The organism is Brevibacillus sp. MER 51 (genome assembly GCF_023714195.1).
Lineage (GTDB): Bacteria > Bacillota > Bacilli > Brevibacillales > Brevibacillaceae > Brevibacillus.
The window spans coordinates 1-57,671 of the sequence record NZ_JAMAUS010000016.1 but is presented as its reverse complement, the minus strand read 5'-3'; the positions used below and the strand labels follow the sequence as shown (position 1 = coordinate 57,671).

At 47.3% G+C, this 57,671-nt stretch carries 49 protein-coding genes and 1 other annotated feature (1 of these 50 running past the window's edge); of the genes, 13 read left to right on the top strand and 36 right to left on the bottom strand.

What is annotated here, in order from left to right; genetic code table 11:
* The 7 genes from M3630_RS25795 to M3630_RS25765 all read right to left on the bottom strand — a co-directional run.
* Positions 1–1,393 carry the 5' portion of a PAS domain-containing sensor histidine kinase gene (locus M3630_RS25795; RefSeq protein WP_251253985.1) on the bottom strand. The gene continues 20 nt to the left of window position 1, outside the view, so only the first 1,393 of its 1,413 coding nucleotides appear in the window; its start codon is at positions 1,391–1,393; the stop codon falls past the left edge of the window.
* Positions 1,394–1,520: 127 nt separating this feature from the next.
* Complete coding sequence (locus M3630_RS25790) at positions 1,521–2,501, bottom strand: N-acetylglucosamine kinase (protein WP_251253984.1); 981 nt, start codon at positions 2,499–2,501, stop codon at positions 1,521–1,523.
* Positions 2,488–3,312: a carbohydrate ABC transporter permease gene (locus M3630_RS25785; protein ID WP_251253983.1), complete on the bottom strand. Its 825-nt coding sequence runs from the start codon at positions 3,310–3,312 to the stop codon at positions 2,488–2,490. The genes M3630_RS25790 and M3630_RS25785 overlap by 14 nt, the downstream gene beginning before the upstream one ends.
* 33 nt (positions 3,313–3,345) lie before the next feature.
* A complete protein-coding gene (locus tag M3630_RS25780; RefSeq protein WP_251253982.1) occupies positions 3,346–4,290 on the bottom strand; it encodes a carbohydrate ABC transporter permease in 945 nt (314 codons plus the stop codon).
* Between the two features lie 87 nt (positions 4,291–4,377).
* A complete protein-coding gene (locus tag M3630_RS25775; RefSeq protein WP_251253981.1) occupies positions 4,378–5,661 on the bottom strand; it encodes an ABC transporter substrate-binding protein in 1,284 nt (427 codons plus the stop codon).
* A 26-nt stretch (positions 5,662–5,687) separates the two neighbouring features.
* The gene (locus M3630_RS25770) at positions 5,688–6,725 is read right to left on the bottom strand and encodes a serine hydrolase domain-containing protein (RefSeq protein WP_251253980.1); all 1,038 of its coding nucleotides are present in this window, start codon (positions 6,723–6,725) and stop codon (positions 5,688–5,690) included.
* A gap of 17 nt (positions 6,726–6,742) precedes the next feature.
* Positions 6,743–7,600: a MurR/RpiR family transcriptional regulator gene (locus M3630_RS25765; RefSeq protein WP_483298476.1), complete on the bottom strand. Its 858-nt coding sequence runs from the start codon at positions 7,598–7,600 to the stop codon at positions 6,743–6,745.
* 219 nt (positions 7,601–7,819) lie between these two features.
* Between M3630_RS25765 and M3630_RS25760 the strand changes: the two genes are divergently transcribed.
* Positions 7,820–9,112, top strand: coding sequence for an amidohydrolase (locus M3630_RS25760; protein WP_251253978.1), 1,293 nt, complete (start codon positions 7,820–7,822; stop codon positions 9,110–9,112).
* A 12-nt stretch (positions 9,113–9,124) separates the two neighbouring features.
* On the opposite strand, the gene M3630_RS25755 is transcribed toward M3630_RS25760, so the two are convergent.
* From M3630_RS25755 to M3630_RS25745, 3 genes are all read right to left on the bottom strand, one after another.
* Entirely contained in the window at positions 9,125–9,583 is a 459-nt protein-coding gene (locus tag M3630_RS25755; RefSeq protein ID WP_251253977.1) for a TspO/MBR family protein, read from the bottom strand.
* A gap of 673 nt (positions 9,584–10,256) precedes the next feature.
* Entirely contained in the window at positions 10,257–10,952 is a 696-nt protein-coding gene (locus M3630_RS25750; RefSeq protein ID WP_232773646.1) for a metal-dependent hydrolase, read from the bottom strand.
* Between the two features lie 133 nt (positions 10,953–11,085).
* A complete protein-coding gene (locus M3630_RS25745) occupies positions 11,086–11,283 on the bottom strand; it encodes a hypothetical protein (protein ID WP_173608913.1) in 198 nt (65 codons plus the stop codon).
* A gap of 284 nt (positions 11,284–11,567) precedes the next feature.
* On the opposite strand from M3630_RS25745, the gene M3630_RS25740 reads away from it, so the two are divergent.
* The gene (locus M3630_RS25740; protein WP_221867539.1) at positions 11,568–12,167 is read left to right on the top strand and encodes a helix-turn-helix domain containing protein; all 600 of its coding nucleotides are present in this window, start codon (positions 11,568–11,570) and stop codon (positions 12,165–12,167) included.
* Positions 12,168–12,283: 116 nt separating this feature from the next.
* Here M3630_RS25740 and M3630_RS25735 read toward each other — a convergent pair whose 3' ends face one another.
* From M3630_RS25735 to M3630_RS25695, 9 genes are all read right to left on the bottom strand, one after another.
* Positions 12,284–14,350, bottom strand: coding sequence for an alkaline phosphatase family protein (locus M3630_RS25735; protein WP_251253976.1), 2,067 nt, complete (start codon positions 14,348–14,350; stop codon positions 12,284–12,286).
* 372 nt (positions 14,351–14,722) lie between these two features.
* Entirely contained in the window at positions 14,723–15,910 is a 1,188-nt protein-coding gene (locus M3630_RS25730; RefSeq protein WP_251253975.1) for a M20 family metallopeptidase, read from the bottom strand.
* Positions 15,911–15,960: 50 nt separating this feature from the next.
* Positions 15,961–17,184, bottom strand: a complete 1,224-nt coding sequence (locus tag M3630_RS25725) for a Zn-dependent hydrolase (RefSeq protein WP_251253974.1) — start codon at positions 17,182–17,184, stop codon at positions 15,961–15,963.
* Between the two features lie 150 nt (positions 17,185–17,334).
* A complete protein-coding gene (locus M3630_RS25720; RefSeq protein ID WP_221867535.1) occupies positions 17,335–17,772 on the bottom strand; it encodes a HEAT repeat domain-containing protein in 438 nt (145 codons plus the stop codon).
* Position 17,773: 1 nt separating this feature from the next.
* On the bottom strand, positions 17,774–18,727 hold the full coding sequence (locus tag M3630_RS25715) for an aminoglycoside phosphotransferase family protein (protein WP_251253973.1): 954 nt from the start codon (positions 18,725–18,727) through the stop codon (positions 17,774–17,776).
* 133 nt (positions 18,728–18,860) lie between these two features.
* Complete coding sequence (locus tag M3630_RS25710) at positions 18,861–20,447, bottom strand: M4 family metallopeptidase (RefSeq protein ID WP_251253972.1); 1,587 nt, start codon at positions 20,445–20,447, stop codon at positions 18,861–18,863.
* A 151-nt stretch (positions 20,448–20,598) separates the two neighbouring features.
* Positions 20,599–21,927, bottom strand: coding sequence for a helix-turn-helix domain-containing protein (locus tag M3630_RS25705; RefSeq protein WP_251253971.1), 1,329 nt, complete (start codon positions 21,925–21,927; stop codon positions 20,599–20,601).
* Between the two features lie 43 nt (positions 21,928–21,970).
* Entirely contained in the window at positions 21,971–22,507 is a 537-nt protein-coding gene (locus tag M3630_RS25700) for an HXXEE domain-containing protein (protein WP_251253970.1), read from the bottom strand.
* 15 nt (positions 22,508–22,522) lie between these two features.
* Complete coding sequence (locus tag M3630_RS25695) at positions 22,523–23,113, bottom strand: TetR/AcrR family transcriptional regulator (RefSeq protein ID WP_251253969.1); 591 nt, start codon at positions 23,111–23,113, stop codon at positions 22,523–22,525.
* 133 nt (positions 23,114–23,246) lie between these two features.
* Positions 23,247–23,524, top strand: a binding site (T-box leader).
* Positions 23,525–23,757: 233 nt separating this feature from the next.
* On the opposite strand from M3630_RS25695, the gene trpS reads away from it, so the two are divergent.
* A complete protein-coding gene (trpS, locus tag M3630_RS25690) occupies positions 23,758–24,744 on the top strand; it encodes a tryptophan--tRNA ligase (RefSeq protein WP_047070564.1) in 987 nt (328 codons plus the stop codon).
* Between the two features lie 59 nt (positions 24,745–24,803).
* Here trpS and M3630_RS25685 read toward each other — a convergent pair whose 3' ends face one another.
* The 4 genes from M3630_RS25685 to M3630_RS25670 form a co-directional block, all read right to left on the bottom strand.
* Positions 24,804–30,293, bottom strand: coding sequence for a chitobiase/beta-hexosaminidase C-terminal domain-containing protein (locus tag M3630_RS25685; RefSeq protein ID WP_251253968.1), 5,490 nt, complete (start codon positions 30,291–30,293; stop codon positions 24,804–24,806).
* A gap of 171 nt (positions 30,294–30,464) precedes the next feature.
* Complete coding sequence (locus tag M3630_RS25680) at positions 30,465–31,145, bottom strand: queuosine precursor transporter (RefSeq protein WP_221867532.1); 681 nt, start codon at positions 31,143–31,145, stop codon at positions 30,465–30,467.
* Positions 31,146–31,214: 69 nt separating this feature from the next.
* Complete coding sequence (locus M3630_RS25675) at positions 31,215–31,823, bottom strand: Crp/Fnr family transcriptional regulator (RefSeq protein WP_251253967.1); 609 nt, start codon at positions 31,821–31,823, stop codon at positions 31,215–31,217.
* Between the two features lie 139 nt (positions 31,824–31,962).
* On the bottom strand, positions 31,963–32,490 hold the full coding sequence (locus M3630_RS25670) for an HPP family protein (protein WP_251253966.1): 528 nt from the start codon (positions 32,488–32,490) through the stop codon (positions 31,963–31,965).
* 139 nt (positions 32,491–32,629) lie between these two features.
* Here M3630_RS25670 and M3630_RS25665 point away from each other — a divergent pair, with 139 nt between their 5' ends.
* Positions 32,630–33,586 (top strand): GntR family transcriptional regulator, encoded by a 957-nt coding sequence (locus tag M3630_RS25665; protein WP_251253965.1) that lies wholly within the window; start codon positions 32,630–32,632, stop codon positions 33,584–33,586.
* 161 nt (positions 33,587–33,747) lie between these two features.
* Positions 33,748–34,818: a hypothetical protein gene (locus tag M3630_RS25660; RefSeq protein ID WP_251253964.1), complete on the top strand. Its 1,071-nt coding sequence runs from the start codon at positions 33,748–33,750 to the stop codon at positions 34,816–34,818.
* A 148-nt stretch (positions 34,819–34,966) separates the two neighbouring features.
* Here the strand turns inward: M3630_RS25660 and M3630_RS25655 are convergent, their stop codons facing one another.
* On the bottom strand, positions 34,967–36,247 hold the full coding sequence (locus tag M3630_RS25655; RefSeq protein ID WP_285862383.1) for an NCS2 family permease: 1,281 nt from the start codon (positions 36,245–36,247) through the stop codon (positions 34,967–34,969).
* A 167-nt stretch (positions 36,248–36,414) separates the two neighbouring features.
* Between M3630_RS25655 and M3630_RS25650 the strand changes: the two genes are divergently transcribed.
* From M3630_RS25650 to M3630_RS25640, 3 genes are all read left to right on the top strand, one after another.
* On the top strand, positions 36,415–37,287 hold the full coding sequence (locus M3630_RS25650; protein WP_232773639.1) for a LysR family transcriptional regulator: 873 nt from the start codon (positions 36,415–36,417) through the stop codon (positions 37,285–37,287).
* Between the two features lie 77 nt (positions 37,288–37,364).
* Positions 37,365–38,888: a glycine betaine uptake BCCT transporter gene (locus M3630_RS25645; protein WP_173608931.1), complete on the top strand. Its 1,524-nt coding sequence runs from the start codon at positions 37,365–37,367 to the stop codon at positions 38,886–38,888.
* A 91-nt stretch (positions 38,889–38,979) separates the two neighbouring features.
* Positions 38,980–39,510, top strand: coding sequence for a hypothetical protein (locus M3630_RS25640; RefSeq protein WP_251253962.1), 531 nt, complete (start codon positions 38,980–38,982; stop codon positions 39,508–39,510).
* A 32-nt stretch (positions 39,511–39,542) separates the two neighbouring features.
* Here M3630_RS25640 and M3630_RS25635 read toward each other — a convergent pair whose 3' ends face one another.
* From M3630_RS25635 to M3630_RS25625, 3 genes are all read right to left on the bottom strand, one after another.
* Positions 39,543–39,995, bottom strand: coding sequence for a 2-thiouracil desulfurase family protein (locus tag M3630_RS25635; protein WP_251253961.1), 453 nt, complete (start codon positions 39,993–39,995; stop codon positions 39,543–39,545).
* A 24-nt stretch (positions 39,996–40,019) separates the two neighbouring features.
* A complete protein-coding gene (gene coaA, locus M3630_RS25630; protein WP_229087973.1) occupies positions 40,020–40,958 on the bottom strand; it encodes a type I pantothenate kinase in 939 nt (312 codons plus the stop codon).
* A 191-nt stretch (positions 40,959–41,149) separates the two neighbouring features.
* A complete protein-coding gene (locus tag M3630_RS25625; protein ID WP_047070550.1) occupies positions 41,150–41,602 on the bottom strand; it encodes a Dps family protein in 453 nt (150 codons plus the stop codon).
* A gap of 246 nt (positions 41,603–41,848) precedes the next feature.
* Here M3630_RS25625 and M3630_RS25620 point away from each other — a divergent pair, with 246 nt between their 5' ends.
* Together M3630_RS25620 and M3630_RS25615 are read left to right on the top strand one after the other, a co-directional pair.
* Positions 41,849–42,274 carry a DUF1259 domain-containing protein gene (locus tag M3630_RS25620; protein ID WP_173608935.1) on the top strand — a complete coding sequence of 142 codons (426 nt, stop codon included), beginning with the start codon at positions 41,849–41,851 and terminating at the stop codon, positions 42,272–42,274.
* Positions 42,275–42,326: 52 nt separating this feature from the next.
* Positions 42,327–42,758, top strand: a complete 432-nt coding sequence (locus M3630_RS25615; RefSeq protein ID WP_173608936.1) for a DUF1259 domain-containing protein — start codon at positions 42,327–42,329, stop codon at positions 42,756–42,758.
* Here M3630_RS25615 and M3630_RS25610 read toward each other — a convergent pair.
* The 6 genes from M3630_RS25610 to M3630_RS25585 all read right to left on the bottom strand — a co-directional run bounded on the left by M3630_RS25610 (position 42,686) and on the right by M3630_RS25585 (position 48,235).
* Complete coding sequence (locus M3630_RS25610; RefSeq protein ID WP_251254006.1) at positions 42,686–42,868, bottom strand: hypothetical protein; 183 nt, start codon at positions 42,866–42,868, stop codon at positions 42,686–42,688. The genes M3630_RS25615 and M3630_RS25610 overlap by 73 nt on opposite strands.
* A 261-nt stretch (positions 42,869–43,129) precedes the next feature.
* Positions 43,130–44,026: a nucleotidyl transferase AbiEii/AbiGii toxin family protein gene (locus tag M3630_RS25605; RefSeq protein WP_251253960.1), complete on the bottom strand. Its 897-nt coding sequence runs from the start codon at positions 44,024–44,026 to the stop codon at positions 43,130–43,132.
* A gap of 18 nt (positions 44,027–44,044) precedes the next feature.
* Positions 44,045–44,629, bottom strand: coding sequence for a hypothetical protein (locus M3630_RS25600; protein ID WP_251253959.1), 585 nt, complete (start codon positions 44,627–44,629; stop codon positions 44,045–44,047).
* Positions 44,630–45,062: 433 nt separating this feature from the next.
* Positions 45,063–45,686, bottom strand: a complete 624-nt coding sequence (locus M3630_RS25595) for a hypothetical protein (protein WP_251253958.1) — start codon at positions 45,684–45,686, stop codon at positions 45,063–45,065.
* Positions 45,687–45,834: 148 nt separating this feature from the next.
* The gene (locus tag M3630_RS25590; RefSeq protein WP_251253957.1) at positions 45,835–47,643 is read right to left on the bottom strand and encodes a helix-turn-helix transcriptional regulator; all 1,809 of its coding nucleotides are present in this window, start codon (positions 47,641–47,643) and stop codon (positions 45,835–45,837) included.
* A gap of 4 nt (positions 47,644–47,647) precedes the next feature.
* Positions 47,648–48,235, bottom strand: coding sequence for a sensor domain-containing protein (locus tag M3630_RS25585; protein WP_221867520.1), 588 nt, complete (start codon positions 48,233–48,235; stop codon positions 47,648–47,650).
* A 270-nt stretch (positions 48,236–48,505) separates the two neighbouring features.
* On the opposite strand from M3630_RS25585, the gene M3630_RS25580 reads away from it, so the two are divergent.
* The 3 genes from M3630_RS25580 (at position 48,506) to M3630_RS25570 (ending at position 52,939) form a co-directional block, all read left to right on the top strand.
* On the top strand, positions 48,506–50,488 hold the full coding sequence (locus tag M3630_RS25580) for a serine hydrolase domain-containing protein (RefSeq protein ID WP_251253956.1): 1,983 nt from the start codon (positions 48,506–48,508) through the stop codon (positions 50,486–50,488).
* 74 nt (positions 50,489–50,562) lie between these two features.
* The gene (locus tag M3630_RS25575) at positions 50,563–50,715 is read left to right on the top strand and encodes a hypothetical protein (RefSeq protein WP_251253955.1); all 153 of its coding nucleotides are present in this window, start codon (positions 50,563–50,565) and stop codon (positions 50,713–50,715) included.
* Between the two features lie 220 nt (positions 50,716–50,935).
* Positions 50,936–52,939: a serine hydrolase domain-containing protein gene (locus M3630_RS25570; protein ID WP_251253954.1), complete on the top strand. Its 2,004-nt coding sequence runs from the start codon at positions 50,936–50,938 to the stop codon at positions 52,937–52,939.
* 490 nt (positions 52,940–53,429) lie between these two features.
* Here M3630_RS25570 and M3630_RS25565 read toward each other — a convergent pair whose 3' ends face one another.
* The 3 genes from M3630_RS25565 to M3630_RS25555 form a co-directional block, all read right to left on the bottom strand.
* Positions 53,430–53,846: a hypothetical protein gene (locus M3630_RS25565; protein WP_251253953.1), complete on the bottom strand. Its 417-nt coding sequence runs from the start codon at positions 53,844–53,846 to the stop codon at positions 53,430–53,432.
* A 255-nt stretch (positions 53,847–54,101) separates the two neighbouring features.
* Entirely contained in the window at positions 54,102–54,752 is a 651-nt protein-coding gene (locus M3630_RS25560) for a response regulator transcription factor (protein ID WP_251253952.1), read from the bottom strand.
* Positions 54,749–57,130: an ATP-binding protein gene (locus tag M3630_RS25555; protein WP_251253951.1), complete on the bottom strand. Its 2,382-nt coding sequence runs from the start codon at positions 57,128–57,130 to the stop codon at positions 54,749–54,751. The genes M3630_RS25560 and M3630_RS25555 overlap by 4 nt, the downstream gene beginning before the upstream one ends.
* Positions 57,131–57,671: the final 541 nt, after the last annotated feature.

Below are 57,671 nucleotides of genomic sequence, written 5' to 3'. Positions count from 1 at the left end.
ATACCTCGACTGCTGTTCCGTTACCTGGGGTGCTTATCAACCGCAAAGTTCCCCGATGGTTCTCGATGATTTTGCGGCTCACCATCAATCCCAGGCCCGTCCCCGTTTCCTTCGTCGTGAAAAAGGCCTCTCCCAATCTCGCTATCTGATGGGCGGGGATTCCCACTCCATTGTCTTCAAACCGAATGACGACTCGGTCATCTTCACACCGCAGTCGAATCACAATTTCTCCATTGCCTGAGGTCGCTTCGATCCCATTTTTCAAAAAGTTAATGAAGGCTTGCTTCAACTGATTCTCGTCGCAATGGATCATGGGGACTTCCGATTCGAAAACGACCTGAATCATGACCTTTTTCAAAATCGCCTCCGTCTCCAAGAGCGTAACCACATGCGTGATCAGGTTGGAGAGATCGCGAGCTTCAAACACAGCCGTATGCGGCTTCGCCAAGACCAACAGCTCTGAGACAATCATCTCGATTCGCGCCAATTCCGAGCTCATGATCGAAAAATACTCTGGCTTTCTCATGCCATCCTTTTGCATTAATTGCACAAAGCCCTTTAACGAGGTAAGCGGATTGCGTATCTCATGCGCGATCCCTGCCGCCAATTGCCCGACCAGAGCGAGTTTTTCCGAGTTTTGCAAAAATTCTTGCGCCCGTTTGCGTTCCGTAATATCTCGGATCAATATATACATGGAGAGCTTGTCCTGGATCGTCATAGATGTTCCACATACTTCTACGTCCGTCCGACTGCCATCCAAGCGGATCAGCTCGACCTCTATTGGCGAGGCCGTTTCCTCTTCTTCCAAAGTGCGGATCAGACCCTTGATCTTCGGTACATCATGGGGATGGAAAAAAGACTGAAATGGATACCATAACAGCTCGTCCAAGCCGGAAGCCCCAACCAGCTTCATCCCTGCTTGGTTGACATATTGAAGCTCCCCAGCACGGAAAATGAACGCACCTTCACCGGAAATATCCAATACTCTGCACTGTTTGGAACCATAGCTGTCCCCAAACGGGGCCGGAAGCTTCTGCACCATCGCATAATACCCAATTGATGTGCCTTCCTCCCAAAAGGTTCCATATGTAATATGCACGGGAATGCTTGTCCCATCCTTATGACGAAAAGCAGTGAAAAAAGGTCTCGGATCACCATTCATCGCAAATTGTGTTTGAAGGCGTACCATTTCTTGTTCTTCCGAAATAGCCAGCTTCCAAAATGAGGACCCTTCCCATTCTTCTACGGAGTAGCCATTCAACACCTGGCAGGCAGGATTGCCTTTAAAAACTCTACCAAATTGATCGAGCAGAAAAGTGGCCTGAATCATTTGATCAAAGAAGGAACGATAGAGATGACCACTTCTCCATCCACTGTCCAATAAATTTTTCATCGTGCCCCTCCCTCCTGGGACGAGAAAACGGCTACTCCAAATTACGGAAATAGCCTACATCGTTCTCAAATCCTATTCTCACCCAATTTTACCCTATTCGCTCTGTTGTTTCCATCCCCCGGAAAATTTAATTATGCGATTTTTCCAGTACCTCTGCACTGACACGCAGTTGCTCTGCCATTTTTTCATCTACAACTAAGCCCAGCTTTGTGATAGCCGCTACCAGCGCTCCGACGACAGGGGATACCGTGGGAATGACCGTTTGAAACGAAGCTCCCCCAATCAGTTGTTTACAAAGGATTGTACTGGCCTTTAACAATCCTCCCGCCAAAACAACTGGTACAGGCTCCTGAACCTTTTTTAAGCAAGCATCGGCCAATTCCAGCAAATCCTCTACTGCTTGCATGATCAAAGCATTCGCCACCGGATCGCCCATAGTTGCGGCTTTTTCCACGAGCTGACTCGTTTTTGCCAACTCCATTCGGGGATTGCTTCCCCCGTAGATCAGGCTGATCAGCTCATCAGGACGCCCAACGCCATAGTGGTCCATAAACAGTCGCGTCAGTACTGTCGATTCACCGCGCCCATCGTATTCGCGCAATACGGCGCTTGCCGCTTTTTTGCCCAAATCAAATCCGCTGCCCTCATCCCCTACCAGATAGCCCCATCCACCTACACGATGCCTCGCCCCCTCTTTTGAAAAGGCACAGGCAATCGAGCCTGTACCGGCAAGGAGTACGACGCCTGGCTGCCCCCACGTCCCCGCGTAAAGAGCTGCGATGACATCACTATCAATCAATAGCCGTTCTCCCCACTCATCGGCAAAGGCATGCTGAATTCTTTCCTTGATCTGCGGACGATCTGCACCGCCAAGCCCAATAAACAGACCGGCTACGTCTTCTTCTTTCGCACCTGCCTTTATCCTTACAGTATCAATGAGTTGGCGTAGCGTAGCTTCCACATCCGCCCAGCTCCTGGAGAGCGGGTTTGATGATTCCCCCACCGCAATTGCCTGTACCTGTCCCGCCTCATTGCAGATGGCTGCTCTGGTTTTGCTTCCGCCCCCATCGATCCCGACAAACCACTTTTCTCCATTACTTGACTGCACCTGCCGTCAACCCCTCCATAAACTGCCTCGATGCCATCAAAAACACGACGATCATCGGTAACGCAGACAACGTGAGCCCAGCAAACAGCAGGCTCCAATCCGTTTCATATTCTCCAAACAGCACCATCATGCCTACCGGAATCGTCTTGAGCGCTTCTTCTTGAATGAAAATCAACGGGAAGAAAAAGTCGTTCCACGCATGGATGAAATTAATAATGACCACCGTAGCCAAAGCCGGACGAATCAGAGGCAGGAGTACGCGCCAAAACACCTGAAAATGGCTGCATCCATCGATCCGCGCTGCTTCCTCCAGCTCAATCGGCAACGTCCGAAAGAAGCCCGTCAAAATAAAAACAGAGATCGGAATGCCACTCGCCGTATAGATCAGGATCAGCGACCAAAGAGAATTCAAGAGGCCGAGATTCTTCATCAGCAAAAACAAGGGAACGATCCCCAGCTTGATCGGAATCATCAGGCCAATAATGAAAAAGAAATACAGTCCCGCTGTCCATGTAAAGGAAAAACGCGACAAGTAAAAGGCCGCCATCGCTGAAAACACCGTAATGAGCAAGACAGACAGAGCACTGACAAATACACTGTTCCATAAAAAGTCGGCAAACGGCACGGCTTCCCACAGCTTTTTGTACGTATCCAGACTAAACGTCTTCGGAAGGGAGAGCGGACTCGCGAATATCTCCCTATTTGTTTTCAAGGAAGAAGAAATCATCAGTACGATCGGATATAGCGCGATTAATGCAAATAAATACGCCAGCACATACGAAACAGCTCTCCCACCCACAGTCATCTTCACATCGCATCCTCCTTTCCACTCAGGAACACGCAATTAGTGTTGGACTTCTCGTTTCCTCATCAAATAGAGTGATAGCGCCGACACAGATCCGACGATGAAAAACAACACGACAGCCAATGCCGAACCGAGCCCGAGTGTGACATCTCCAGCTCCGCTGCTAAACGCCATGCGATAAAAGTATACCGCCAGCGTATCCGTGGAATAAAACGGCTCACCCATCGAGCCTTGCATGGCGTAGACGAGCTCGAACGCTTCAAACGCTTGAATGAACGTAAATATCGTCATAATCGTGATCGCTGGCATGCACAGCGGCAAAATCATTTTCCACAGCATCCGCAAGCCTGTTGCCCCATCCAATCTCGCCGCTTCGATCAAATCCTCCGGGATCGATTGCAGTCCCGCCAGAAAGATCAGCATGGCAAAGCCTATGCCAAACCAGCAGTTAATCAAAATGATCGCGAGAAGCGCTGTATCCGGGTCCCCGAGCCATGGTCTGGCCCACTCTCCAAGACCGATTTTCTCCAATATGGTATTAAGCGCACCGTAATTCGGATTTAAAACCAATTTCCATAAAAACCCAATCACGATAACAGACAACAGCCTTGGCATGAAATAAGCGATCTTGAGAAACCCGGACCCTCGTATTTTGCGATAGATGAGAAAAGCCAGACCGAAGGCAATCCCATTTTGCACAATCATTTCGACCACAAAGTAGAAGACGTTATGCCGAAAAGCGTTCCAAAACATTTCGTTGAAAGGCTCTACTGTAAATAGCGTAATGAAATTTTGCAGTCCGACAAAAACCCCCCGCTTGATGCCATTCCAATCGTACAGGCTGTATAAGAAGGCCGAAAAGATCGGGTACACGACAAACAACGTATAAATAACAAGCGCGGGCAGCGGAAACAAGTGAATCAGCCAGCGAACTTGCCCCTTTGTTCGAATGCTTTTCCGGTTTACCGTCTCGATGATACCCACCCCTTTTTTCTGAAAATCATCGCGGTCTGTTCAGAAGCCGGGAGTGAACCCAACTCAGGTCCACTCCCCTTTTTCGTCTGCTATGTTCTACTTTTTAAAGGGAGGGAACCAGGTAGCCGCCGACTTTTGTACTTCTTCTGCGACCTGCTCAGGGGTGAGCTTGCCTAAATACATGCCTTGGAGAGCGTTTTCCAATGTTTGCTTCGTGGTCGGTTTTCCTTCCGCGAAGTTGACGACCATCAAATAGGGTGTGGCGCTTGATTGGGACAGTTCTGCCATCTTGTTTACCAACGGATCGTCTGTCGATACGCCTGGCACCGCACTGATTCGTTCGAACTGATTGGCGAATAGCTCCCCGAACTTTTTCGTCGCCATGAATTCCATGAACTTCAATGCCTCGGCTTTGTGTTTGGACTTGGCATTGACGGCATAGGAACCATCGACCCAGGTTGTCAGGACTTGTTTTCCGTCATTCGTTGGCATCGGAAAGAAATCAAGTGGCAAATCGGGGTTGAGCTTTTTGATACCTTCCAATTCAAAGCTGCCATTGATGAACATCGCTGCTTTTTCCGTGGCGAACAACGTCCGCATATCATTCAATTCGAGACCCACATAATTTTCCGGGAAATAAGGGATAAGTTCTTGCATACGCTGCACGGATTGGAGGAACTCGGCGCTTTTTAAGTCACTTTCTCCTTTTAGCAGCTTGTCGAGATAGTCCGTTCCGCTGTAGCTAGCTGGAGCAATCACACCATGACTGAGAGAGAGGAGCCAGCCTTCCTTTGCTCCGAATGAGATCGGGACGATTCCTTTTTCTTTCAATGTTTTGGCTGTCGCAATCAGTTCATCCCAGCTTTTCGGTGGCTGGAGTCCATTTTGTTCGAAGATTTTCTTGTTGTAGTAAAATTGCGTCGAGTTCAGGGATAGTGGGACACCGTAGACTTTACCGTCTTTACCTGTGGCCGCTGCGAGGACTTTTTTTGGGATGGTAGATATGCCTGGCACATTGTCAAGAGGCTCCAGATGTCCGGCTTCAGCCAGGGCAATCCCCGGAGCGTAGGGACGCAGCTGCAAAATATCTGGACCACTGTCGCTTTGGAGCGCCGTGTTGAGGATGGTATTGTACTCCGTTGCTTTGAATGGTTTGAAGTCGATTTTGATATTCGGATTGTCTGCCTCAAAAGCTTTGATAATTGCTTTGTAGCCCTCCGTGTCTTCTACTCGCCAACTATGCATGGAGAGTGTTACCTGTTGTCCTCCACCCTGACCGCCGCCAGACTCTGTTTGGGTTCCCCCACTGCTACATCCTGTCACCACCATAACCGCAGCCAACACGATAGAAGCTACATAGCGAAAACGAATTTGCTTCATGCGAAAACCCTCCCCTTTTTCTTCCCTTAGGTCTGCAAAAGCTGAGCCGTAACAGCATCGTGCAAAATCGGTCGTAATTGCCGAAGCTGATGATTGCGGCCCAGATGAACGGCGTTAGTGAGAAAGATGACTGCAAACTGTTGCTCTGGGTCGATCCACATACTGGTACCCGTAAAGCCCGTATGTCCGAAGCTCTTACGATGAAAGCCGCTTCCACAGCTCAACGTGGTGGATGCTTGATTAAGCTCCCAGCCATACCCTCTACTCCCCCCTGCTTGCTCTGCATGATTGCGTATCGCCAGTTCGTACCATTCGCTCGCAAGTATTCGAGGATCTTGGTACAACCAGCTCATCGCGTATCGGCAAAGATCGTCAGCCGTTGAGAAAAGTCCAGCATGTCCGGCAACCCCTCCCATCGCAAATGCTTTCTCATCATGAACCTCGCCTGTAATGTAGGCATTGGTGAGGATACAACATTCAGTAGACGCAATATTCCGATAAATTTTTCGATCGGGACAGAAAACGGTATGCGCCATGCCCAATGGGGTGAAGATACGCCGAGTGACAAACTGGTCCAAGTGCTCTCCTGTTACTTGCTCGATAACGAGGCCTAACCAAATCATGCCCAAATCACTGTAAATTACCTGGGTCCCTGGCTCGCAAATCAATTCTTGCGCGTACAGCAACTCGGGCAAATCGATCTCGCTGTCTCGCCTTCTCTCTGTCAAATCTGCCGGCATTCCTGAGGTATGCGTAAGCAACTGTTCGAGTGTGATCCGCTGTTTATCAGCGGGACAATCGGGAAAAAACCGACCAATCTGATCATCTAGCGCTACCATTCCCTCCTGCACAAGCAGGAGGATAGCAGGCAGCGTCGCTGTCACTTTGGTGAGTGACGCCAGGTCAAACATGGTATCCGGCGTCACTGGCTGGTCTTTGGCGATACTCGTCGTTCCGACATCACACGCATACCAGATACGACGATCACGTACGATTCGCAAGGCAGCTCCCGGGAGCAGACCGTTGTCCACCCATCCTTGCAAAAGCAGCTCCAGATCGTCCATGTCTTCCCTCCCTTCTCCTACGTCGATGAACGTTTCGTCCGACTCACAGCAAGCCTTGATTTTTCCAACAGGGGAATGACTTGCTCTTGCATCCTGCTAATCATGGTAATAAACAAAATATCGATGACGTTCAATTGGGCAATGCGAGAGGCCATGGCTCCGCTGCGAATGCTTTTTTCTACTGAACTGGTGAACAGCCGGATGTTGGCTAATTCGGCTACTGGCGAGGGGCCTAATTTGGTCAGGGTAATGATGGTCGCTCCCTGCTGCTTGGCCTCCGTCAACGATTGAATAATGTCTTCGGTCTGTCCTGAATAAGATATGCCGATAACTGCGTCTTTTTCCGTTAAAGTGACTGCCGACGTCAATTGAGCGTGAAAATCCGAATAAGCCTCGCACCACAAGTTAATCCGCGAAAATTTTTGCCGGATATCGTCAGCAATGACTGCCGATGCACCGACGCCGTAGACATCGATCTTCCTGGCTACCGACAGCACGTCGACTGCTTTCTTTACTTCTTCGTTAGACAAGACGGAGAGCGTATCCTGGATGGATTGAATATTGTTCCAGCTGACCGCTTGCATAATCGATTCAACTGAACCTTCCATCATAATCTCCTGATAGCTGCCTATCGCCGTCTGTTTCGTCAAATCTCCCGCGACGCGCAGCTTTAGCTCCTGATATCCCTTCATATTAAGAGAGCGAGCCAAACGGATAATCGTCGCCTCGGATACCCCACTATATTCCGCCAATTTTTGGACAGATAGCTTCACGACATCTTCCGGGTGAGCCAGGATATAATCAGCGACTTTTCGCTCCGAAGGCTTCAATTGATCCAAGATTGCTTGCAGGCTGACAAGCCCTCCATTTAACATATGTGACATCTCTTTCTTCCCCCAAATCTTATCTACATTTTATGTAGCGTTATTTCTCTCGTCAATTGTTATCTAATAAACAATATTTCAAATTTGCAAAGCTCAGCACAACTCGTCTGAATTTGTTCTCCCTTTTTCAAAAAATTCCCTCCTTGACTTTCTCGCGGCGTCAAGCTTTACGCTTGCATCGCAACTAGGAATAAAAAGGAGGATTTTCCCATGAAAACGTTACTGATTAAAGACTGCATGATATGGACGATGGTTGAAGGAGAGAAGCCATTTCTCGGGGATATTTGGATCGTGGATGGTCGAATCGCCAAAATCGGACCATCCCTTGAAGAGGAGGCAGACCGTGTCATACTGGCTAAAAATAGGCTAGCGATGCCTGGTCTCATCAATGCTCACAACCATGCCAGCATGTCCTTGCTGCGTGCTTTTTCCGATGATCTCAAGCTGATGGATTGGTTGGACAAAAAGATGCTCCCGGCTGAAGCCCGGATGACAAGAGAAGATGTCTACTGGGGAACAACACTGGGAATCGCGGAAATGATCGCTTCTGGCACGACCGCCTTTGCCGATATGTACGTGCATATGGATGCTGTTGCCCAAGCGGTACTTGATTCCGGGATACGTGCTTCCCTGACTCGCGGCATGGTCTTTATCGAGGATGACGGAGGACGACGAATGGCCGAAGCCTTGGACCTCATCGACAACTGGACGGGAGCTGGCGATGGCAGAATCACGACGATGCTCGGTCCGCACGCTCCTTATACGTGCCCGCCAAAGCCCTTGCAAGGAGTCATAGAGCTTGCCCGCAAGCGCCAAATCCCACTCCACATCCATCTGGCCGAAACAATTGAGGAAGGAGAGAAAATCCGGGCCAAGTACAATCAGACTCCCACGGAGTACTTGCACGAACTGGGCATGTTCGCCGATACGCACGTCTTGCTCGCGCATGCTGTTCATCTGAATGAATCCGATGTCGCGCTTCTTCGCGGGATGAGGGGCGGTGTCGCACACAATCCTGTCAGCAATTTGAAGCTCGGCTGCGGCATCGCCCCTGTCAGGGAGCTAATCGAGGCAGGGGTCACTGTCGGGATGGGAACAGACGGTGCCGGCAGCGCTACGACTCTCGATATGTTTGCCGAGATCAAAGCCGCGACTTGGATGCAAAAGCTCAAGCACGGTGATCCAACGGTACTGCCTGCTGAAACGGCCTTGCGCATGGCTACCATCGAAAGTGCAAAGCTGCTTGCAATCGATCACGAGGTCGGAACACTGGAAGCCGGAAAGCGAGCCGATCTCATCCTGATCGATCTGGATAAACCGCACCTCCAGCCTGTACATGACATCCCTGCCCTGCTTGCCTACAGCGCGACGGGAGCCGATGTGGATACAACCATTGTGAACGGAAAAATTTTAATGCATCAGCGCCAATTCCAAACCCTCCATTGGGAGGAAATAAAAAGAGAAGCGACAGCACGAGCCAGCCGACTCGTCGAGGGCCTGTAATTGCTATTGTACTCACAGGTTGCGTAGGCAGAAGCCAATCGCGAGACACATCGCAAACACGCTCCACATGAAATAAGGGATGAGCAGCGAGGATGCGATTTTGTGGTGGGGACGAATGGCGCGAATGAGTACCCATGTGGAATACATCACCAGAATGGTATCCAGCGCAGCCAACACGAGCAGTTGATAACCGATAAACAACACGAAAAAAAGTTGATGAAAAAACCAATTGATTCCATAGAGGAGCAAAAGCTCACGGTCTATCTGCTTCGTTCGAATCAAGATCAACAACGACCATGCTATGAGTGCATATAAAATGAGCCAGATGATGCGAAACAAGTAGATTGGCGGTGTTCCATCAGGCTTTGCAAGGGAATCATACCAGGCTCCACCGTCTGGAAAAGCAAGACCACCCAGTGAATAGAGGACCACTCCCGCAAGAAATAGAAGACTATTGTGCACCAATCTCATCCAGGAAGTCACCCTTTCTTCTTTCTCTTCTTTCCTCTTCTATATCTATGAGCGGTCCTTCTCTTTTCATGCTAGTTTCAGAGATTTCTTTTTGGGTAAAAAATCTTGGTTCGTGCTGTAGTGGTGGGGAGGAAACAGGAGAAAACGCTCCAGCTTCTAGGGCCACCCGCTGGGGGATTGACTGCCCGGCTCCATGAAAAAAAGCGAAACCCGCGTCCAAAGTCTCCATTCAGGAGGTGTCTCAGAGGTGGACGCTAAAAGCTTGTTTCTCTTTTTTTCATTGCGCCTCGGTCGGTGTCCCTAAGATCTTCGCTTATTTCTCCTGTTTCCTCTACGAGCTTTCCGTGTTAACCGAGTCTTACATGCCTTAAAAGATTGAAGAACGTAATCAGTTACGACAGAGAAGAATATTTCCAGACGTAGCGACTTGTGGAGTCCTACCGAGCGGAGAAGGGATTCGCGGGCAAAAGAAACGCAACGTGCCCGGGCTACGAAGCGGCTACCACTTTTGCGTTTCCCCGCGAATCCCTTCGGAGCGGACAGTCTCAGCCCTCAGTAGGACGGAGCCTGGAGCCTAGTCTGGAAATATTCTTCTCCCCACGCAGCCACATACATAGAAAAAAACCGCTAATCCATCCTCCGTAGATTAGCGGTAATATGTATCGAGATCGTGTTATGGCAGACGCAACGTCTCTCCTGGCTTCAATGCCTTGCCTCTGATGTCTTTCTCAGCCAGCTCAGCCACGAATGCTTCCCCATCCTGTTTAATCGGCGGGAATGTATCGTAATGAATGGGCACAACGAAATCTGCTTGTACCCACTCAGCAGCCACGATTGCATCCTCAGGTCCCATTGTGAACACATCGCCAATCGGCAGGAACGCCAAATCGATGTTATGACGCTCTCCGATCAGCTTCATGTCACCGAACAGCCCTGTATCCCCTGCGTGATAGATCGTTTTTCCACCCAGCTCGATCACAAAGCCCCCTGGCATTCCCATGTACACGATTTGTTTTTCATCATCCAACACAACACCGGAGCTATGGAACGCCTGTGTCATTTTCACTTTTCCAAATGGCAGTTTGACAGAGCCTCCCAGATTCATCGAGATGGTCTTGACTCCCTGCCAGCTCAAATAGGTAGCAAGCTCATGGGTTGCAACGATTGTCGCATCGTTTTTCTTGGCCAATTCTACCGCATCCAGAATATGATCTTGGTGTCCATGTGTCAGAAGGATGTACTGAACCGAGATGTCTTCCAGCTTGGTTGCTGCCACTGGGCTTCCTGAAATAAATGGATCAATCATAATTGAATGCCCTTCACTTGTTACTTGCACGGAAGAATGTCCGTGAAACCGAATATCCAACATAGTGGTACCCCCTCTATTCGCAGCGTTTTTTCAGTCCCTTTTATGTTACCATGCCGCAGGGTGTAAAGAATAGGAAAGGCCGTCGATCACTCGACAGCCTGAGAAACAAACTCTAATTTTCTACAATCAGAACTTAGCAATCGTCGCCGTCATGCTCTGTAACAGCAACAATTTTTGAATCACGAATAATGGTGCGGCGATTACCATTGCGTTCTTCCAAAATAATAGTGGTCGATTTTACTTGTACCAGACGGCCGAAAAAAGTACCGTCTACAGTAGCAACCTTAACATTTCTGCCTTCGAATTTTTTTACTTGGTCTTTAAATGACATGGTCAATCCCTCCTTCTCATGCATCCTATGTACATTTGGCATAGCCCTATTGAGCAAATGCGGAGTGAAAGAGAAAATGTACTTGTACCCGTCCGTCATTTGTCCTTATTTTACCCTACACTCTCTTACCAACTTTGTCGTCTGGTGGCATAATGACGCCAAAACCGTCCTCCGTTCACGAACACTGTGAGATTTTGTCGCACGATTCCAAAAGGAAAACCATTTTCACGTACAGAAACGGTATAGCAAGAGATGAGCGGACTTACGCCAGAGGAGGGATTTCCATGGGAGAGGTTATCGAGTTATTGGCACGGGAGAGAACATACAGTGGCAGAGAAGTTGCGGGACTGTTAGGTATTGGGGCCAGCACCCTGCGCAAGTGGAGCATGCTCTTAGAACAGCATGGCTACTGGTTTTTGCGAGATAGTCAGAATCGTCGGGAGTACAGGCAGGTAGATATTACGTGTCTTCAGCGGTTTTATACCTTAACAAAGGATCAACTCATTCCGCAAGATGAAGCTGCCCGAATGGTTGCTACGCAAAGCTCACCTGAACCTGCCCGAAAGGAAACAGCCGTTGCGGTTGCATTCCCCCCTGCCCCTGTTTCCTCACATCCAGCTTTGAACCATACTGCCGTCATTGAAGAACTGGATGAAAAGCTGCATGCCTTGGCTTCCCATGTCCAGCAACAAGACGCTGCCTACTTGGCACTGTTAGCCCGTGTAGAAAAGCAGGAAACCTATATTACCAACAACCTGAAGGAACGAGATCGCCGCTTGACCAAGGCAATGAATGACATTATGGATGCCAAAATCGAGTTGGCAAAGATCAAGGACGCAAGTAGAAAAACTTCCTTTTGGCAAAAGCTGATTCGTCTGTACTAGTTGCGTTGTCACTTTCTGGAAAGAAAAAAGTTATCCCCTATTACACCACGGTGGAATAAGGAATAACTTTTTTCTTTTTAAAATTTTCGAATCAGTTAAAAACAGCCAGGGTCTTTTTACTTGTTGTCTTGAAACAACCCTTCTGGAATTTTAGCATCCCAATTTTCAGGCAATTCCACCCGAAGCGCATGGGCTACTACGGCGGCAGTGTCTGTGTTTACTACCTCTGAGAGCTCTGTACCAGGCGTGATGGAGCCACCTTTTGCCGCCCAGAAAATCGTCTGTTCTCCCGGTGAAGAACCCCCATGCCCTGTCCCTTTCCCACCGTGGTCAGTCGTAATGATAATCAGGCTATCCTCCATCAGTCCTTCCTCTTCCAGTGCCTCGAGGATATTACCTACATACTCATCTGCTTTTTGGAGCTTTTTATAAAATGCCGGTGTGAAATAGCCTTGATTGTGACCAGCCCCGTCTACTTCATCTAAATGAACGAAAATGTTGCGAGTATTTGCACCCTCTTTTTTGATATAATCGACTACTTTTTTCGCAGTCGCTTCATCCGACCCGCTATTTTGCTTGTAAGAACCTGCTGAATCTTCAATGATACCGATATTGATCGGGCTCCATGTAGCGAAGGAAGCTTGCTGGAGCTTAGGACGCTCTTGTTTCAACAGCTTCATATAGGAAGGATACTCGTTTTTCTCCGGATAAGGAGTAGCCGCTACGCTATCGTTTGTCAATTGATGCTTGTCAGGAGTGACGCCATGCAGGATAGATCCCCAGTTTTGCGCACTGATCGTGGGCAGCTCTGCTTTGGCTTCAAATGTTCCAGCACCTTCTTCGATCAATTTCAAGATATTCGTCGCTTTTGCTTCCGGATCCTTGACTGCATTCCCTGCACCATCGATGCCGATAACCACGACACGTCTGTAAAGGAAATCGTTCTTATAAGGAGCCAGCTTTTCTTTCATCATCTCCACATCGGCTTTGTCCACTTTCTTGTCATTGTTAATATCCGCGTGTTGCGCTTTTTCCCAGCGCCAGTCACCAGCGCGGCTTTTCTGGTTGTTCAAAATGACGTTCAAATCTTCCTCGGTTAGGAGGCCATCTCCCGATACGTCAATCGAATTTGTAACGATTACTTCCGCTTTCGCCGTTTTGCCTCCATCGACAGTTTTCACTGTGATTTTTGCTTTGCCCGGTTTACCTGCTACAACAGTTGGGCGTCCATTGACCATTTCGACCTTCGCGACTTCTTTGTTGTTGGAACTCCATCTGACATCCTGAACGGACGCTTCTTTCGGGGAAATTACAACTGTAACAGGCATCGTTGCTCCAGCTTTCAATTCGAGCTCCTTCTGATCCAATGAAATGCTCTTCACTGGAATTTTCGGAGCGCTTGCGTAACTATCAGCTACTTCTTCATCTGTAACGGTACGACTCAGAATCTGCAACTGGTCCAACTGTACGTCATAGCGGTTTCCAAAATGGTTTCCAGCGCCATCTACTCCAATCTTGGTAGTGAAGCTAGTGTCGATTGTTCCCTTGGATTGGCTGATATCGATTGTTTTTGCTACTTTACCGTCGACGTAGATCGTTGCCTGTTCATCCCGATCATGAGAAACGACGACATAGTGCCATGCATTATCCGCAATGTTTGGAATCGTTGCATCGAGACGGGAGCTGTCGGATGTGCGCCAATTCCACTTTAACGTAGAACCTTGCAGTCCGATGAACCACCCCACGTTACCACCGCTTGACCAGTTTTTATTGGAGATAATGCCAGGATCAGCGTCAACGCCAGGAGATTTCACCCAGAAGGCAATGGTGAAATCTTGAGTTTCCCCAAACTTCAACTCGTCATTTTCACCCAGATCTATCCAGGTTGCATTGTCCTTTGAGGTTGACTGGAAGTGAATGGATTTCCCCAATCCTACACGTCCTTCCACGAACGTTGGTGTTCCGAACACTTCCACAGGATAGTGAGATTCTGAGCTATCCTCTATGCTATTCTCAAACAGGAAACGATAGAGTTGCTTTTCAGATGGGAGTTCTTTCGCCGCCTCTGCCGCCGCATAAACAGACGAATTCAGAAATGGAGCTGGTGCGATGACTCCACCGGTAACGAGAGTTGTAACTGTTAAAAGGGCAGCAAGTCCTTTTTGGTTCAGGATTTTTTTCATGATGTCTCTCCTCCTCGGATCTCAATTCATTTTCTTTTCATCGGCTTGATTTGCTTCATCACTTGCTTACGTAATTATCAAGCCTCCCTTTTTCTGCCCCGATCCCTATCACTTAGAAAGAATCCAGGTCTGTTTGCATTCATTTTATAGCTGGAGTGTTGAGGGTTTATTAAAATCAAAAGAAAAAACAATTAATTACAAATTAAATACACAACTTATCAATCGCAAACACAACAAAACACACATTTTGTACCACTACCTGAGTCCCGGATTGTGGGCTCTATTGGGAGATAAACGTAAAAAAGCAGCTTGCCACATTGACAAGCTGCCTTACTTTTGGATTATGACTGGAGAATGATCGCTACCCTGTTTCTATTCCATCACGATTTTTCTGGCCGCGTTGACGAACATTTTTACGCCGACTTCGAGCGCATCCTCGTCGATTGTAAAACGTGGATGGTGGTGCGGATATGTGATGCCTTTTTCTTTGTTTCCGGCGGCGACGTAGAAGAAGCAGCCTGGCGCTTTTTGCTGGAAGGCCGAGAAATCCTCGCCCCCCATGGTTGGGCGCATATGCTCTACCCATTCTGCTCCCAATGATTCTTCCACGACCTCTTCCATCAATTTCGTCACTTCGGCATCGTTGATAACCGGGCGATAGCCAAATTCATACTTGAATTTATACCCTGCTCCATGTGCTTCTGTAATGCCTTTGATCACGCGTTCCATGAGTCCCGGAACGGACTCGCGCAGATTTTTGTCAAAGCTGCGGACTGTCCCGCAAATCTCTACCGCACCCGGAATGACGTTGTGTGTCGTTCCCCCCACAAATTGCGTGACAGAGAGAACCAGATTATCGAGCGGATCCGCATTGCGGGATACGATGTGTTGGAGGTTGGTCACCACTTGTGCCGCAATCGCGATGCTGTCGATCGTTTCATGCGGGAGCGCCGCATGTCCGCCTTTTCCAAGTACCGTGATCCAGAACGTATCGGGAGCTGCCATCATTGGACCTGGGCAGATACCCACTGTCCCAAACTCCATCGTCGACCACAGATGCGTACCAATCACCATGTCTACGCCGTCCATGACGCCTGCCTGTACCATTTCCTCCGCTCCGCCCGGGTATACTTCCTCCGCGTGCTGAAAGAAGAAACGAACCTCTCCCTTGATCTGATCCTTCATCCCGGACAGCAGCTTTGCCGTTCCGAGCAGCATGGAAGTATGTCCGTCGTGTCCGCACGCATGCATGACACCAGGATTTTTCGAGACGAATTCAAACGTATTCTCTTCCGTAATCGGCAATGCATCCATGTCAGCGCGCATGGCAAGCACTTTTCCAGGCTGGGAACCGATCAATCTGGCCATCACACTGTTTTTCGTCGGTCTGGACACTTCCAGATTGCCAAAAGAAAGCAATGTCTCGTATACAAACTGTGCTGTTTTTTCTTCATGGAAGGATAATTCGGGGTTCTCGTGCAAATAGCGTCTCCACGCAATTACCTGATCCTTGATTTCTTCGACCGCCTTATTAAGTGTTACCACTGCTGTTGCTGTCATGCCGCTCTCCTCCTGATTTTCGTGGCTCCCCCACTTACTATCTCATATGCCTATTTTGCTAAGGATAAAACGGTACGGTACAGTACTTGTGCTCCGTTCGCACAATCCTCTTTTGTCGTAAACTCTGCCGGGTTGTGGCTAATGCCATCCTTGGACCTGGCGAAAATCATGCCAACCGGGCACAGCTCAACCAGCTGCATGCAATCATGCCCTGCCCCACTCGGGAGTCTAAATGCTTCCAAGCCTTCTGCCTCACACGCTTCTGCTACAGCATGCTGGATATCGTCCGAGCATATAGCAGGAGCTATGCGTTGCAGCAGCTCTACTTTCAACGTCACATTGCGCTCAGCACAAATCGCTTTGGCCCGTTCGTAAATGCGCTGTTCCACTTCATCGCGGATCGCTTCGTCTACATCGCGCAAATCAAGCGAAAACTCGACTCGTCCAGGAATGACATTCACCCCGCCCGGGAATGCTTGCAGGCGTCCAACCGTTCCTACACTGGTTCCTGTCCGTCTGGCTTCCTCCTCGATGACCAGCATCACTTGAGCGGCTGCTGCCATCGGATCACGGCGCAAATTCATCGGCGTTGCCCCGGCATGACCGGCTTCTCCCTCCAGCACGAAATTCAACCAGAGCGGGCCCGCCACTCCTGTCACGATCCCGACAGATAGGCCGCGGCTTTCCAGTACTTTACCTTGCTCGATATGTAGTTCCACATAAGCTTTTACACTTCCAGGCGTTCTCGCGGCGAGACTGGTGCGGTCTGGATCAAGCCCTGTTTGTCGCATTGCTTCGGCAATCGTGACCCCATTCTTGTCTGCTTGTTCCAGCTCGTCACGCTTGATCAGACCCGCGATACCGCGACTGCCGATCATCCCGTAACCAAAACGTGTTCCTTCTTCATCTGTGAACGCGATGACTTCGATCGGATGCTCTGTTTCGATTCCCTGTTCTTGCATCGTCTGTAAAACTTCTACGCCAGCCAGCACGCCAAGTGGGCCGTCATAATCGCCGCCATTTGGTACGGAGTCGATATGCGAGCCAACCAAAACGACAGGAGCGGCCGGATTTTTCCCTTCTTTTCGCCCAATCAAGTTCCCAACCTCATCTTCGCGAACGGTGAGACCTGCTTCTTTCATAAAGCCTGTGACGAGATCTTTTGCCGCCCTTTCCTCAGGCGTAAAAGACAACCGCGTGATGCCGCCCGCCTTTTGCTTCCCGACGTTGCCAAGCTGTCCCAATCGATCCCACAATCGATCCGAATTGATCATGACGCGCCACTCCCCCTTCTATGTAAAGCCAATAACGGTTGATTAACGGTTATGTCCTTAATTGTATAATAGTCTGTCTATTTTGAAAAGGAGGCAGCCATGGGCCCCTGAAATAAAGTCCTAGACTGTCTCAATAGCTGTTCGATTTCCTTACGGAGATCCTTCTACGTAATAATTGATTTCCTTCAATGCTTCCGCCGCAGTTTCCCTAATAGAATCGTTCGGAGAATGTAAGTACGGCTCAATTACTTTTATAAATTTTCGGTTTTTTGAAAAACCAAGGATGGTTAATGCATAAATAAGGATAGCGTCTTCCAGTGTTGGCAGAACATCTGCTAATGGCTCCCATTCTACATTTCTTGCGACTCCTTGAAAGGTTACTGCATTCATGAGTAGATAAAACAAACTTTCCTTTACTTCAAAGTTTTCCTCTGCAATCGCAAGTTCCAGGACATACTTTGTAAATGTGATAACGTCATTTCGATTAGGGTTTCCATACTCGAGCAAATCACCAATATCACCCAATCTGAGATGTAGATCTTCCCTTCTATTTAGGAATAACCTTTCCAAGTAAGTAACGTCTATCATGTTAAGCCTCCCTGCTATCAATCTTCCTCAATTCCCCTTTCAAATGTCCGATCGTCTCCACTCGATCTTGTTCTTCCTGCTCATCAAACAGAAGCTGCTCTAGCAGTTCACCTATATCTTCCAGCCTACGCCGGATTTGATAGAATTCCAGCGCTTGTCGATTGATCACATAATTTGGATGTGTCTTCCGATAGGTAGTCATAAACTCCTCAAAAAAAGGCTCATCTACCAAAAACATCAGATCGGCTTCTACTGGAGCCAGCTTCAATCCTTCCCAGTCTATGAGAATGAGCTGGTGATCAGATTGCATCAGGTTCCAGTTGTGAATATCCGTATGGCAAAGCTTCATTTTCACCTCACTGCCTCGCAATTCCTCTGCAATCATCTCCAACTTATTCATGCGGTCAGCCAGTACGTTTACAAAAGGTCTGACGATTTCATCCACATCATCAGGCAGACGATGGATATCTTCATTCAGCATTTCTCTAAACTGCTCGGCAAATGGGATGCGGAAGTCTTCCTTGATGGCAGCCGTACTGACCGGGATTTCTTCTGTGTACAAATGCAACTCTGCTATGATTTCTGCCAACTGGCGAACTTGCATCGAGTTTAACACTTGGCTCCCAATGGTTTTCCCCTCAATATATAAAAACAGTTGATAGATGCCCATGTCGTCTTCATGTTTAAATGCTGCGTTTCTAGTCAGCAGCGGCACTGGAATTTTGCCTTGCAGTCTGGTCTGACGTGATAGCCATTGGATAATGGGAACATACTTATCGATCAGCGCTGTCCACTTGGGCGTAGATGCTCTGCTTTTTTCATAGACCTTCAAGAAATAGGAGTGCTGGTGGCTAATGACTTTATAAGCAAGCGCCGACCATCCACCTTGTTGAGGGGTCACATCAACAGCGTCTATATCATAATGGTGTCTCACTATGTTTTTTAAATGCTCCATGAGATACTCCTTTCTAACTTCTTATACACAAGGTAAATTACCACAAACATACAAAAAATTGCCTTGCCCCACAAGGAGCAAGACAATTTTCAACAGTATGACAAATGTTTCTTGTCACGAAATATTTTAGTGATTATTGCACGCCAACTGCATCATACGCATCTCTTACAGATTCTACTTGTTGGGAATTAGCACCGAAAAGAACTGTTGCGGATTGAATAGCTGCTTGTCGCATAGCGGAGAAATTAGAGTTTGGATTGAGGTAGTTTGTTAGAGCGTAGTAGTAGATTTTTGCTGTGTCATTGCGACCAATGCCTGTAACCGTTACACCGTGGTGTGAGCCACCCTCTGCGAGGAGGTATGCCGCTTTGTTGTTGATACCGCTGTTCGTGTGTACGCCTCCGTTGTCATTTGGACCTGTATATCGATCGCTGTAGTGGTCAGGATCACCAGCAATGGTTGGATCTTCGAGAGAGCGCAGAGCATCTCCTGGAGTTCCTGGCGTGTATACATCTTCACCCATGAGCCAATCGTCGTTGTCAATCATTGCACCGAAGATATCAGAGATGGATTCATTTAACGCACCGGACTCATTTTGATAGATCAGATCGGCTGTTTTTTCTGTAACAGCATGTGTTAATTCATGTGCGACGACATCCAAGCCAGCAGACAGTGGACGGAATACGCTTCCATCTCCATCACCGTATACCATTTGTACGCCGTTCCAGAATGCGTTGTTATAGTTGCTACCGTAATGGACAGTGGAGATCAATTTCGCACCGTTGTTGTCATAGCTGTTGCGGTTATGTGCGTTTTTATAGTAATCGTAGGTTGCCTGTGCATAGGCATGCGCGTCAACAAGTGCTCCATCTGTCCACTTGTTATCGGTATCAGAGCCAAGAGTGCCTGGGAGAGTGTATCTGTTCCGTGCAGTGTACGTCTCAATTCCCTTGCCGCGAGTCGTATCTTTCGTTGTATAGTTGGTATTGCTTACTTTCGTTACTTCGAACGATTTGGAATCACCTAGTACCCCTGTACCCGTCCCTGTAATCTCATGGAGCATATTGTATTTGTTAATCACGTCACCAGTGTTTGCATCGATGAAATACTTCCAACGGCCTGGCTGTGGATCGAGGAAATTCAGCTCCACTTCGTAAGCCAAATACGATTCATCTTCGTGGATGTAGATGTAGAGGTTCCCTTCTGGCTTCACTTCGAACTTCTTCACTTCTTTGTCAATCTCATCCTCCAAATCCTTGATAGCCTCTTTCACCGCTTTATCTGCCTTGAGTTTTGGTTTTTTCGTCAGCTTATCATTGTTTGACAGGTCAGGCGCGTAGTTCCCGAGGAATGCCGTTACATTTCCATCTTCGTTTACGTGAATCGTCTGCTGATAACCATAGACCGGGATGCCCTCGTACATTTCTTGTACGCGATAGTGAGTCATGTCTGTCTCTTTGTCTGTCACTTCATCTAGCACTTTAAAGTGATCTTTCACATCTCCATCAATGCGGAAGGAATCTTGGTACTGTTCCAGGAATCCCCAAACTTTTTCTTCGCCATCCAGCTCTTCTGCTTCGAACTCTTCTCCGATAAATTCGGGGGTATCCCACTCAGCGCTATAGACAATGCTTTCGGATGCGGCCTGCGTAGCCAACGGCAGGAATGTAGTGGTACCTAATGCGAAGCTGAGTGTTACTGCAAAAACCGATTTCTTCATACTTGTTAACTCCTCCTTGGTAATTATTGTTTTTTATGTAATTTCATAGTTGTTTACATCTCTTATTATTTGTCATAAATGTGAATTTGAGAACAATTTTTTAACGACAAAAAAATCATTTCCCGAAAGAAATGATTAATTGGTAAATTTATTACAATTGCGATTGCCATTCGATTCGATACACCTTGCGCGGTCTGCCCCGCGGGTGCGGGTTTTCTTCTCTGATTACCTGCGCTAGTCCCTTTGACTCCAGTTCAATCAGGATTCGTCTGGCGCTTCGTGGCAGAATTTGCAGATATGAGGCTAATTCTGTCGCATGAATTTCCTGAGAGCCTCGCTTTTTGAGTATGGAGTACAGCTTGGCGAGCGTCATGACACTTAGGGAGGTAAGCTGACTGAGCTCTTGCAGCTTTTCTGAGTCGTACCGATAGGTGATCTGTTCATCACGACCAAGCGGCCCTGCGATGCTTTTGTCATCAAAGAAGACCATCCAGTTGCCTGCCCCGCGCTCTTTGGCGTGCAGCAAAGCCGCGCCACCGTGGATCTCTGCTTCATAAGCGGTCTTGCCGATCCCGATTCCGCACGTCACCAGATCAGCGCGAATGCCAAACAGCTCTTCCAAATCCGGCATGGTCGCATAGTCACGAGTCACTTCTTGCAGGTTGCCCCGCGTTGTAAAAATGACGTAGCGTCCGGGACCTGCTGTCTTTAGTGAGCCTTGCAAATGCTTTGCGTAGCGCAACAGCTTTTCCATCGTCTTGATCTCGGCATTTTGCCATTCATCTGTGGAAAAGTTGCCACCGGCAAGCTCGCGAAATGGATCGATCTCCATCATCTGCACAGCGATTTGGGTATCTTTGAAGTGAAGCATTTCGTGTGTCCGCAAAAGCATGTGAATGACCGAAATCACGCCTGCACGTGTCGGCACGACCCGATGTACAGGGACACCTCTGCGTGCCAGCTCTACATCTGCTGTCCGCAAGCAGGTGACAGCCACCTTTGTCTTGCCTGCCCTCCAAAGCTGTTCGTGGTAATCCGCCAGTTCATCGGCTGAGATCGCTCCCTCGTAATGCTTGAGCCATTTGTAGCCGCCAGCGATGCCCGCTTCATCCATAAAATGCTCCAGTTCTTCTGGTGAAAATGTATCAAAGCTCACTTCCTCCACCCGGATTCCCAATTGATGGGACAGATGAAGCAAGGTTCTGTACAAGCTCGCACCGAGATGAGGCACATACGCCATCGGGACTTGAACCTTGCCTGACTCGCTCACCATGGCATAAGGGACTTGTCCGGAGAAAAGCCACATATCCACCTCATCCACATGCGGCATGATCAGATCGAGGATTTCTTCTTCTTTCCAATAGACAATCGGCAAGTATTCAATTTCGGGAAACTCTCGCATGACTGATTCGATGATGGCAAGTGAATCATCCGCGCCTATTACGCCTAGTCGCAGCTTCAACAAAATTCCCTCTTTCACACCAATCTTCTCCTACTAGGATAACATACTCCCTTTCTTTTTCTCATCGGGGGATCATTTTACCTGCTGCCTCCCCAAGCCGGTGTGCCACGTACAAAACAGGTATGATCAGCAAGCTGAACGGCAATGTGCCCCATAGCAACGGCCACGTCACAAGCCCCGCCTCAAGCAATCGATCATACGTATATAAACTATACGGCAAAACGAATGCCACAGCCGTCACCACACCAGGTGTGTACGTGCGAAGGACAACGGTATGACCAATATGCATGAACACATGGAGAAACATCACGTGCAGACAAACGAGGAAAAACGGAAGGTACGTTCCAGACGAAAGCGTCGTGACAGTCAGGATGACCGCTACCGATAAAACTGCGAAAATACAGGAGACTGCGACAGCAAATTGCGCCGTATTCATGGAAAGAGACGGCTCCAGCATCTTCATAAGCCGTTCTGGCACAGTCCGTCTAATCATGTCTTTCTTGGCTCGCACCCAACCTTCTACCATCACGATCTCCTCGAAATCATGAAACATGAAAACAACTAAAAATAGCCAAATCAGATGGGACAGCTCCAGCATACAAGCACCCACTCCCTATTCGTTTGCCTGCAAAATTCCATATGCCAAAAAAGATACCGCGTCATCTGCAAGCTGCTCCGCTGTTTTCTCTCCTGTCAGCAAATACCGCGCCGTCATCCGGTCTATAACTGCGATCATTGCCTCAGCCGCTACCTCCACAGACAACTCGATACGAACATGCCCAGCAGTCTGATTTTGTCGCAAGTTGACAGCAACAATCGAAGCCAGCTTACGATGCAGCTCTTCGCCCTCTTCTGCCTGATACAGCACAATCCGGGTCAAGTCAGGCTGATCCTGAAAAAATCGGAACAAGGCGAGCAAGTTTTCCCGTACCTGATGGAAGACATCTGCCTTCGTCAAAGCCGTTACCTTTTGACCGCTGTTCGCCAATTCCCACAGCTTGGTGACGAATGTGTCCGTCAACTGCTGATACAAGCCTTCCTTGCTGTCGAAATACTGGTAAAAAGACGCCTGAGTCAGACCTGCTGCTTTCACAATGTCGCTCACCCGTGTACGATGAAAGCCTTTTGCCGCGAACTCAGAAGCTGCGGCCGCAAACAACCGACTGCGACTCAGCTCTCCTTTAGACAATTTGTCATTGGTCATTTTCTCACCTACCAAAAGTAACTCATCAGTTATATAACTCTTGAGTTATTTTTACAACTTTTGGATTTCCTTGTCAAGACCCACTTGCTTTTTCCTTCCGCTCTATGTAAAATGTTTGCTCAAAGGGTATCATTTGATGGCAATGAGGAAGAAGAGTAGTCATTTTGCGAGACTTCAGAGAGCTGATGGTTGGTGCGAATCAGTGTTAAGGAAATGATGAATGGGCTTCCGAGCTCCAAACCGAACCCGCCCTTATGGCGGCAGTAGGCCTTGGCGTTACGTCCGTACGTTACAATGGACACCGTATCAAGCTGTCTTACACAGAAGCGGTACGGATTAAAGAGATTTTGCGTATGGATGATTCCTTGCGCGAAATAACAAGGGTGGCACCACGGTTCATTCGTCCCTGTCCAGGGCGGATGGACCTTTTTGTATTTAAGCGGACATTCAAAAAATCGACTTTTGATCACGAAGTAGTTCTGAAAGCTTATGCGGCATCGAAAATGGCGTTCACCTTCGAAGTCCGGTGCTCATGTAGGTCCCCTACATTCCGCTCCTCCTTCTTCAGCTTCTCGCCATTTTCTCGGTGCTGAAAAGTCGACTTTTTGAATTCATATTTCACGATTGAAAGGAGCAACTTTCCCATGAAAACCATCTTTTCCGGCATTCAGCCGAGCGGCATTATGACACTCGGCAACTACTTGGGCGCAATGAAGCACTTCGTTCCGCTTCAAGATCAGTTCAACTGCTTTTACTGCATCGTCGACCAGCATGCGATCACCGTTCCACAGGAGCCTGCTGTTCTGCGCGAAAACATTCGTCGTCTCGCGGCTCTCTATTTGTCCGTTGGCCTCGATCCGAACAAAATGACGCTATTCGTCCAATCGGAAGTACCGGCCCATGCCAAGCTCGGCTGGATCATGCTGTGTACCTCTTACTTGGGTGAATTGGAGCGCATGACCCAATTCAAGGACAAATCCGATGGACGCGGCGAATCTATTCCAGGCGGTCTGCTAGCTTATCCTCCATTGATGGCTGCTGATATTTTGCTGTACGGCACTGATTTTGTCCCAGTGGGCGAGGATCAGAAGCAGCATCTGGAGCTGACACGTGATTTAGCTGCTCGTTTTAACAACCGTTATGGCGACATTTTCACCATTCCGGAAGTTCGCCTGCCAGAGACTGGCGCACGCATCATGTCCCTTGCTGAAGGCACCAAGAAAATGAGCAAATCCGATCCAAACCAAGGCGCCTTCATTTCCATGCTGGATGATGCAGACACCATCACGAAAAAAATCAAGCGCGCACAGACGGATTCCGACAGCGTTGTGCGTTATGACAAAGCAGAAAAGCCTGCTGTCTCTAACCTCATGACCATCTACTCCCTCTGCTCTGGAAAAACGCTGGACGAGATTGAAGCGATGTACGAGGGCAAAGGCTATGGCGCATTCAAAACCGAGCTGGCAGAAGTTGTCGTAGAAACACTCCGTCCGATTCAAGAACGCTTTGAGCAGCTGTTCCACTCCTCCGAGCTGGATGATATCCTGACTGCCGGGGCAGAAAAAGCGAATAAGGTCGCGAATGAGATGCTGTACAAAGTTGAAAAAGCGATGGGGATGGCACGTATCTAATCCATTTGCACAACAAAAAAACGGGCTGGGAAGCTTTCTCCCGACCCGTTTTCTTTTCGTCAATTGCTCTTAACCGTGACAGTTACCTTCGCTGTCTTGCCAGCGTAGCTGATCGTGATGGTCACTCTTGTCCCTGGTTTGGCATCATCCAAGACAAGAATACGTCCAGACTCATCCACCTCTACCTGTTCGGGCTTGCTTGATGTGAACTCGATACCCGCTGCTTCGGTAACGTCCTCTTCTGCATCATTACCGAGGATCGCCTTCACCTTGAGTTGTGCTTCCTCTCCTTGGGCTAGCTTGATTGATTTCGGCTCGATCTCGATCCTTTTCAGGGCACTCTCTCCGACGACATAAGTTGCCGCCGTTGTTACTGTAAAGCTACCCAAATCGTCTTCCTTCGTCACCTGGATCGCTTTACCCTTGAGTCCAGTAGCTGCTCTCCACATATTGCTACGGTACGAATACGCCTGGAGCTTTTCGCTTGCGTCCTCGGCGACTGGCAGACCAAGTGTAAAGCCTGTTTTGCCGAGATTTGTCACTTTTTTACCGTTGCTCCACACTTGCAATTGATACGCTTCGCCAGGATTCGGCACACCTTTCCACCCGTTCCCGTTTGCTTGTGTCAGAGCGAGGGCAAATTCTCTTGCACGCTGAGCGGCAAAATATGTGCCAGGCACCTCAAGCCATGCTTCGCTGTCCAAGGTTACGCGAATGCCTACCTCTTTTTCCTTTAATTGTTCAACGAGTTGCTGTTCCAGGGTCACCGTCGGATCAGCGGATTCTCCCTTGCGAGAACGCGTGTCGCTCGCATCGTCATCGCCTTCTTTCACCTGAACGAACAGCACAGGAGCAAAGCCGATCTTTTCTTTCACAGACTCGATTGCCTTCATGAATTCCCCGAGTACGTCCAGAAGCTCATCTACTTGTTCGTCATCTGCCTTGATTTCATCCCCATCATCTATGACGACAGTGCCAAGCTTTTTCAAGAGCTCTCCTGCCAATGTACGGACATGCTTGGCTACCTCTTTGGAAATATCCTTTTCATCGAGCGGCTCCAGCGCTGTTTTCGCCAAGCTCGTCAAAGAGGCAAGTGCCAGGCGGGCAATCTCTTCATCCTCGATGCCATCTTCAGTGAGTGGGTCAAATGCTTTGTCCAAAAAGCTCTTCGTCACATCTTGGAGTGTCTCTTCACTGATAATGCCTCGCTCAGCCTGCTCGGTTACTGCCTCGAGTACAGTCGTGATCGTATCCGTGACTGTCTCCCATTTCTCCGTCGGCGTCCATTGCTTGGCATCCAGAAGTTTTTCCAAATGGCTGAGCACTTGATCCACCTGACCCAAAATGGCGTTCTCCCCGTTACTTGAGGAGATCACTTGAGCTGCTTGCTTGTTCAACTCACGCTGCGCGTCCGGTGTCGGTGTTCTGTCCGGCGGCGTAACTGGCGGTGGTGAATCCGGCTTGGCCGGAACCTGTACGGTCAATACTTTCGTTTCTGCTGTCGATTGATCAGATGCTCGCGTGACCTCCAAAACCAGGTCTACATTCGTCTGGCGATATGGCAGCGTGATTTTGCCATCCAGCGCAATGACTGCTGGATCACTAGACGACTTGATCGTGATAGTAAAGCCTGTAGGTACTTCAGGCAGCGTCAAGCGCGTCTCACCCGCTGCGGGCTGTGTGAGCTGCGTAATGCTTTCCGCGACTTCTTGTGCTGTTTTTTCCGGCGTACCACGATCCTTCAAGTCCAGTTGGACAAGGACGGGATTATGATCACTCACACGTCCCTCGCTCTCGGTCAAGCCAGCGTTGATGTGAACGATGTCAACCTTTGTGTCATCCTCCAAGTGGTTGCTGACCAAAATTTGATCCAGGACTTGAGAGTTCCCTTGGTACACGTACGTATACTGCTCACCCTTCGGCAGTTTCTCGACCATATTGGTCAAAACGCCATCTGCCAATTCCTGCACCGGATTCGAAAACGGGAAATCGTTGAGATCGCCCAGCACCACAACATTTGCTTTCGCTTCCGCTGCATGGATTTCTTTTACGAAGTTATTTAACACACGGGCAATTTTCATCCGCTGTACTTCACTCACCAGCTGTGGCGGCTGATCTTTTCCAAACAGCGCTTGATCTCCGCCCTTGGAGTTGAAATGGTTGGCGATGACAATGACTGGCTCGCCCTGGAAAATGAATTCCGCTGCCAGTGGCTTACGGCTCGAAGCAAACGCCGCGTTGGTCGGATCTACCCGTCCTGGATTGTGTGACAAATGCGCTATACCATCTCGTGCCTCGATTTGCACCGCATCAGTCGCACCACCTGGCGTTCCTGCTGCCAGCTGTACCCGTTCTGGGTTGTAGAAGAAGCCGACACGGATGTTTCCTCCTGGCTGTCCACCATCCTGATTGTTCTGTGGCGCAATATCGATGTATCGGTAAGTCGGTCCGTTTTTGTTTGCTATTGCTTTGATCAATGCGTCGGCAGACTGCGTAGCATCTGTTTGCCCATTGTCCGTCGGGCCATTATCGTCCTGCATTTCCACCACTCCGATAATATCCGGCGCTTTCATGTTGTCTACAATCGTCTCGGCGATGCGATTGATTTTGGCAGAATCGGTTTTTGCCGAGAAATTCTCGATGTTGTACGAAGCGATTGTCAGCTTGTCTTCTTTTGGGGAAATACTTGTCACTGGCTGCTCATAATGGCTTGGCTGTACCGTAAACGCTCGTGTATGGAACAGCTTGTAGTTCGCAAAGCTGTAATCAATAATACCTACCAGCGGGCCGTCAAATTTGTCGCCGACTTTTACTTCTCCGGTAATCGATTCGAGTTTGTCCGATACCGTGATGCGCTCAGGGTGAAAATCATTGGCTTCCAGCACCACTCCGCCGGCTGGCGTACGTGGCTGATTCGGATGGGCTCGATCATCGATGACGACAAATTCCGTTGCGCGTGGATTGGTAAACGTCTTGGTTTCGCCAACCACGATGGGATTTTCGATTTGTACCAGCATGCCTTCGAGGCTTTCCCAGAAGTCGATGCCGTCCTGGTCTGGATCGAATTTGCCGAGACTGTCGTTGTCGATAATTCCTTTCGGATATTCGTAGTTGTCTTTGCCCAAGATGAGTGGGTCTGGGAGTCCCTTTGCTGGATTTACAACGGCGTACGAGGTTGCATCAATTTGCGTTTGAGTGAGGTCTGTACCCGCCCTGTTCGATGGTACATATTCCTTGACGGTACCACTAACGGTTACTTCATCGCCAGGGGCGACCGCTGCTTTTGGCTCGTAAACGTAAATGCCTTCAGAGGTAAATGGATCTGCGTCCGGTTGCGGGTCTTGCATATAAAAGCCTTGTACATTGCTGCCGCTTTTGACGATGGCCGTGACGATTCCTGGAATATTGGTCACCGTTCCATCCGTCATCGGTGAGCGGTGCGAGGTTCCTTGAATGTCATGGATACGAATGTTTTCTTTTTGAATCACATAGCGGAAGATCGCTATATTGCTGTCTGTGTAACCATCCTTGACGGCTATGGCTGAAAGCGTCGTATCCGTATCAATCTGGATCGGTCCCATATACTTGATGCTTCCTCTGCCGGGCGTTGAACCATCTACCGTATAGAAGATCGTAGCGTCAGCCATCGTCGTTGTGAGCGTGACATTTGTTCCTTTTGTCACCATAGGACCAGCTGGGCTCGCTGTAACCATCGGGACTTTATTCTCGTCCTCGACGAGATCGGCAACAGTGCGCGGCACCAGCTTGTATACATTGCGGTCATAGTTCACCACGCCTGTAATAGCTGCATAGCTCTTGTTCACTGGTAGCAGAAGAGAGGCATCCGGTCGAGACACAAACGTGCCGTGCTGATCCTCCAGCGTATAGTTGCCGCTTGATACTGATTTGACAGTAACCACCTTCACGGTTACCAGTTTGCCTTCCAATGCCTCTCCTGTAGCAGTTGCAAAATCAGTGGAAGTCACAACTTGCGGGTTAGGCACACCTGCTTGCTTTTGCACGATTTCCACGTTATTGGTGAGCGCTTCGAGTTGAGCAAGTCCATAATAATCATTCATTTTTCCGGTAGCTCGGATCTTGTCTCCTACCTCAATTTTGCCAGTCAGCCCTGGCGCACGAAGTACGAGTCCTGCCGTCTCATCTTGGAAGTAGACGTTGTTTTGTCCGCCCGCTTCAAACATCGCGGTCACCGTTCCGACGACAATCACGTTCGTCCCAACCGGGGTTTTTCTTGCTTCAGCAATCGTCGTCGAACCTACGGCTGACTTGGTGACGCTAACTTCCGGGCTCTCAAACGACTTGCCATATTCCCCAACTGTTTGCTGCGTTACGAGGATATGATCCAACTGGTCGATGTTTGGAATCGTAAGGGAAAATGACCCATTTGCCTGTGCCGTTCCAGTTTCTTTGTTACTAAGCATTAGCGGTTGTTTTTGTGGATCGTATGCACGCAGTATCGCATTCCCTGCTGCCGCACCTGCTTCTCCACGCAGCTCGCCCACACCGTTCAATGCTTGCAGGCTGACTTTATCCTGGATCATAGCTGGGCTTGCTACCGCTGGCCTCAGCTCAATGCTCGCGCTTTCCTTCTTGCTCCCTTCCGTTGCCGTGAGATAGACTCCCTGTGCATTTGGATCGGGATTGGTAAAAGTCAGGTCGATCAGTCCAGAAGCATCCGAATCTTGCTGCGCCAAAGGAGTGTCGTTACCTGTTCCGGTAGGCTGACTCGCATAAACCTTAATAGTTCGCCCTTGACCGACATAACCGCGAATTGTTGCTTGGATAGGATCCGTATGATCAAAAATGAGTTCTGTGGCATTCGGCTTTTCGGTCACATCTGTTGGTAGCGGCGGTTCTACCGGGCTTTGCGTGTTTTTCGGGGTAGGTGCCCCTGTAATAAAATCGTTGCCGTTGTTATTGGTATCCCAGCCATTTCCTCCGTTCGGCACAATGCCGCTGGCGTCGCTAATCCGTTGGGCACTGGTCGTATTCGAGGGAGCTGGTGCTGGTGAGTTGCCCTCAGATGAATTGGCAGTACCAAAGCCAACCATATCCACGACACTTGCTTGGGAAGTGACATCCGCCCCTGTTAACGGGGTACTATCGTTGACCAGCGCTACCTTCCCATTCGACCCTGACAAGTTCAGAGTCCCGCTATCGTCAGGAGTTGGCAGTTCCCCCCCTGCTGCACCCGATGAGGCTAGCTGAACTAAATAGAAGCCGTACGGGGCTATGCTTCCTGTCAACCCTGCCTTTTGCCAAGATGTTCCCGTAGCAGAAGCATACTGTACAGACCAGCCTCCAACCGAAACAGCCGTGTCTGTCGGGTTATACAGTTCAATGAAGTCATTCTTGTAATGGGCACCTGAATTCCCCCCACCCCCATACACCTCACTGATCACCACATGATCAGCCCGCTCGGCTTTTGCCTGTGGTATCCACCCGGTCGGTAAAACAGTTCCCATCATGACCGCGGCTATTAACACCAGCTTAGGCCATCTGGAAGTAATCCCTCTTTTTTTCAACATTCTCGCATCATTCCTCCTCACATCATTCGGAAGTAATTACTATAAGATGGTAAACGTATAACCTGAATCTTATGTAAATTTGATGTAAAGTTTGTATAATCCTTCTAAACATGGAAAAACAAAAACCGCCAAGTTTCATCGTCCTTGGCGGTTTTTCCGTGTTTTTGTCAATTAGCTTTCGTCCACTTTCATACTACGTGCGATATAAAGAGCCGGCGTCGAAGCTGCCGATACGACAAACTTGATCAGGTAGGTGGTCAACAGGATTTGCCACCAAACATCCATCGGGAATTCTCCCAAAAAGGCAATCGTACAAAAGGTAACCGAGTCAAGCAACTGACTAAAGAGCGTGCTTCCATTATTGCGAATCCAGAGCTGATTTGGGCCCGGACATTTTTTCTTCAACCACGAATAAATTTTCACGTCGACAAACTGGCTGACAAAATACGCACACAAGCTACCCAATGCAACTCTTGGCATCAAGCCAAAAATCGTCTCTAAGGAACCTTGGGCAATATCTGTTTCCTGTGGTTCAAACACCAGCACGAGCTGCATGATGATCGTTGCCGCAATTAAGGTAAAGAAGCCGAACCATACGGCTTTTTTCGCTTCTCTTTCCCCATACTTCTCGTTCAATAAATCGCTTACCAAATAAATAGAAGCATAAATCGTATTGCCGAGCGTCATGACCAAGCCGAACATTTCGATCGTTTTGACCACTTGGATGTTGGCCAGCACGGTTGCCATCCCGATCCACGCGTACAGTCCCATTCTGCCGAACAATCGGTAGCAGAGCAGGAACAGCCCGAAGTTCACCAGAGCAAACAGCACTCCGATCCAAAAATTAAACATATGATTTCCTCCTAGTTTTGATAACGCGGGAGTTTACGAACCGCGGCCCGTTTTGAGCATTCAATCATTTTACTTGCATTCTCTTTTTTTATCAACCATTCTCGAGGCATGTACCGCAATCGACATGCGGGACACCAACACCATTCCCTCATCGACCAAACTGGCTAATGCTAATGAAACAGTTTCTCTGGTCGCCCCTACCATGTTGGCAATCTCCTGGTGGGAGAGAGATACGGTCAATTTCCAAAACGGCCCTTCTGCTCTTCCAAACCGCTGACATAACTGAACCAACAGATGCAACACGCGATCCCTGACCGATTCCAAGGCCAGCTTTTCCATCCGCTCCTCTTGTTCGCCCAATCGTTTTGACAACTGATACATCATTTCTTTCAAGCGTGGTGGACATGCTTGCAGCATTTCTTCCATCCGAGTCGCACTCCAATGAGTAAGGGTCGTTTTTTGCATCGCTTCAATGTACACAGCACGTGACCCTAGCACCATTTCCCCAATCTCGCCAAAAACAGCCCCGGGTCCCAGCAATCCCACGGTAAAGGATTTTCCATCCTCGTTTAACCGAGAGAGACGCAGAAGTCCCTTTTGAATGAAAAAAATGCCCATTCGAGTGTCCGTCGGTGTCTGAAACACCGTTTTCTTGGCTAGAACGATTTGCTCACTCATGATACATCCTCTCCACACCATATACCTAGTTACCTATACTTTTATGCACTTCATCTCATTTGTCAATCACCTCCCCTCTTCTTTCTCCATGAAAAAATGACCCCCTAATAAAAGGCGGCCATTGTTTACTGTGATATTGCTATACCCAAAACACAGGATAAGCACGCTTCTTATGCATGTTATTGACGAATAGCGCAATCAGCACAACCACTACTGCACCTATAAGTACCGGAGACAATAAAAACTCCCACCCCTTGCCGTCCATGACAATGACGATCGGATTGGCACCCGCAGGAGGATGGGTCGTTTTCGTCACATGCATGGCGACAATCGCAAGACCGACACTAACTGCTACGACCCACAGCTGCGATCCGCCTATTTGATAAAGCAGCACGCCAACCAAGCTGGTAAAAAAATGCCCCCCGACGATATTGCGCGGCTGAGATAACGGCGAATCCCAAGCCACGAAAGCAAGCACACAGCTTGCTCCAAATGAAGCCATCAACCAGACAGCGGTGGTGAATTCCGTCAGCATGCCCAGCACCCCTATCGTCACTAATCCGCCAAGGCCCCCAATCAAAGCAACTGAACCAGATATTTTCAAAGGCGTTCTGCTTCTCCCCTTCATTTTGGCTACAAATCCCTTTATGCTCCATTCATCACTCATCACAGCCACCTCCTGCTCCCATCGTAGCAAGTGACCCTTCCTTGTTCTGTAAGCTATCTTACAAAAACACAAATAATAGCTAGTTACCTAGATATTTAGTAAAATAAAATACAAACACCAAACTGTGAGGCGAATATCCATGACTCAATCACTTGTGCGGCTAAATCCAGACTTTCCAATCCCGATTCATGTGCAAATCAAAGAACAATTGAAGCTTCTCGTTGGCCTCGGCCACCTTCAACCGGGCGAAATGCTCCCACCTGCTGCCCAATTAGCGGATCAGCTGCAAGTCAACCGCAACACCATCAATGCTGTATACACACAGCTACGGGATGAAGGTCTCGTCCATATGCAAAAGGGTCGCGGCACCTCTGTCGCCGACAATTCTGCGATTACTGCCTTTCGCATGCGGCAGCAATCGCTTTATGATCACGCCAAAACCATCATGACCGAAGCACAGCAGCTTCCGTTTTCGCTGAATGAGCTTATGCTTGCTTCCATTGCTTACGGGCACTTGTTTCTTTCCCGGTCCAAAAAAGAAGCCCGATGGCTCTTGGTAGAATGTCACGAGCATGACCATCCTTTTTATCGTAGGAAAATAGAAGAGATCATTGGTCAGCCCATTCAGGCTGCCTATCTTGAAAACCATTCAGATGTTCTCTCTGCTATACAAGATGCCGACCAAATCGTCACCACCGTCAATCATGCAGAGGAAGTAAAAGAATTAGCTGCTCATTATCACAAATCAGTCCTCATCATTGGAGCAAGTGCCCAGACGAGCACGCTTCTGGAGATCGCTCGCCTGGAGGCAGGCCGTTCAGTTGGGTTTGTTTGTCTCGGAAAAAAAGGCGGGGAATGGATGGCGAGACGGGTACAAGAGGCAGGTATCGAACAGATTCAACACATGACCGCAGGATTCGCTGATGAACGCTCCTTGCAGCAGATTATCCACGATTCTGACTTGCTCTATGCCTCCGCTGCGGTATATGATCAGCTCCTCGCGTTAGCTCCAGACAAAACACGTCTCTATCCCATGCTGTTGGAGCAAAGCAGCGAGGCACTGCTAAAAGAAGCGAGCAACCTCCTAGCCCCCTAACTTTTACCTGTTACCGATTTGTAGGATTTATGTCGATAGTCTGTAACCAATGCATCCATCCTATCGTACATAATGAACGTGTAGCAAGGACAAGCCAAGATGCAGCACACTACACATTTACATCATGATCAGTCAGCAAGACTGGGGAGGAGATTCACCACATGAAACACATGAAACACTTGAACAAACTCGTAACAGGAACAGTACTTACTTCCGTACTTTTCACTGGAGGGTATGCAATCACAGCAGATGCAAGCAACACAACTGCTACAACAAAAGGCTTGCAAGAGATTACGAAAAAAACAGCAGACGTAACGGGTGACAAAACCGCAGACACAGTCGTTCTGTACGGGAAAAAAGAGAAAAACAGCCCATACGTGAAGGACCTCACCATCAAAGTAACAGATGGCAAAACGAAGAAATCTTTTAACATCGACGTGAAGGACAACGGCTACGAGCCGAAGCTGTCCGTTCAAGATTTCACTTACGATAAAAAAGGCGAGATCATGGTTACTGCAAGCACTGGCGGAAGCGGCGGCTACACAACCAATCACATCTACACCGTGAAAGATGGAAAAGCGAAAGAACTCAGCCTGCCAGGTCTCGATAAAAACAAAGCAGGCGTAGTCGGAGCGGACTTCGTTGAACTGAAACCGATCGACCTAAACAAAAATGGCCTCTACGTACTGGAAGGCACAGAGCGTCTGACTGGTGATTACAATGCAGATGTTCGCGGCTACCTCAAATCCAAATGGAAGTGGAACCAAACCAAATGGGAATTGATGAGTGCCAACTTCGAACCAGCTGTAAAACCACTCGAAGTCTATCATGATACTTTCAAAAGCCAAGACGCAGCCTTTGCTTTTAAAGGTCCAAAATCTTGGAATGGCAACATCCTTGTTGAGGAAAAAACAGGCCCAAATGCAGACGAATACTTGCCAGAAGCAAAGAGTGTAACCCGCTTCATCTTCAATGCTGACAAAGCGGAAGATCGTACACCAGTTGTAGTTATCACCGCGTTTGACCTGAATGACTGGAAAAAACTGAACAACCCGGACGAGCCACCAGTCGGCGTCGAAATTGCACGTAACCAGGCAACCAACACGGTTTATGTAGCAAGCTTGCCACAAGACACAGTATTTGATCCAGCAAGCAAAGAAGGGAAGAAATTCATCCCTCTGATGATGTCTCTGGACCAAGTAAAACAAGCATTTACGCTGGTAAAACGATAATCAATATACATCTCTCCATGAATAATCCCTTTGCCTCTCTCATTGGCAAAGGGACTTTTTCGTTGTTTTTGAGATGGTTTTACGAGGCAAATCGCACGGGAGAACAGAATAAAAAACCCCCGACACAAGTCGAGGGAAACCTTCTCTTTTATGCGAAGATCGGCAGCATGAGATTCAGCAAGAACAATCCCGCGATGACATACATGAGCGCAGGCACTTCACGGCGTTTGCCCAATGCGAGCTTCAAGAGCGGATACGCCACGAATCCAAACGCAATTCCATCTACAATGCTGTAGGACAACGGGATAATCGCGATGATCAAAAAGGCAGGGAAGCCTTCCGAGAAGTCCTTCAGATTGATATTCTGTACATTTTGCAGCATCAGTGCACCAATGATGATGAGCACCGGAGCAATGGCTCCATCTGGAATCATTTTGATGACAGGAAGCAAACCGAGCGAGAGCAGGAACAAGGTACCTGTTACAAGTGCGGTTAGTCCCGTCCGTCCTCCCGCTGCGATTCCTGCTGCTGTCTCTACCGTAGAAACCGTCGGACTGGTTCCCAGAATGCCAGAGATGGCAGCCGACAATGCATTCGCTTGCAGCGACCGGCCGAACTTCTCGGGCTGCCCAAGCATCGAGGTATGCCCATGAATCAAGCCGATATTTTCAAAGACGATGACCATCGCCAATGAGAAGGTCGCGATCCAAAATGGCAACGCCCAAATGGCTGAAAAGGAAAGACCCGCAAATACGCTTCCGTAATCCGCGAACGAAAACGAGCCTCCTCCTCCTGGCTCGATAATCCCGAACAAAAAGCCAAGTCCTGTACCAACCGCAATACCGATCAAGAAGTTGCCCGGTACATTGCGAACAAACAAAATCAACGTAACAATCAAAGTTATCAGCGTGACGATCACATGCGGGCTGGACACGTCACCCAGCGCGACAAATGTAGACGGATTCATAACGATCAGCCCGCCTTTTTGCAGACCGATGAAGGTCAAGAACAGCCCGATCCCTACGGTAATCGCTTCTTTTAGCGAAGCGGGTATCGCATTGGACAATATTTTCGCGGCCTTGGTAAAGGCAATGACACTAAAGATCAGACCCGAAACAAAAACAGCTGCCAATGCTTCTTGCCAAGTGAGGCCCATCGATTTGCATAACGTGAACGTAAACAGGGCGTTGATCCCCATGCCGGGAACCAGAATAATAGGTGCATTTGCCCAAAAGGCCATAAGAAGTGACCCGATAAATGCCGTCAATACAGTCGCCAGAATGCCTGCTTCCATCGGTATTCCAGCATCATTTAAAATCGAAGCGTTTACGGCAACAATGTAGACAATGGTGACAAAGCCAATAAATCCGGCGATGAGTTCCCTTTGAAACGTCGTGTCGTAAGCGCGCAAGTGAAATAGCTTTTCCATCCACGTACGCACGGATTTCCCTTCTTTCCTTTATGTCTTTTCCATGAAGTGAAGATTCACAGGAAACATGCTATCATAGCTTCATCAATATGAAAAATATCCATAAAATCTAATTTTCATATCGTTTTCATATGGAACCATTCTCGTTAGGAAAGAAGGCATTGTGTGTGGACATTCGGCAACTGCGTTATTTTATCGCCATAGCAGAAGAAGGTCAGATAACAGGAGCGGCTAAAAGGCTGAACATGGCCCAGCCGCCTTTGAGCCAGCAACTGAAACAAATGGAGGAGGAACTCGGGACCTTGCTTGTTGAGCGCTCAGGCAAACAAATGGTTCTGACAGAAGCAGGCGTCACTCTCTACAAACAGGCCCTCAATATCGTTCATCAAATGGAGGAAGCCCTTTCCGAGGTCAAAGAGACAGGCGAAGGCATTCGTGGGACGCTTTCCATTGGTGTCAGCGCACTGTCAGCCTATCGTCTGCCAGAACAAATTCGCGTGTTTCAGCAAAAATATCCGCTCATTACGTATAAAATTTGGAAAGGCGATACGCAGCTCCTCAATCAGTGGCTGGAGCGCAGAACCATAGAAGTCGCAATCGTACGTCTCCCCCACTCATTGAACAACTGCACCATGATTCCGTTGGAGGAAGAGGATTTTGTGCTCATTGTTCCTGCCACCTCCCCTTATGCCGATCGCAAAGAAATCGAAATGCGCGAGATCGCTCAGCTCCCGCTCATCATGCCGAGCACGCCAGGATTGGGCATCTACGACTTGATTATCAAGGAATTTTCCCGTCTAGGCGTGGAACCGCATGTCATCTGCGAGTGCCCGGACATCTCGCTCATCGTCAGCATGGTCGCCTCCTCTGTCGGTTCCTCCATCGTCCCCATCTCGGCATGGGAAACTCATCAGAGCGAACAAATTCGCGGGATTCGACTCTCCGGTACTTCTATTTATTCTTCCGCTGCTGTCGTTTGGCAGTCTGGACGCCATCTATCCAAAGCAGCGAATCGGTTTATCGAGACGTTTTCATCGTAACTCCAGTGGAATAATCTTGGAAATCCCGCGGGATGATAAACTATTACCATTTCTTGTAGATTCCCGGGAGGATAAAGATGACTTTCCTGATATCCTTGGTCATTGTATTTGTCATTGTGCTGTTCGGCGCGATTTCTCCTGAGCTGTTCGCCTCTGCGGCTTCCCATGTCCTGAAAGTGACCACGACGAATTTTGGCTGGTTTTATTTAATCGTGACTTTCGGTTTTCTGATCTTTTGCATCTTCCTTGCCTTTAGCAGATACGGACAAATCCCTTTGGGGAGCGACGATGACGAGCCGGAATACTCGCTGCCTACGTGGTTTGCCATGCTGTTTTCTGCTGGGATGGGGATCGGTCTTGTCTTTTGGGGAGTGGCAGAGCCTGTCTCTCATTACTTCGCTCCGCCAGCAGGTGTGACCGGACAAACGACCGAAGCCGCACAAACTGCTCTGCGCTATGCGTTTTTTCACTGGGGTCTGCATCCTTGGGGGATCTACGCTCTCATCGCACTCTCTCTCGCGTATTTTCAATTTCGCAAAGGGGCGAAGGGCTTGATTTCCTCCACCTTTGGCCCACTGCTCGGTGAACGCATACACGGACCGCTCGGAAAAGGGATCGATATTCTGGCTGTCATCGCCACGGCATTCGGTGTCGCAACCTCACTTGGCCTCGGAACTCTGCAAATAAATGGGGGCTTGTCTCACCTCTTTGGACTGCCGTCCAGTACCACAGTGCAGATCGTCATTATTTCCATAATTACAGTGCTATTTCTGCTCTCGGCTACGACAGGGCTGGATCGAGGTATCAAGTATTTGAGCAATACGAATCTGGTATTCGCTTTGTTGCTCCTCCTGCTAACGCTCGTACTGGGACCAACCTCATTTATTTTTGACGCCTTCACCAGCACACTGGGCAGCTATTTGAACAATCTCATCTCGATGAGCTTGCGACTGACCCCTTTTACACAAGGGACATGGGTAGCCAACTGGACACTGTTTTACTGGTCGTGGTGGATTGCCTGGGCGCCGTTCGTCGGCATGTTTATCGCACGCGTCTCCAAAGGTCGCACGATCAAGGAATTCGTCATTTGCGTGATGCTCGTTCCGAGTTTGTTAAGCTTCATTTGGTTTTCGGTGTTTGGCGGGACTGCTCTTCATCTCGAAATTTTTGATCAAGCGCCTATAGGGGCGGCGGTACAAAGTGACATCTCGACTGCGTTGTTCCTCGCCCTGGAGCAGTTGCCTATGGGGTACATTCTCGCTGTCGTTGCGATTCTGTTAATCATCACCTTTTTTATCACATCAGCGGATTCCGCTATTTTCGTGCTCGGCATGCTGTCTTCTGATGGCAACCTGGACCCGTCGAATCGGGTAAAAATCACCTGGGGCGTCCTCCAATCCGCTATCGCGATTGTTCTGTTGTTAAGCGGCGGCTTGGAAGGCCTACAGACAGCCTCCATAGTGGCAGCACTGCCTTTTACCGTCATCATGGTCTTGATGTGCTTCTCCCTTGTCATGGCATTGCAAGAAGAAGACCGGATTGCGAAAAAGAAGCGGAAAGAACAGCAGAAGAAGCTGGAGAGGTTGTTGAAGGAGTTGTAAAAGGCAGGAAGACCCTTCTATCAGGCATTATGCTTCGTGAAGGGTCTTTTTTGTGGTATTATATGGAAAATATTTCAAAGGATTTGATCGTATGGAGCTAGATCGTTCTTTTCGAAAAAAGATAGTACCGATACCGTACTGGAAATTGATGATTGTCTTCACACTATTCATTGCTTCGTTTATTATCTTGCAAGTATGGGAAAATCAAAATCGCCTCTATACCGACAATCTGTACATGAAACGGTCGATTTTTACTGGTGTAATGTTTCAAGTGGAATTTCTCAAGGAACCAAACAGGGAAGAAATAGAGCTGTACAGCTTTGCAACCCCAGACGCTCGAGTGGATCGCCAACAAATGCACAAAGACAACCAACTGGAGTTTTCATTACTGGAGGATAAAATCGATCTGCTCATTCGAGAAGAGCGCAATGTCATCTTTTATTTCCTAATCTTGTCGTACATACTGTCCGTTTGGTTTATACTGCGAAATGTTATTCGCGATCATAGCCTTCCTGCGTTAGCATTTGTTGCATGTGTCTTCTTCAGTTTTTCTCTTTGGCGTTCTTGGTTCAAAATACAGGAGTTGTTTGAAGAGACCGCTTATTATATGAGCAGATTGTAAAGGGGGACGCTATTCATCGCGCCCCCCCTTTGTTATTCATTAGATGTTTTCACCTCAGATGTTACCTCAATCCCGTTTCTTCTAAACAGCGCTGCCGTCAGCCCGACACCCGGCACTTTTTTCCCGGAAAAGCTGCCATCGTAAACGAAGGAGCTCCCACAGGACGGGCTGTTTTCTTTTAAAATAGCAGATGTGGCTCCAACCGTTTTCGCCAGCTTAAGTGCTTGGTTCGCCCCCATCAAAAATTCCTCGGTAACGTCTTGGCCAGTGTCGTCTATGATGCGTGCTTTGCCATCCAGAACATCTTCTCCCGTACCCCCGATGATTTCGGCTGGCGGTCGTGGTGTTGGCAAGCCTCCCAGCTGTTCAGGACAGACGGGAATGGCCTTTCCTTCCCGGAGCAATTGCTCCAGCTCTTGGTTCAAGCATGACTTCTGATCGTAACGGCATTCACAGCCGATCAAACAGGCGCTAATCACTTTCATGACAACCGTCCTCCACCTTTTTATTTACAGCTTGCGCAGCTTCACGCTTTGTACCCTATGATCCTGCCCCTTGTCCAAAATCAATTGAGCGCGAACACGCGTCGGCAAAATGTTTTGACGCAGGTTAGCTCCATTGATCTCCGTCCAAATACCGGTGGCCACCTTAGTCGCCTCCTCATCAGACAAACTCGCGTAACGCTTGAAATACGAGGATGGATCGGAGAACGCAGTCTGACGCAGCAGCTTGAACCGCTCTACATACCATTGCAGGATGTGCTTCTCTTCCGCGTGTACGTAGATCGTGAAGTCAAAGAAATCCGAAACAATGACCTCGGAAATACGAGTATCGTTTTCGTCACCTCTAGGCGGTTGCAGCACATTCAAGCCTTCGACAATCAAAATGTCAGGCTGTCTGACGGTCTGCCATTCATCTGGCACGATGTCATAAACAAGGTGGGAATAAACTGGTGCTTTCACTTCAGGCAAACCCGATTTTACATCGGATAAAAAATTGATAAAGCGGCGCAAGTCATAACTCTCCGGGAATCCCTTGCGTTTCATGATTCCTCTGTCTTCTAGGACCTTGTTCGGATACAGGAACCCGTCGGTCGTTACCAAATCGACCTTCGGATGATTCGGCCAGCGGGACAACAGCGTCTGCAAAATGCGAGCCGTTGTGCTTTTGCCTACAGCCACACTGCCTGCGATACCGATAATGAATGGAACCTTGCCATCCTGGTTCCCTAAAAAAGTGTGAGTCGCCTGGTACAGCTCCTGCGTGCCCCCGACATACAAATTCAGCAGACGGGACAACGGAAGGTAAATGTCGGAGACTTCGGTCATGGACATTTTCTCGTTTAAGCCCTGCAAAAGGGAAAGCTCGTTATCAGATATAGTCAACGGCGTGGAAGCCCGCAGAGCACTCCACTGCCCGCGATTAAATGTAACATAGGGTGATGCCATGGGAATGTACATCCTTTCCATCATGAAAGTGCTTACTTTATTTCACACAAGGTTAGTTTACACCAGCATGTCTTTCTTGGGAACAAGGGGGTTGCCCCAAATCAGACCAGCTCTGCACTTTGCCTTCATGAGTACATAGGAAAAAAGCCGATACCCCATGGCATCAGCTTTGCTTATAAAAGAATTTCTCGTTATTTTCCCAAGTGGGCTTGGAGCATCCACACATGCTTTTGCAAGCTGTCCATGATCCCTAAGAACATATCGCCAGTCGCTTCATCGTCCCCTGCTTCCGCGGCTGTAATACCTTCTTTGAGTTCTTTGATCAGGAGTGTAAAATCGTTCACGACTGCCTCTACCATCTGATCCGCAGACTCTCCACCTGTCGCTTCCTTAATGGAAGCCTGCTCCATACAGGCCTTCAACGTCGAAACAGGCTTGCCCCCAACCGTTAACAGCCGCTCTGCCAGCTCATCCACATTTTTCGCTGCCTCGTTGTATAGCTCCTCAAATTTTTCATGCAGGGTAAAGAAATTCGGTCCTTTGACAAACCAGTGATAATGATGCAGCTTCATATACAGCACAGACCAGTTGGCAACCTGTTTATTAAGTACGTCGGTCACGGGCCGACTCATTGTCATACTCATCCGGACGCTCCACCTCTCATGGTATAGAATAGCGTTTGTAGTATGTGGTCAATCGGGCGATTCTATTCTTTTCATGACAGTCCATCTTTTCTACAAGCTGGACGAGCTTATACAACTAGCTCCACGTATTGCTAAAAGCTCTGGAATGAAATCTGTGTCTTTTTCATGTAAAAAACCACAAATTACTCATTTCCCTTTTTTCTGTCAATCATAAGCTATTTCTAGATTGACAAAAGGAGGATTACTATGGCGCATAAAGCGAAAACGAAGGTTAGCCCACAATTCAAAAGACTCTGTACCCGATTTGGAAGAATATTAGGGGGCGAGTCGGAAATTGACAGTGGGCCGGTTTGTTTTGTCATGCGGCTTACAAATCTTCGAGAAACCATCTTGGGAAGACGAACGCTATCCCCTTTAGTTCGAGCTCAAATGTTTTCGTTTGAATCCCTTGATAAGTCGGGCCGTGCCCTTTGTTTGGGAGAGACTGCCGTTCACCAAAATCAGGTGAACCGCTTGATGTCGAATCTCCGAAAGCGTGGAATTAAAGTGACCGCACTTCACAACCACTGGCTAAAAGAAAACCCGCGCTTAATGTATATGCATTGGGAAGCGATAGAAAACCCTATCGTATTCGCTAGGAAAACCAAAGAGTCCATCGCATTCCTGGGTTAACATGGTGGAGCCATGAAGTTTTCATTTCATCATAATCGAAAGGATGACGGATATGGGCAAAGTAAATGCAAAAGCAAAGGCAAGTCCCCAGTTTAGAAGACTGTGTAACCGATTTTCAGCCATTTTAGGTGGAACAGAGCATGAAATTACAAGAGGTCCCGTTTGTTTCGTCTCCAGAAATAGAGTATTCAATGCGTCTATATTAGGCAGAAAAACCACATCCCCTTTGGTCCGCTATCAATTGTTCTCATTCGAATCCTTGAACAGTTCGGGACGTGCACTATGTTTAGGGGAAACGGCTCTCTTCCAAAACCAAGTAAACCGTTTGTTGTCAAACCTTCGCAAAAACGGGATAAAGGTAACAGCAGTCCATAATCACTGGCTCTTTGACAACCCGCGTCTTATGTATATTCATTGGGAGTCAATTGATAATCCCATTGCATTTGCCAGGAAAGTGAAGCGTTCTATTGCTTTTTTGGGATAATCATTGGTATTGATAACAGAAAACAGCGGCAGGATGACGTGATCATATCGTCCAAGACTGCCGCTCAGTTTCAAACCAAAAACGCGAGATTTCGTACAACGGCAATCCACGATTAGTATCCCCTGAATCTCCGTGCAATTGCGGATTCACAGGATATTGCCAATTCGTTATTATTTTCACCTTTTCCTGTTATCTCGCGCGTTTTGTTTCACGAGCTGTTGTGCAATTGCATTTGGGTTAATGTAGGGTATTATTCATTGATGTTGATGGGGAATGTTCCGACCAATTTCATCATTAATCTGTATCCCATAAAAAAAGCTCACTCCTTCTACCCTAACAGAAGGAACAAGCCTACTTCATTTATTATCCTGTTACAATTTTTTGGGTGTTGGACTTGGCAAATTTTCAAACGCATACCCATTAATCCCGGCAAAATCCATCTTTTTACGCAAATCACTGACAAACTGCGTAAAATAGAGGCCACGATCCATGCTGCCCGCATATTTTCTCAAGTCGTAATCGTAGGTTAACGAATCGTATATGTAATGCAAATCATCAACAAGCACCTTTTTCATATCACCTTTTTTAATAGATGGATCGATACTGCATTCGTTCACGAGCGCCTGTAATGTTTCCTTGAGCGCATCGTTGTCATAGGACGGGTGAGCGAGTAAAAATTTCAAATCGTACAAGTCTTTAAACCTCGGTCTGACAATTGTTTGATGCAGCTTCCAAGCAACCTGGATGGACAGAGGCACAGTGTACGGAACCAGAAAGCTATCCCCGAAAGCAGGTTGGTACTGTAGCGGAACCGGGTCTGCATCCATTTCCAGGTTAAACGAAATATCCAGATCAAGCTCGTTATAATCATTCGCTTCCCTTGTTTGACCTTTGAAATAATAGGCAATATCCGTATTGATCGTCGGAAAATCATCTGCCATTGCGTAATCGATATATCTCCAAAAGGCATTTTCTCGAAAGCTTCTAAACACGACGCCGTCGTTCAGATCCATTTCGGTTACTTGAATCATCCATTGTGTAAATACTTCATGGGCGTGTTCGACGTCCCTGATCTTCCCCGCATACAATAAGTCAATATCATCCGCGTCCCGAATCTCTCGGTTCTCCAAATATTGTCTGGTGAGAAGGCTGCCTTTTAATACAAAGGGCATATTCACAAGAGCAATTCTTCTCAACAGTGCTTCCAAAACTACTAGCTCCCTCGCCTCATATTCTAACTCTGCTACATCATCATATGTTATCATCATGATCCTCCATCTTAAAAATTAGGATATCCAGCCGCTGTCCAGTTCTTCTCGGCTGTCATAAATACATAGTTCGTATTGTTCTTTGATTAACTCGATCTGATTTGCTTGCAATATGGTATGTATCATTTCTACTCGATCGTAAAACTGTTTCGGGCTCTCATATTCTCGGACGGTGATGAATCTCACCTTTCCATTCGCATTCAATGAGTTTCTCGAAATATGCCCGCCATGACCCTCACATAAATTTCGTAACGCGTCGACATCATCGACCTGTACTTTGCCATGCCATTCGAAGTAAGGCTTCGAGTTTTTTAGGATGGGCTGGTGAAAGTACGTTTCTTCCTTTGGAGAAATCTCTACTTTTTTTCGGACGATGGTAAAACCGTTGTTTTGAAACGTAGCTGCAACCTTTTCCATCTCTATATTCGCTTCATGAAAATCTGCTCGCTTGATTACTCCTGTTATCATTGGTTGATTGATGTAATTTCCCTGATCCAAAACGATCATGACCGGTTTCACATGTTGCGATTGGCAGAGATCGATAAAAGCTTCCTTTTCATCAAGTTGTAGATCGTTGAAGGTAACATGAAACTCAAATTCCATTACTTCACTCCCTGACTTTCCTTGTATGGCACAATCAATTTATTTCCTTTTCTTCCTATTTGTATCGACATATCTATGCTAGCTCTTAACCGTTTCGTTTTAAAAAATAAAAAAGTAGAGGTTCGCTGAGAATCTTCTCTCAACATATCTCTACTTTGTATGGTGCTAGTTGCTAACCATTTAGCTTGGTGGTTGCTGAAAAGTCAAGAGAGTGTACTTTTTGGGACCAGTACTCCAAGATTTCATCGAGTCTTAAAGCCTAAGTCCTGATCTTTGAGCCAAAAGAGCTTTGATACGTAAGGTTTGAAATCTGAGCGCTAAGCTTTGAGCTTTCATCCGCATATTCACCAAATAATTTTAGGATGGCCTGGTTAACCCACCAGGCAAGGGACTCTCGTTTATCAGCTATTCAAATGATTAGCAAATCACACTGTTAATCCACAAGATTGATTTTGGTAATCGTATTGGATTCGCTTAATATAAAATCGACTTCACACTCAAACTCGTCAATTTCTTTACTGAGCGTATCCATTTTCTCTTTCAGCTTCAAGGGGTCTACGAGCTTCGCTTCATTTTGTTCTTTAAACGGTTTGGAGATCGCTTCCATTTCCGTATCCTTTACCTTGGAGTCTTTGCCAAAGTTCGCTTCGAGCAGCTTTTCCAATCGCAGCTGTACTTCTTCATTTTTCTCTTCAACCTGCATGACAGCGTGGTTGTAATCTCTTCTCATTTTCTCCAACAGTGATTTCTCATATTGAATGGAGGTTTTTCGCTCGATTGCTTCGGCAACTGTCAATCTCTTTCCGCTTATCGTTACCATCGTCTTCGCGTTGGACTCGACGATCAGCGACTTAATTTTTTGTCTTCTTTTTATTAAATCAATGGTGGATTGGTAGTTGCGCTCTGTTGTTTCCACATACAGTTCTGTTGACGTGTAACCAGTTACTGGCTTAGGTCCAATGGCCGAAGACATGAAAGTCGTTTCATTGATTCCTTTTTGGATTCGTTTATCGAGTAATTTTAATTCTGAGAGTCCTCTTGTGATAGACATTTCCATCGTGTCATTCCTCCTCGTGGAGTTTGGATAGAAGAGTTGTTTATGTATAGGGGGGTTCATTTGATAGTTTAATATACAACTATCTGTAAATAGCTGTCAAATGACCTATACAAAAAAACCAGGGCCTACTCTCCCTGGCTATCACACATTACAGAAGTCCTTCCATTTTCCCTTTTTGTACCGCGTCCTCCCGATTCCGCACCCCGAGCTTGTCATACAGAGCAGACGCATAGTTACGCACGGTCCCGTCTGACAAATACAGCTTGGAAGCAATTGTTTTATAACGCATGCCTTGGGAAAGCATCTGCAAAATCTCCTGCTCCCGCTTCGTTAAACCATAAGCATTCTCGTCTTTTTCGCTTAGTTTCGGTGCACCGAGCAAATCTTCCTGTTCGCTTGCTGGCTGTGCATCCAGCATTTTATGAAACAGGTCCTGTGCAATCATCGTACCACCGCGATGGACGAGGCGAATCGTTTCCGCAAGCTCTCGTGAATCGATCGATTTCAAAAGATATCCGTCTGCACCACTGCGCATGATTTCCTTGGCTTTTTCAGTATCTTGAAACGTAGACAGGACAAGGACACGAATACCGGGCCATTTTTCCTTTATTCGTTTTGTCGCAGTAATCCCGTCCATATTCGGCATCTCCAAGTCCATCAGCACAAGATCTGGTTCCAGCTCCTCGCACAGCTCCACAGCCTGGACCCCATCCTCTGCTAACCCGACTACCCGCAGATCCCGCTGTCCCTCTAATATGGAACGCAAGCTTTCCCGAATAAACGAGTGATCATCGACGATAAACAAACGAATGATTTCATCGGTGCTCTCTACCATCCTCGGAACCAAACAAGTAATGAGCGTTCCTTCTCCCCGCTCTGAGTATACGGATACTCTTCCTTGCAGAAGCGCGGCCCGCTCTTTCATCGTCGTGATCCCGAAGCCATCCTCCCAATTATCCACCCCGTGACCGTTATCCTGTACTTCCAGCCTCGTCTGTTGCTGCTCAAAATGCAAGGAAACGACGATGTCTGTAGCGTTCCCGTGTCGTACGGCATTCGTCAAAGATTCCTGCAAGCAGCGAAACAAGGTCATTTTCACTTGTTTACCGACCGGATACTCTTCTCCAATTGCACGAAACCGCACATTCACTTTTGCATGTGTCTGAAACTCCTCTGCAAGCTGCCTCAGCGAATGAACCAAGGGAAGCGTCTCTTGCGGTGCCCCCATCTGATGCAAGTACCCTCGCACTTCCTTCATACCTTTTCGCGCAAGCTGCAAGAGGGATTCGAGCTTTTGCGCCCCTTCCTCCGACGCTACATCCTGACGCAAGGTTTCCAGCCCCATGATGATCGAGACATAGGAATGCCCCATCGTATCATGCAGGTCCTTTGAGAGTCGGTCCCGCTCCTCCAGCAGAGTCACTTTCTCGATTTGGGTGAGGTATTGCTCCAGCACACTGTTTTGCTTGAGAATAATTTCATTTTGCCGATGATTGACGATGAGCAAATGAAAGGCAAACCCTATCGCATAAGCAAGCCCGACTTGCGAAAAAATCACGAAGACATCAATTTCCCGCGAAAAAAGCACAATCAGCAGTGGAAGGAAAACAATCGTAATGGGAGCCGCCCAGCGATACGATTTCTCCGCACTATTGGCGGCAATCAAAAAAGCAGGCATCAATAAAGTAATGTACGCCTCCGGAAACATAGACGTGAGATAAATCGATAATCCGCCAAACAAGAGCATTTCTGCTATCAGATAATAACGATAGCTCAGCATTAAACAAATCCACGGGACGGAAAACACCATCATTTCCCAAAGTATAACAATCCATAAGGGTAGCGTGAGATAATCTCCAAATTTTACAGTCGTAACGGTGAGTGAAAAGCAAACGATCAGACGTAAAAAAAACATCACCCAGTCATACCAAGCCCATTGTTTCACGACATCTAACAAACCATCATCTCCTAATTGCTTTGAACATCAAGCGGGTGTACCCACCAACTAATTGTACCAGACCGTTCCCTAGCTTGGAGCATCCGATCATGAGTATGAATCCTAAACCCATGATTTGCAATGCCTTCAGCTCTGAATCCACTACGCTCCCGAAAAAATGTATCTCCACGAAAGGATAGCACAACGGTACGATCGCAAAAAATACGGGTGCAATGTAGATGAGCACTCCGACCACCAGGCAGATACAGCCTAGGACAAATTTTTTCATCAGCCAGTAAACGGATATCCAGTTTTTTACATCCGATAATTCCGCCTTAGCCTGCATCCATTGATTTCCCTTGGCTCTTTCTCTCATTGCCAACGGTTCTATGGAAATATCCGTATAAATCTTCGTCTGAATACGTTCATGCTGGACAAAGGTTTGAGTTGTACGCAAAACATTGGTGAGCAATGGAATTCCCACTACGGTAAAGGACAAGGCCAAGCCAAGCATGATACTGACCATGTAAAAACATAAATAAAATACTCCCGAGACAAATGTATACAGCAAAAAGATAACATTTTGAACGTTACGCATGATCGCTTTTTTCATATAAGCTAATTCTCTCCTATCTATACTTTTTCCGACACACTAATGACGGTCTGCCATAACCGTAAACCACTGCGCGTCACATGAGCCAGTATCAAAATGTCATATGACAGGGTAAGTCATGTCATTTCATCAAAATCATTTGTTAGTCGGAAAAGTGATGACAGGAAGTAACTACCGAGTATGACACGAGCTTTGCCATACTGTGCTCAAGCGCTCGCTCTCAGAGTCGGTGCGCCAAAACGTTTTGTAACACAAAAAGGAGAATCGCACATGAAAAAAGTGATACAAAAAATGAGTCTCGTTGTTTTTCTTCTCTCCACAACCTTGATTTCCGCATGCACACAGTCGCTCGGTGCTGTTGAATCTACTCAGACTGCTTCCATTGCTACCCAAGGACCGGTGGATGCCAAAGAAATAGAAGCGTTTGCTGATCCACTGTTTGCAAAAAAAATGAAAGAATTTAATGTGGCTGGTTCCAGCTTTGTTGTCGTCCGTGATGGCAAAGTCATCGTGAACAAAGGCTACGGTTTTGCTGACAAGGAAAAGAAAACCCCTGTTGATAAAGACACGGTGTTCCAAATTGGCTCAGTATCGAAAACCTTTACCGCCTTGGCTGCCATGCAGCAAGTCGATGCGGGTAAAATTGACCTGCATGCCAATATAGAGGAATATCTCGGTGGGCTAAAAATTCCGAATAAGACAGGAAAACCAGTCACCATGTACGACTTGCTCGCCTACACACCCGGCTTCGAATTTCCGGACGAAACTACCTTTACCGGTCCACAATACATCGGGCAGGACATCTCTATGGATGAATTCTTTCCAAAGCACATGCCGGTCATCGTCCGACCACCTGGCGAAGTCTATACGTATGATAATACAGGATTCTTGCTCGCTGGCTACGCTGTGGAAAAAACAAGTGGAATCCCATTTTACCAGTATATGGATGAGAAAGTGTTCAAACCTCTCGGAATGTCCTCGACCAGTGTACGCTTGAAGCCTGAGCTCATGAAGAGAATGGCTACCAATTACTTTAATACTGGCGAGCAACGTCCGCTAGAAGGAACCAATCCAACTGATGGTCCGCAGGGAAGCATTATATCAACAGCAGATGACATGGCAAAGTACATGATCATGCACCTGCAAAACGGAAAATTTGACGGCAAGGAAATCGTCAGCCAGAAAAGCTTGGATTTGATGCATACGCACCAGTATTCCGCGGGTGACATCCCGATCACAACCTTAGGCTTTGAAAACTATTTTCCAGAGTATGCAAATGGTCAGAAAGTTGTTTTGAAGGGCGGAAACATGCCAGGCCATTCTTCCCTGATGGTATTGATCCCGGAACATAAAACCGGCTTTTTCATGTCCTACAACAATGATTCAATGGTTAGCGCTGATATTTACAAAGAATTCATGGATCATTATTTCCCAGAAACAGAGAAAAAAGCTGAGCCTGTTTTCATGACCTTGAGTGAAGCGGATGCGCAAAAATATGTCGGGCTGTATCAAAATACACGTGCCTATTGGACACGCACTTCTATTACCTATGAGAATGGATCACTCGTGCTTGAGAGTGAGGCAACCGGAAAACAAAAACTGCGAATGATTAAACCATTGCTATTTGAAGATGAGACAGGCGAAAAAGTCGCGTTCAAGGAAGACAAAAACGGTAACATCAACTACTACTATTATACAACAGCAATAGGCGTTAACATTGCTGGCGAATCTCAAAGAATGGAAATGGAAAAGACCTACTCAGACGTCCCTAACACTAGCAGCTATAAGACCCATATCAACAACCTCAGCGCCCTTTCCATTATGGGAGCGAAATCAGGAAGTAAATTTGATCCTACAGGGACCATGACACAAGGCGAATTTGCTGACACCCTGATCAAAGCAGAAGGCCATTACGTAATGGCCGGGACGGACCTTAGACCGCAATTGGTCGCTGGCATCCCTAATTTGAACCCATCGGCACCAATTACAAGACAAGTCGCTGCTGCCATGATCCAAAATTTAAAGCAGCTTGAACCTGTGGCAACCAGCAAAGTGACGCTGCAAGACCCGGCCGACGCATGGGCAAAAGATGCGATCACTGCTCTTGTTTCACAAGGCATCGTCGATCCTGACACGAAGGTAAACGCAGATGGCTCTTTCACATTCCGCGCAAAAGATTTACTGAAGCGTCAAGAAGCCAGTGCCTTGCTTGACTTAGCATTTGGTTACTATTCATTGCCGATTAAACGATAAGCATCCTTTTCCTCTTTTTGGGATAAAGTAGGGACTTGTTGTATACCCTACTCCTTTGAGGGAGGTGACTGGTCGTGGAAAATAGCGATAAACACAGGGGACAAGCTGAGCAAAAAAATTCAAGTGACTTGAATGAGAAGGAAATCGAACTTCAGCATCAATTTCAAATGTTCCCTACCCCGGATGAAAAACGCGCTTCAAAAGTGATTACGGAGTTGAAAGATTAATAATTACTCTCTCCCATTTAAGGCTGTCGAGAAACTCGGCAGTCTTTTTCATATGCTCTTGGAACCTGCGTATGAGCCAGTGCCAAAGTGTCATATGACAGAAAGTTACTACCGAGTATGACAAGAGCTTTGCCATGAGCTTTGCCATACTGTGCTCAAGCGCTCACTCTCGGAGTCGGTGCGACAAAACGTATTAGCAAAACCCAAAGGAGAATCATACATGAAAAAAGCTTTTCAAAAAATGAGTCTCACGGTTTTTCTTCTCTCCGCGACCTTGATTGCCGTATGCACCCAGCCACTCGGTGCAATGGAAATAAATCAGACTGCTTCCATTGCTGCCAATAACATAAAAGGACCGCTGGATGCCAAAGAAGTAGAAGCGTTTGCCGATCAACTGTTTGCAGAGAAGATGAAAAAATTTAATGTCAATGGTTCCAACTTTGCTGTCGTCCGTGATGGCAAGGTCCTCGTGAACAAAGGATACGGCTTCGCTGACAAGGAAAAGAAAATCCCTGTTGATAAAGACACAGTGTTCCAAATTGGCTCTGTAACGAAAAGCTTTACCGACATGGCGGTCTTGCAGCAAGTCGATGCGGGCAAAATAGACCTGCATCATAATGTAGAGGCATATCTCGGCGGGCTAAAGATTCCCAATAAGACGGGAAAACCGCTCACTCTGTACGACATGCTTACCTATTCAAGCGGCTTCGATTCTCCTGACATCACTACCTTTCTCGGTCCACAATACATCGAGCAGGACATCTCGATGGCTGAATTCGTTTCAAAGAATAAAATGCCGTCCGTCATCCGACCACCTGGCGAGGTCTATTCCTACGATAATACAGGATTCTTACTCGCTGGCTACACCGTGGAAAAAGCAAGTGGAATCCCCTTTGCCCAGTATATGGATGAAAAAGTGTTCAAGCCTCTCGGAATGACCTCGAGTAGCGTTCGCTTAAAGCCTGATCTCTTGAATAGAATGGCTGCCCATTACCGCCCTAATGGCGAGCCACATCCCGCAGAAGGATTCCTTCCAAGTGATGCTCCGCAGGGAAGCATTATATCAACAGCAGATGACATGGCAAAGTACTTGATCATGCAGCTGCAAAACGGAAAATTTGACGGCAAGGAAATTGTCAGCCAGAAAAGCCTGGACTTGATGCATTCCTATCAGATTTTCGCCGAAAAGGACATCCCGGTCACAACAGTAGGCTTTGAAAACCTCTATAGAGAGCTGGCAAATGGTCAGCACGTGGTTTTCAAGGGAGGAAACATACCTGGCCATGCTTCCCTGATCGTATTGATCCCTGAACAAAAAACCGCCTTTTATATGTCCTACAACAATGATTCGGACATGAGATCCGATATTTTCAAAGAGTTCATGGATCATTATTTCCCCGAAAAAGAAAAAGCAGAGCCTGTTTACTCTCCCTTGAGTGAAATAGATGCGCAAAAATATATCGGGCTGTACCAAAATACGCGTGGCTTTTGGAACCGCACTTCGATTGCCTACGAGAATGGCTCACTCATGCTGGAAGATAAAACTGGTGGAAAACAAAAGCTACGAATGATTCATCCACTGCTGTTTGTAGATGAGGAAGGCAATAAAATCGCGTTCAAGGAAGACAAAAACAGCTACATCCAATACTTCTATTATTCCACGCCAAAAGACGTCACACACGCCGTTGCCCATTCACAAAAAATGGATAGGAAGGAGACTTACTCAGACGTCCCTAACACCAGTAGCTATAAGACCTATATCAGCAATGTCAGCGCTCTTTCCATTATGGGAGCAAAAACGGAAGGTAAATTTGATCCTACAGGTACCATGACACAAGGCGAATTTATTGACGCTCTGGTCAAAGCAAATGGCTGGTATGGATTTCCCGGGGACGAAGACATGAATAGACAGCAATTGGCCGCGAGCCTCCCTGATTTGAACCTTTCGGCACCTATTTCAAGACAAGCCGCTGCTGTCATGATCCAAACTTTGAAGCAGCTTGAACCCGTGGCAACCAGCAAAGTGAAGCTGCAAGACAAAGCCGATGCATGGGCAAAAGATGCGATCACTACTCTTGCTTCACAAGGCATCGTCGATCCTGATACGAAGATAAGCGCAGATGGCTCTTTCACATTCCGCGCAAAAGATTTGTTGAAGCGTCAAGAAGCAAGTGCCATGATTGATTTAGCGTTTGGTTATCATTCTTTGCCGGTTAAGTGGTGAGTAGCTGTTTTCTCTTTTTGGGATAGTGTAGGGCTCTTTCTCTCCCCCACGGCTGTCGAGTAACTCGGCAGCCTTTCTCCTTTCAGAAAAAAATCTGCTTATCGGACATGGATTCTCGCCAGAACCTTCATCTCTGCGTAACTCTCGTGCTCTCTGACAGTAGCCTCTCCCGCTAAGTGCTTCCCTAATTCGAATAGATAGAGTCTATTTTAAGATTTTGTTTGCTGAAATAATCCAAGAAATGTCGAAACTGAGATGGAGTACTCTTGGATACGCTAAGCATGTAAAAAGACTCTTACGACTTTCGTCGTAAACCCAAAACGGATGGTAAAGCGCATAGAAAAAATGCAGCCCTCATCCTAAAGGAGTTGGACTGCTGCATTTTTTATCAAAGTTACATTTTAGAAAGAATTGTTAGAGAAGAGTCTAGCTTCAACCAAAACACTACTATATGTAGTGCTCTATATTAAGGCCCTTTTACTAACAATTATTATAGACGTGACGGATCAAGATGTACTGAAGTATGACCGTTCACAGATATATATCTTTCTTGCATCCCTAACAATCTACCACCATATTTAGGATGACCATCATATGCACCAACCCAAACTCTATAATAGCCAGCTGGCGCAGAAGAAAGACTATAGTAACCAAGACCTCGACCAAATACATACTCTGGTATAATGTGGTTATTAGTGTTCACCTCTCTCATGGACACCTGGTAAAACGTAGCTACTGGGTGTTCGGTCCATGAAATGTACACGTTATACGACTGTTGCTGAATACTCACAGCCGTTGGTGCTTTAGCCGTTGATACACGATCTCCCTGAGAAGCAAATGCTGCACCAGTTCCCATTGATAGCACCATAGCTGCCGAAAGAATAGAAAAAGCAAAACGTTTCAACATAAAAACAACCTCCTTAAATTTTGTAATACTCACTCCGTAATATCAGCTAAACCTGTAATCCATCCAGCTATGCTTTTCACCTCCTCAATACCTTCAACCTCTTCTGATTATTACTTTAATCCAGATTTTTACATTTTTCACCGAAAACGCTATTTCGGAAATCCGTATATCTTTTGCGCTCCCCGCAATCATTCTTCCGAAATATAAAAAGAGCGCTTGACTTTTTCAAGTACAAACGCTCTTCTCTCCAAACGACTACCAACTCTGTTCAGGGATGATCCCCCTTTTGATCGCTTCGCTGATCGCCTCTGCCCGCGACCGTACCTGCAACTTTCCAAAGATGCGCGTCAACTGGTACTCCACGTTGCGCTGGCTCATCAGCAAGATCTCCGACAGTTCTTTGTTACTGCGCCCTTTCGCAATTTCGAGCAGGATTTGCTGCTCGCGTTCGTTTATGGACACCTCTTCCAGTTGATCCTCGCCAGTACATAGCCGTACACTGTTTCGTCTTAATTGTTTGAACAAAGGAATCGGAATGACGGTTTCATTGCGCACTGTGCATCGGATGGCTTCGATCATCTGCTCTCTTGTGGCTGTTTTGCTGACAAAACCGGAGACACCCGCCTCTACCAAATTGTTAAAGTAAGGCTCAATTTCAAAGCCTGTGTAGATGATGATGAGCGAATTGGGTTTGATGCTCATGATGCGCTTGGTCAGCTCCAAGCCGTTGATTACGGGCATGTGCAAATCAAACAACATTACATCAAAGTCATTGATTTTGACCAGCTCCAATGCCTCCATCCCGGAAGAAACCGCGCTTACTGCAAAATCTTGCTCCTCCTCAAACATGACTTTTGTTCCTTCCCGAACAGAGGGATGATCATCGACCAACAACAGCTTAATCATGGATAAATCTCCTTTCCATCCAACAAAAGTGTATCGGCAATCCTATGTACGGGCAGTGTGACATGAACATCAAATCCTTTTCCCACATCGGTTTGAAAAAGAATAGTCCCCCGCAAACAGCGCACCCGCTCTTGAATCCCCACGATGCCCATGTGAGAAAAGCTTGATCGAAGCTCAGTTTCAGCCATGCCTTGCCCGTTATCGGAATAGTGCAGGATCAGGTGTTCTTCGTTGTTGCAATCCAACGTGATGTGGACGCTGGATGCACGGGCGTGTTTAGCAGCATTTCGCAACAATTCCTGTACAATCCGATACAGACTGATCGAGATTTCCTGATCAAGATCAGAAGGAATCTGACCTTTCGCAAACGTGATCGTAAAATTCTCTTGTTGCTGGGTGTAAGAAATCAAGCCCTCCAGCACTTCTACAATGCCCATCTCCTGCAAAAATGGCGGTCGTAACTCGTTGCAAATTTGACGGATCTGATAGATGACATCCAAGAGTCCTTCTCGAATGTGCGTTAGCTCACTGGCTACCGCTTCTGGTGTATTCGTGTCTGTAATCAGCTTATCCAGTCTTCGGTACCAAACAATTTGCTCCTGTAACGCAGAATCATGCAGATCGCTTGCCAGTCGGCGCCTTTCCTTCTCAGACATGCGAAAAAACAAGCGAAGGAGCCACGGTGACACCCCTTTTTGCTTTTGCAGCGATTCCTCCAGCTCGTCTGACAGCTTCTCAATCAAAAAAAGATTTTCATAGACAAGACCTACATATCTGATCATTGTTTTTATCCACATGATTTCGTCGAAATTGAATTGTGTCTGGTTCGGCTTGTTTTGCAACCAGACAAATGCCAACTTCTGATTCCGCTCCCCCATATGGATAAACACACCGCTCTCATCGGTAACGATGTCTCCAATCTTCACGACGCTACTTTTTTGTTGAAGAACCTGAATAATACTCTCCGTCTGCGGGGCTGGATAGCCTTCCAGCCAATGTACCTTCTTCTGGTTCGGTTCAATCTCAGCGATGGAAACGGCTTTTATTTGCAACGTGTCACGTATTTCTGCAAGCAAGCGCTCATCCAGTTCTACCACCTTCATCACTCTCATGATCTCTCGTGAAAAACGATCCAGGCTTGACTGGAAATTGAGTTTTTCTCGAAACAAAATGTGCCTTAGTTCATAGTCCAGCGCCTCTTTTGCAAAAAAGAGCAGCGTAATAATCAGATAAGTCGCCAGTGACAGCTGAAGCCAGCTCACCATTCCATTTGGAGAATAGCCGATCACATACATGCAGATCAGCAAGATCAACACCGATGGCAGGAGTGACAGCAGGAGATAATACTTTAATCGGTTCAACAAAAAATCAATATCTAGAAGCTGTTTCGCTGTCACCAAATAATAAAAAGAGACAGGCAAGAAAAACAGAAACGAGACCGCTACCTCAGTCTGGATCAATTCAAAACCAAAGAGCGTTTTCGGCAAGGTCACCATCATGACATAAGGGAAATAGGATACACATATCCCAGTGAGCATAACCTTCATAATCGCTTCTTTTCGTGTTCGGCGGTAATGGAAATATTGAAATAAAATAACAATGAGATTTATCAAGAATACAATGGAGTAAAAGGTCAGCTTGACTACATACACCGTCAAGAAGTAATCCTTCATCTTTGCAAATGAAACGAAGCTTTCGGCAACATAGAGGAGCGTGCCTGTGAAGTATACGAGAGTCAGCAGGATGCGCCCTCTCATGTGGAGGAGGTCAAAATAGCTGAGAAGAAAATGCAGTAATAATACGAGGCAGAACAAAACACCCAGCGTATTGCCAAGCCGAATGATCATGTCCCCCAAGCCAGCGGTAGCACCTGATACATAACCACACCCGGTCGCCAGAAAAAACAGAATTAACGTGATCGAAGGAACATTTTTTGCCTCTGTCTTCTGGAGCAAAAATATAGAAAAGAGAAGCAGCATCACAAAAATAATGCTTGGCAGAATCACACAGTACACCAGATACGAAATGCTGTGCTCATTTTGTATGTGATGCACAATCCGCTTCCCGTCTTTTATGACTTCCAGTGTATCTGCCGTGCCAATCTTCCCAAAACGTGAAACGGAGATGTCCTCATCGGGAGAATGACCATCTATTTTTATAATCCTATCGCCTGTAGCTATGCCATTCTCCTCTGCCCACTGACTTGCATTGTATTCCGATACGACGTTGTCTGAAACGACCCAAGCCCCGTCAGGCATTTTCTCTACATATATGTTCACGAGCGTTTTGGTAAAGGCTAAATAACTCGCATAGCTTGCAAACAAGCCTGCTAGTACAAAAAGGACGATAAAAAGCCATTGCTTCTTACATAATTGCATATCGGCTAGATCTCCTTTACCACGATCTTTTTGAGTTCGTATAGTTTACATAAAATATACCATAAATTACCTTATTTTGCCATTTTTACACCAGAACATCTACTTTCCTTCGGCTGCACATAAAAAACAGGTCAATCATGGTGGTATCTGACCATAATCGACCTGTTTCAATTTAACGCAATAGCGTTGTTTAGGGTATAAATTTCAAAGCGTTGATGTGCGTACATCCGTATTGACTGGTATTACATGGGTTATACGTGTTATTGGTTGTATGATCTTGTTGTTGGTTGTATGATCTTGTTGTTGGTTGTATGATCTTGTTGTTGATTGTAAACGAGCTTACACAAAAATATTGACAGACCACATACTAATTGTAGATTAAATGATTAAATATCGTTTATTTCTATAGGCTCCGGGTCTGTCAAGAATTTCGTGTAAACTCAATCAACCGTTATATGAAAAGGTTTCATCCCCTAATTGGGACATCTTTCTCGGGTCAATGGAGTCAAGGGCGTAAGGCGAAGCGAACCCTTGACTCCGT

Excerpts from the sequence above, each read along its gene's own strand:
- M3630_RS25585 (WP_221867520.1), bottom strand. The coding sequence starts at position 48,235 with ATGAAAAAAGCGATCATGCGTAACGTTCAAAATGTTATCTTTTTGCTG.
- M3630_RS25635 (WP_251253961.1), bottom strand. The coding sequence starts at position 39,995 with ATGAAAGTGATTAGCGCCTGTTTGATCGGCTGTGAATGCCGTTACGAT.
- M3630_RS25770 (WP_251253980.1), bottom strand. The coding sequence starts at position 6,725 with ATGGACGATCTGGAGCTGCTTTTGCAAGGATGGGTGGACAACGGTCTG.
- M3630_RS25735 (WP_251253976.1), bottom strand. The coding sequence starts at position 14,350 with ATGAAAAAAATCCTGAACCAAAAAGGACTTGCTGCCCTTTTAACAGTT.
- trpS (WP_047070564.1), top strand. The coding sequence starts at position 23,758 with ATGAAAACCATCTTTTCCGGCATTCAGCCGAGCGGCATTATGACACTC.
- M3630_RS25615 (WP_173608936.1), top strand. The coding sequence starts at position 42,327 with ATGGGCAAAGTAAATGCAAAAGCAAAGGCAAGTCCCCAGTTTAGAAGA.
- M3630_RS25640 (WP_251253962.1), top strand. The coding sequence starts at position 38,980 with ATGGAGCTAGATCGTTCTTTTCGAAAAAAGATAGTACCGATACCGTAC.
- M3630_RS25670 (WP_251253966.1), bottom strand. The coding sequence starts at position 32,490 with ATGAGTGATGAATGGAGCATAAAGGGATTTGTAGCCAAAATGAAGGGG.
- M3630_RS25565 (WP_251253953.1), bottom strand. The coding sequence starts at position 53,846 with ATGTTGAAACGTTTTGCTTTTTCTATTCTTTCGGCAGCTATGGTGCTA.
- M3630_RS25570 (WP_251253954.1), top strand. The coding sequence starts at position 50,936 with ATGAAAAAAGCTTTTCAAAAAATGAGTCTCACGGTTTTTCTTCTCTCC.
- M3630_RS25580 (WP_251253956.1), top strand. The coding sequence starts at position 48,506 with ATGAAAAAAGTGATACAAAAAATGAGTCTCGTTGTTTTTCTTCTCTCC.
- M3630_RS25755 (WP_251253977.1), bottom strand. The coding sequence starts at position 9,583 with ATGAGATTGGTGCACAATAGTCTTCTATTTCTTGCGGGAGTGGTCCTC.
- M3630_RS25700 (WP_251253970.1), bottom strand. The coding sequence starts at position 22,507 with ATGCTGGAGCTGTCCCATCTGATTTGGCTATTTTTAGTTGTTTTCATG.
- M3630_RS25745 (WP_173608913.1), bottom strand. The coding sequence starts at position 11,283 with ATGTCATTTAAAGACCAAGTAAAAAAATTCGAAGGCAGAAATGTTAAG.
- M3630_RS25680 (WP_221867532.1), bottom strand. The coding sequence starts at position 31,145 with ATGTTTAATTTTTGGATCGGAGTGCTGTTTGCTCTGGTGAACTTCGGG.
- coaA (WP_229087973.1), bottom strand. The coding sequence starts at position 40,958 with ATGGCATCACCCTATGTTACATTTAATCGCGGGCAGTGGAGTGCTCTG.
- M3630_RS25695 (WP_251253969.1), bottom strand. The coding sequence starts at position 23,113 with ATGACCAATGACAAATTGTCTAAAGGAGAGCTGAGTCGCAGTCGGTTG.
- M3630_RS25750 (WP_232773646.1), bottom strand. The coding sequence starts at position 10,952 with ATGTTGGATATTCGGTTTCACGGACATTCTTCCGTGCAAGTAACAAGT.
- M3630_RS25715 (WP_251253973.1), bottom strand. The coding sequence starts at position 18,727 with ATGGAGCATTTAAAAAACATAGTGAGACACCATTATGATATAGACGCT.
- M3630_RS25665 (WP_251253965.1), top strand. The coding sequence starts at position 32,630 with ATGACTCAATCACTTGTGCGGCTAAATCCAGACTTTCCAATCCCGATT.
- M3630_RS25555 (WP_251253951.1), bottom strand. The coding sequence starts at position 57,130 with ATGCAATTATGTAAGAAGCAATGGCTTTTTATCGTCCTTTTTGTACTA.
- M3630_RS25620 (WP_173608935.1), top strand. The coding sequence starts at position 41,849 with ATGGCGCATAAAGCGAAAACGAAGGTTAGCCCACAATTCAAAAGACTC.
- M3630_RS25760 (WP_251253978.1), top strand. The coding sequence starts at position 7,820 with ATGAAAACGTTACTGATTAAAGACTGCATGATATGGACGATGGTTGAA.
- M3630_RS25655 (WP_285862383.1), bottom strand. The coding sequence starts at position 36,247 with ATGGAAAAGCTATTTCACTTGCGCGCTTACGACACGACGTTTCAAAGG.
- M3630_RS25765 (WP_483298476.1), bottom strand. The coding sequence starts at position 7,600 with ATGTTAAATGGAGGGCTTGTCAGCCTGCAAGCAATCTTGGATCAATTG.
- M3630_RS25560 (WP_251253952.1), bottom strand. The coding sequence starts at position 54,752 with ATGATTAAGCTGTTGTTGGTCGATGATCATCCCTCTGTTCGGGAAGGA.
- M3630_RS25600 (WP_251253959.1), bottom strand. The coding sequence starts at position 44,629 with ATGGAATTTGAGTTTCATGTTACCTTCAACGATCTACAACTTGATGAA.
- M3630_RS25730 (WP_251253975.1), bottom strand. The coding sequence starts at position 15,910 with ATGACAGCAACAGCAGTGGTAACACTTAATAAGGCGGTCGAAGAAATC.
- M3630_RS25675 (WP_251253967.1), bottom strand. The coding sequence starts at position 31,823 with ATGAGTGAGCAAATCGTTCTAGCCAAGAAAACGGTGTTTCAGACACCG.
- M3630_RS25605 (WP_251253960.1), bottom strand. The coding sequence starts at position 44,026 with ATGATGATAACATATGATGATGTAGCAGAGTTAGAATATGAGGCGAGG.
- M3630_RS25660 (WP_251253964.1), top strand. The coding sequence starts at position 33,748 with ATGAAACACATGAAACACTTGAACAAACTCGTAACAGGAACAGTACTT.
- M3630_RS25710 (WP_251253972.1), bottom strand. The coding sequence starts at position 20,447 with ATGAAGAAATCGGTTTTTGCAGTAACACTCAGCTTCGCATTAGGTACC.
- M3630_RS25740 (WP_221867539.1), top strand. The coding sequence starts at position 11,568 with ATGGGAGAGGTTATCGAGTTATTGGCACGGGAGAGAACATACAGTGGC.
- M3630_RS25595 (WP_251253958.1), bottom strand. The coding sequence starts at position 45,686 with ATGGAAATGTCTATCACAAGAGGACTCTCAGAATTAAAATTACTCGAT.
- M3630_RS25720 (WP_221867535.1), bottom strand. The coding sequence starts at position 17,772 with ATGATAGACGTTACTTACTTGGAAAGGTTATTCCTAAATAGAAGGGAA.
- M3630_RS25645 (WP_173608931.1), top strand. The coding sequence starts at position 37,365 with ATGACTTTCCTGATATCCTTGGTCATTGTATTTGTCATTGTGCTGTTC.
- M3630_RS25625 (WP_047070550.1), bottom strand. The coding sequence starts at position 41,602 with ATGAGTATGACAATGAGTCGGCCCGTGACCGACGTACTTAATAAACAG.
- M3630_RS25775 (WP_251253981.1), bottom strand. The coding sequence starts at position 5,661 with ATGAAGCAAATTCGTTTTCGCTATGTAGCTTCTATCGTGTTGGCTGCG.
- M3630_RS25725 (WP_251253974.1), bottom strand. The coding sequence starts at position 17,184 with ATGATCAATTCGGATCGATTGTGGGATCGATTGGGACAGCTTGGCAAC.
- M3630_RS25685 (WP_251253968.1), bottom strand. The coding sequence starts at position 30,293 with ATGTTGAAAAAAAGAGGGATTACTTCCAGATGGCCTAAGCTGGTGTTA.